The organism is Streptomyces ziwulingensis (assembly GCF_039542605.1).
Classification (GTDB): domain Bacteria; phylum Actinomycetota; class Actinomycetes; order Streptomycetales; family Streptomycetaceae; genus Streptomyces; species Streptomyces ziwulingensis.
Map to the genome: position 1 here is coordinate 57,032 of NZ_BAABIG010000069.1, position 53,245 is coordinate 110,276.

The 53,245-nt window shown below is 72.5% G+C and carries 36 protein-coding genes, 1 tRNA gene and 1 pseudogene (1 of these 38 only partly in view); 19 read left to right on the forward strand and 19 right to left on the reverse strand.

The annotated features are described in order from the left end of the window. Positions 1-2,377, forward strand: the 3' portion of a protein-coding gene (locus tag ABEB00_RS28340) for an ATP-dependent RNA helicase (RefSeq protein ID WP_345623273.1). Its footprint begins 302 nt before the window's first position; only the last 2,377 of its 2,679 coding nucleotides appear in the window; the start codon falls outside the window, past its left edge; its stop codon occupies positions 2,375-2,377. 60 nt (positions 2,378-2,437) lie between these two features. Here ABEB00_RS28340 and ABEB00_RS28345 read toward each other — a convergent pair whose 3' ends face one another. After that, positions 2,438-4,207: a lytic transglycosylase domain-containing protein gene (locus ABEB00_RS28345; protein ID WP_345623274.1), complete on the reverse strand. Its 1,770-nt coding sequence runs from the start codon at positions 4,205-4,207 to the stop codon at positions 2,438-2,440. A 272-nt stretch (positions 4,208-4,479) separates the two neighbouring features. Between ABEB00_RS28345 and ABEB00_RS28350 the strand changes: the two genes are divergently transcribed. Next, on the forward strand, positions 4,480-5,340 hold the full coding sequence (locus tag ABEB00_RS28350) for a DUF4184 family protein (RefSeq protein WP_345623275.1): 861 nt from the start codon (positions 4,480-4,482) through the stop codon (positions 5,338-5,340). Positions 5,341-5,799: 459 nt separating this feature from the next. On the opposite strand, the gene polA is transcribed toward ABEB00_RS28350, so the two are convergent. Then, positions 5,800-8,526 carry a DNA polymerase I gene (gene polA, locus ABEB00_RS28355; RefSeq protein WP_345623276.1) on the reverse strand — a complete coding sequence of 909 codons (2,727 nt, stop codon included), beginning with the start codon at positions 8,524-8,526 and terminating at the stop codon, positions 5,800-5,802. A gap of 218 nt (positions 8,527-8,744) precedes the next feature. Here polA and ABEB00_RS28360 point away from each other — a divergent pair, with 218 nt between their 5' ends. The 7 genes from ABEB00_RS28360 to ABEB00_RS28390 all read left to right on the forward strand — a co-directional run bounded on the left by ABEB00_RS28360 (position 8,745) and on the right by ABEB00_RS28390 (position 18,156). Continuing rightward, positions 8,745-11,024 carry an FdhF/YdeP family oxidoreductase gene (locus tag ABEB00_RS28360; RefSeq protein ID WP_345623277.1) on the forward strand — a complete coding sequence of 760 codons (2,280 nt, stop codon included), beginning with the start codon at positions 8,745-8,747 and terminating at the stop codon, positions 11,022-11,024. Positions 11,025-11,102: 78 nt separating this feature from the next. Next, a complete protein-coding gene (locus tag ABEB00_RS28365; RefSeq protein WP_345623278.1) occupies positions 11,103-11,591 on the forward strand; it encodes a PaaI family thioesterase in 489 nt (162 codons plus the stop codon). An 823-nt stretch (positions 11,592-12,414) separates the two neighbouring features. Next, the gene (locus ABEB00_RS28370) at positions 12,415-13,647 is read left to right on the forward strand and encodes a branched-chain amino acid ABC transporter substrate-binding protein (RefSeq protein ID WP_345623280.1); all 1,233 of its coding nucleotides are present in this window, start codon (positions 12,415-12,417) and stop codon (positions 13,645-13,647) included. Between the two features lie 111 nt (positions 13,648-13,758). Next, entirely contained in the window at positions 13,759-14,691 is a 933-nt protein-coding gene (locus tag ABEB00_RS28375; RefSeq protein ID WP_345623281.1) for a branched-chain amino acid ABC transporter permease, read from the forward strand. A 5-nt stretch (positions 14,692-14,696) separates the two neighbouring features. Beyond that, on the forward strand, positions 14,697-16,523 hold the full coding sequence (locus ABEB00_RS28380) for a branched-chain amino acid ABC transporter permease (RefSeq protein ID WP_345623283.1): 1,827 nt from the start codon (positions 14,697-14,699) through the stop codon (positions 16,521-16,523). Between the two features lie 5 nt (positions 16,524-16,528). Continuing rightward, positions 16,529-17,443 (forward strand): ABC transporter ATP-binding protein, encoded by a 915-nt coding sequence (locus ABEB00_RS28385; RefSeq protein WP_345623285.1) that lies wholly within the window; start codon positions 16,529-16,531, stop codon positions 17,441-17,443. Beyond that, positions 17,440-18,156: an ABC transporter ATP-binding protein gene (locus ABEB00_RS28390; protein WP_345623286.1), complete on the forward strand. Its 717-nt coding sequence runs from the start codon at positions 17,440-17,442 to the stop codon at positions 18,154-18,156. The genes ABEB00_RS28385 and ABEB00_RS28390 overlap by 4 nt, the downstream gene beginning before the upstream one ends. A 75-nt stretch (positions 18,157-18,231) precedes the next feature. Here ABEB00_RS28390 and ABEB00_RS28395 read toward each other — a convergent pair whose 3' ends face one another. Continuing rightward, positions 18,232-18,888 (reverse strand): ANTAR domain-containing response regulator, encoded by a 657-nt coding sequence (locus ABEB00_RS28395; protein ID WP_345623287.1) that lies wholly within the window; start codon positions 18,886-18,888, stop codon positions 18,232-18,234. Between the two features lie 95 nt (positions 18,889-18,983). On the opposite strand from ABEB00_RS28395, the gene ABEB00_RS28400 reads away from it, so the two are divergent. Together ABEB00_RS28400 and ABEB00_RS28405 are read left to right on the forward strand one after the other, a co-directional pair. Continuing rightward, positions 18,984-19,066, forward strand: a tRNA-Leu gene (locus ABEB00_RS28400). 165 nt (positions 19,067-19,231) lie between these two features. Then, a complete protein-coding gene (locus ABEB00_RS28405) occupies positions 19,232-19,927 on the forward strand; it encodes a helix-turn-helix domain-containing protein (RefSeq protein ID WP_345623289.1) in 696 nt (231 codons plus the stop codon). Between the two features lie 17 nt (positions 19,928-19,944). Here ABEB00_RS28405 and ABEB00_RS28410 read toward each other — a convergent pair whose 3' ends face one another. The 3 genes from ABEB00_RS28410 to ABEB00_RS28420 form a co-directional block, all read right to left on the reverse strand. Then, on the reverse strand, positions 19,945-21,633 hold the full coding sequence (locus ABEB00_RS28410) for a DUF7910 domain-containing protein (RefSeq protein WP_425586583.1): 1,689 nt from the start codon (positions 21,631-21,633) through the stop codon (positions 19,945-19,947). A 196-nt stretch (positions 21,634-21,829) separates the two neighbouring features. Beyond that, the gene (gene pyk / locus ABEB00_RS28415; RefSeq protein ID WP_345623290.1) at positions 21,830-23,254 is read right to left on the reverse strand and encodes a pyruvate kinase; all 1,425 of its coding nucleotides are present in this window, start codon (positions 23,252-23,254) and stop codon (positions 21,830-21,832) included. A gap of 142 nt (positions 23,255-23,396) precedes the next feature. Further along, on the reverse strand, positions 23,397-24,158 hold the full coding sequence (locus tag ABEB00_RS28420; protein WP_345623292.1) for an SIMPL domain-containing protein: 762 nt from the start codon (positions 24,156-24,158) through the stop codon (positions 23,397-23,399). A 153-nt stretch (positions 24,159-24,311) separates the two neighbouring features. Between ABEB00_RS28420 and ABEB00_RS28425 the strand changes: the two genes are divergently transcribed. Further along, positions 24,312-26,126 (forward strand): bifunctional metallophosphatase/5'-nucleotidase, encoded by a 1,815-nt coding sequence (locus ABEB00_RS28425; protein ID WP_345623293.1) that lies wholly within the window; start codon positions 24,312-24,314, stop codon positions 26,124-26,126. Positions 26,127-26,159: 33 nt separating this feature from the next. On the opposite strand, the gene ABEB00_RS28430 is transcribed toward ABEB00_RS28425, so the two are convergent. The 5 genes and pseudogenes from ABEB00_RS28430 to ABEB00_RS28450 all read right to left on the reverse strand — a co-directional run bounded on the left by ABEB00_RS28430 (position 26,160) and on the right by ABEB00_RS28450 (position 32,452). Then, positions 26,160-27,581, reverse strand: a complete 1,422-nt coding sequence (locus tag ABEB00_RS28430; protein WP_345623294.1) for a lysine N(6)-hydroxylase/L-ornithine N(5)-oxygenase family protein — start codon at positions 27,579-27,581, stop codon at positions 26,160-26,162. A gap of 140 nt (positions 27,582-27,721) precedes the next feature. After that, positions 27,722-28,322 (reverse strand): annotated as a pseudogene (locus tag ABEB00_RS28435) (aspartate aminotransferase family protein); the annotation flags it as partial. 407 nt (positions 28,323-28,729) lie between these two features. Beyond that, positions 28,730-31,249, reverse strand: a complete 2,520-nt coding sequence (pepN, locus tag ABEB00_RS28440) for an aminopeptidase N (RefSeq protein ID WP_345623295.1) — start codon at positions 31,247-31,249, stop codon at positions 28,730-28,732. A 47-nt stretch (positions 31,250-31,296) separates the two neighbouring features. Next, positions 31,297-31,848, reverse strand: a complete 552-nt coding sequence (locus tag ABEB00_RS28445) for a response regulator (protein ID WP_345623296.1) — start codon at positions 31,846-31,848, stop codon at positions 31,297-31,299. Positions 31,849-32,065: 217 nt separating this feature from the next. Further along, positions 32,066-32,452, reverse strand: a complete 387-nt coding sequence (locus ABEB00_RS28450; protein ID WP_345623297.1) for a chorismate mutase — start codon at positions 32,450-32,452, stop codon at positions 32,066-32,068. A 110-nt stretch (positions 32,453-32,562) separates the two neighbouring features. Between ABEB00_RS28450 and ABEB00_RS28455 the strand changes: the two genes are divergently transcribed. Beyond that, positions 32,563-33,462 (forward strand): hypothetical protein, encoded by a 900-nt coding sequence (locus ABEB00_RS28455; RefSeq protein ID WP_345623298.1) that lies wholly within the window; start codon positions 32,563-32,565, stop codon positions 33,460-33,462. 19 nt (positions 33,463-33,481) lie between these two features. Here ABEB00_RS28455 and ABEB00_RS28460 read toward each other — a convergent pair whose 3' ends face one another. The 4 genes from ABEB00_RS28460 to ABEB00_RS28475 form a co-directional block, all read right to left on the reverse strand. Then, complete coding sequence (locus ABEB00_RS28460; protein WP_345623299.1) at positions 33,482-34,204, reverse strand: vWA domain-containing protein; 723 nt, start codon at positions 34,202-34,204, stop codon at positions 33,482-33,484. Between the two features lie 172 nt (positions 34,205-34,376). Continuing rightward, the gene (locus ABEB00_RS28465) at positions 34,377-35,840 is read right to left on the reverse strand and encodes a glutamate synthase subunit beta (RefSeq protein ID WP_345623300.1); all 1,464 of its coding nucleotides are present in this window, start codon (positions 35,838-35,840) and stop codon (positions 34,377-34,379) included. Beyond that, positions 35,833-40,371, reverse strand: coding sequence for a glutamate synthase large subunit (gene gltB, locus ABEB00_RS28470; RefSeq protein ID WP_345623301.1), 4,539 nt, complete (start codon positions 40,369-40,371; stop codon positions 35,833-35,835). Before gltB ends, ABEB00_RS28465 begins: the two co-directional genes overlap by 8 nt. A gap of 428 nt (positions 40,372-40,799) precedes the next feature. Further along, positions 40,800-41,531 (reverse strand): VIT1/CCC1 transporter family protein, encoded by a 732-nt coding sequence (locus ABEB00_RS28475; RefSeq protein ID WP_345623302.1) that lies wholly within the window; start codon positions 41,529-41,531, stop codon positions 40,800-40,802. 274 nt (positions 41,532-41,805) lie between these two features. Here ABEB00_RS28475 and ABEB00_RS28480 point away from each other — a divergent pair, with 274 nt between their 5' ends. The 6 genes from ABEB00_RS28480 (at position 41,806) to ABEB00_RS28505 (ending at position 48,906) form a co-directional block, all read left to right on the forward strand. After that, positions 41,806-42,867: an ADP-ribosylglycohydrolase family protein gene (locus ABEB00_RS28480; RefSeq protein WP_345623303.1), complete on the forward strand. Its 1,062-nt coding sequence runs from the start codon at positions 41,806-41,808 to the stop codon at positions 42,865-42,867. After that, positions 42,864-44,264 (forward strand): ADP-ribosylglycohydrolase family protein, encoded by a 1,401-nt coding sequence (locus ABEB00_RS28485; RefSeq protein ID WP_345623305.1) that lies wholly within the window; start codon positions 42,864-42,866, stop codon positions 44,262-44,264. The genes ABEB00_RS28480 and ABEB00_RS28485 overlap by 4 nt, the downstream gene beginning before the upstream one ends. Positions 44,265-44,271: 7 nt before the next feature. Beyond that, positions 44,272-45,531 carry an ADP-ribosylglycohydrolase family protein gene (locus ABEB00_RS28490; protein ID WP_345623306.1) on the forward strand — a complete coding sequence of 420 codons (1,260 nt, stop codon included), beginning with the start codon at positions 44,272-44,274 and terminating at the stop codon, positions 45,529-45,531. Next, on the forward strand, positions 45,519-46,904 hold the full coding sequence (locus ABEB00_RS28495) for an ADP-ribosylglycohydrolase family protein (protein WP_345623307.1): 1,386 nt from the start codon (positions 45,519-45,521) through the stop codon (positions 46,902-46,904). Before ABEB00_RS28490 ends, ABEB00_RS28495 begins: the two co-directional genes overlap by 13 nt. After that, the gene (locus tag ABEB00_RS28500) at positions 46,901-48,091 is read left to right on the forward strand and encodes a CaiB/BaiF CoA transferase family protein (RefSeq protein ID WP_345623308.1); all 1,191 of its coding nucleotides are present in this window, start codon (positions 46,901-46,903) and stop codon (positions 48,089-48,091) included. Before ABEB00_RS28495 ends, ABEB00_RS28500 begins: the two co-directional genes overlap by 4 nt. After that, the gene (locus tag ABEB00_RS28505; protein WP_345623310.1) at positions 48,088-48,906 is read left to right on the forward strand and encodes an HpcH/HpaI aldolase/citrate lyase family protein; all 819 of its coding nucleotides are present in this window, start codon (positions 48,088-48,090) and stop codon (positions 48,904-48,906) included. Before ABEB00_RS28500 ends, ABEB00_RS28505 begins: the two co-directional genes overlap by 4 nt. Before the next feature lie 59 nt (positions 48,907-48,965). On the opposite strand, the gene lgt is transcribed toward ABEB00_RS28505, so the two are convergent. The 4 genes from lgt to trpB all read right to left on the reverse strand — a co-directional run bounded on the left by lgt (position 48,966) and on the right by trpB (position 53,091). Further along, a complete protein-coding gene (gene lgt, locus ABEB00_RS28510; RefSeq protein WP_345623311.1) occupies positions 48,966-50,057 on the reverse strand; it encodes a prolipoprotein diacylglyceryl transferase in 1,092 nt (363 codons plus the stop codon). Between the two features lie 74 nt (positions 50,058-50,131). Then, a complete protein-coding gene (locus ABEB00_RS28515; RefSeq protein ID WP_345623312.1) occupies positions 50,132-50,908 on the reverse strand; it encodes a DsbA family protein in 777 nt (258 codons plus the stop codon). Positions 50,909-50,995: 87 nt separating this feature from the next. Then, entirely contained in the window at positions 50,996-51,811 is an 816-nt protein-coding gene (trpA, locus tag ABEB00_RS28520) for a tryptophan synthase subunit alpha (protein ID WP_345623313.1), read from the reverse strand. Then, the gene (gene trpB / locus ABEB00_RS28525) at positions 51,808-53,091 is read right to left on the reverse strand and encodes a tryptophan synthase subunit beta (protein ID WP_345623315.1); all 1,284 of its coding nucleotides are present in this window, start codon (positions 53,089-53,091) and stop codon (positions 51,808-51,810) included. Before trpB ends, trpA begins: the two co-directional genes overlap by 4 nt. Between the last annotated feature and the right edge of the window lie 154 nt (positions 53,092-53,245).

Below are 53,245 nucleotides of genomic sequence, written 5' to 3' on the forward strand. Positions count from 1 at the left end.
CACACGCGTGGAGGTCGTCACCACCGGGGTGCTGCTCCAGCGGCTCCAGCGGGACCAGGAACTGGCCGGCGTGGACGTGGTGGTGCTCGACGAGTGCCACGAGCGGCACCTGGACGCGGACACGGCGGCGGCGTTCCTCCTGGACGTGCGCCAGACGCTGCGCCCGGAGCTGCGCCTGGTGGCCGCCTCGGCCACCACCGACGCCGAGGGCTGGGCGGCGCTGCTGGGCGGTGCGCCGGTGGTCGAGGCCCAGGGGGTGTCGTACCCGGTGGAGGTGGTGTGGGCCCCGCCGGCCCGTCCGGTACGGCCGCCGCACGGGATGCGGGTCGATCCGGCGCTGCTCGCGCATGTGGCGTCGGTGGTGCGGCGGGCGCTGGCGGAGCGCCCCGGGGACGTGCTGTGCTTCCTGCCCGGGGTCGGTGAGATCGCCCGGGTCGCGGGCACGCTCGGCGCGCTGGAGGGCGTCGACGTGCTCCAGGTGCACGGGCGGGCGCCGGCCGCCGTGCAGGACGCGGTGCTGGCGCCCGGCGGGCGGCGCCGGGTGGTGCTGGCGACGTCGGTGGCGGAGTCGTCCCTGACGGTCCCCGGGGTGCGGGCGGTGGTGGACGCGGGCCTGGCGCGCGAGCCGCGGGTCGATCACGCGCGGGGGCTGAGCGCGCTGGCCACGGTACGGGCCTCACGCGCGGCGGCACGCCAGCGGGCGGGCCGGGCCGGGCGGGAGGCACCGGGCGCGGTGTACCGGTGCTGGGCGGAGGCCGAGGACGCGCGTCTGCCGGGTTTTCCGGCGCCGGAGATCAAGGTGGCCGACCTGACGGCGTTCGCCCTTCAGGCGGCGGTCTGGGGCGATCCCGGGGCCACCGGGCTGGCGCTGCTCGACCCGCCTCCCGGCGGGGCGATGGCGGCGGCCCGGGAGGTGCTGACGGCGATCGGTGCGGTGGACCGCGCGGGGCGGGCCACCGGGCGCGGGACGCTGCTGGCCCGGCTGGGCCTCCATCCCCGGCTGGGCCGGGCGCTGCTGGACGCGGTCGCCTCCGGGGCGGGGAGCCCCGGCACGGCCGCCGAGGTGGTCGCCCTGCTCAGCGAGGAACCGCCCCGGGAGTACGGCGACGACCTGGGCTCGGCACTGCGTGCCGCCCGGCGCGGGGGCGACGCGTACGGGGCGCGGTGGCGGACGGAGACCCGCAGACTGCGGTCCGCCGCGGGGGAGGACGGACCGGCGGCGGGCGCGGCCGGAACGGCCGGCGACGGGCCGGCGACGGGAGCAGGCGGACCGGCCGGCGGCCTGCCTGCGGCGCGGAGGCACGGGCCGGCCGGTGGCGGAACGACTGCGGGAGTGCGCGGAGCGACCGGTGGCGGGTCGGCGGCGGGTGCGCGCGGAGCGACTGGCAGCGGGTCGGCGGCGGGTGCGGACGGGCCGGCCGGGATCGTGGCCGCGCTCGCCTTTCCGGAGCGGGTCGCCAGGAAGGACGGCGGTTCCTACCTCATGGCGTCGGGGACGCGCGCGGAGCTGTCCGAGGGGTCCGCGCTGCGCGGGGCGCCCTGGATCGCGGTCGCGGTGGCCGACCGGCCCGTGGGGCGTGGGCACGCGCGCGTGCTGCTCGGTGCGGCCATCGACGAGGGCGTCGCCCGGCGCACGGCGAGCGCGCTGTTGACGGAAGGGGAGGAGGTGCGCTGGGCCGGCGGGGACGTCGTGGCCCGGCGCGTCGAACGGCTCGGGGCGATCGAACTGGCGGCACACCCGCTCCGCGACCCCGACCGTGCCCTCGTACGGCGGGCCCTGCTGGAGGGGTTGCGGAAGGAGGGGTTCGGGCTGTTGCGCGGGGCGGAGGCGGCGGCCGGGCTGCGGCAGCGGCTCGCGTTCCTGCACCGGCACCTCGGCGCGCCGTGGCCGGACGTCCGCGACGAGGCGTTGCACGCGCGGGTGGACGAGTGGCTGGAACCGGAGCTGAGCCGGGCGCGGCGGCGGGCGGACCTGGCCCGGATCGACGCCGCCCAGGCACTGGGGCGGCTGCTGCCCTGGTCCACCGGCGAGGCGGCCCGCCTGGACGAGCTGGCCCCGGAGCGGATCACCGTGCCCAGCGGGTCCAGGGTCCGGATCGACTACGGCGACCCGGACCGGCCCGTGCTCGCGGTGAAGCTCCAGGAGATGTTCGGGCTCCAGCACTCGCCGGAGGTGGCCGGGGTACCGGTCCTCGTCCACCTGCTCTCCCCCGCGGGCCGTCCCGCAGCGGTCACCGCCGACCTGGCCTCGTTCTGGCGGGACGGCTACAAGGGCGTACGGGCGGAGCTGCGCGGCCGGTATCCGAAGCATCCGTGGCCCGAGGACCCGGCCGGCGCGGAGCCGACCCGGTACACCAAGGCCCGGCTCGGCCGCTGATCGCGGTGCGCGAACCGGGCCTCGGAGGAGAGCTGAGGACCGGGGGCTGGGGACCGGGGGCTAGGTGGTGGGACCGGCCGAAGGGTCGGGGGTGGCCGGCGGCTGCTCCGTCACGGTCAGCGGGACGTCGAGCACGGCGCCGCCCGCGGTGGTGATGCGCAGCAGGTACGTCCCGGCGGTGTCGTCGGCGTACAGCTCCGGGAGCCGCACCAGGCCCTCGGCGTCGGTCGTCAGGCCCGTCAGGGTGCGTACGGCCTTGCCGTCGGCGTCCTTGAAGTAGGGGCCCTTGTCGTTCTCGACGGGGTCGAGGGCCGTCTTCACCAGCGTGGCGGTGACGGCGACCTTGTCGGCGACCGCGCCCTTGCGGGTGGCCTTCACCTCCACGCGGTCGGCGAACTCGCCGCCCGCGACACAGGAGAGGGTCCCTTCGGTGGTGCGGGCGACGGCGTCGGCGACGCGCTCGGTGACGGCCGCCTGGAAGTCCAGGCCGGGCACCGTGCGGCCGACGACGGTGGCGCGGACCGTGAAGTCGCCGGTCTGCTCACCGGCGCGCAGGGCGGGCGCGACGGCCACACCGGAACTGTCGGTGACGACCCTGGCGACCTTCTCGCCGGTGGTGAACGCGGCGTCGCCGTCGCCGAGGACGGTGAAGCGGATGCTGACCTTGCCGACCGCCTGGCCGGCCTTGGTCTCCGCGCGGGCGCTGATCCGCTCGGCGAACGTCTCGCCCGCGACGGCGCTCAGCTTGCCGGTGCCGGCGTTCTCCAGGCGGGCCACGGTGTCGGTGGGCGTCGCGGGCGGGGTGGTCGGCGCACCGGTGCCGGGCGGCTCGGTGGAGCCGCCGCCGGAGGCCGGGGGCGTGGTCGCCGGAGGCGTGGTCCCCGGGGCCGAGGGCTTGCCGGAACCGCCGTTTGAGCCGCCCTGCGAACCGGTGTGGGAACCGCCGTCCGGGTCGGACGCGTGGGGCGACCGGCTCGGCGAGGTGGTGACCGTGTCGGTCCCGTCGCTGCGGCCCACCGGGAGCGTGCCGGTGCCGTCCGGGATCTCGTGGCTGCCCTTGCGGTAGTACTCCAGCCAGGACAGGACCGTGTTCAGGTACTCCTGCGAGTTGTTGTAGCTGAGGATCGCCCGGTCCAGATCGGTCTGTGTCGACAGGTCCCAGTCGAAGCGGCACAGGTAGTGGCCGGCGGCGAGGGCGGCGTCGTAGACGTTGTTGGGGTCGGCCTTGCCGTCGCCGTTGCCGTCGCGGCCGGCCCACTCCCAGGTGGACGGGATGAACTGCATGGGCCCGACGGCGTTGTCGTACTGGCTGTTGCCGTCGTACTCGCCGTTGTCGGTGTCCTGGATGAGCGCGAAGCCGTTGCCGTCGAGCTGCGGGCCGATGATCTGACCGATCGTGTTGCCGTCGGCGTCGACGCGGCCGCCGCGGGCCTGGCCGGACTCCACCTTGCCGATGGCGGCGAGGAGTTGCCAGGGCAGGTTGCAGCCGGGCTTGGCGTCGCGCAGCGCCGACTCGGCCTGCTGGTAGGCGTCGAGGACGGTCGCCGGGATGCCCGCCTCGGCGGTCCCCCGGGAGGCGGGAGTCCCGATGGTCGGTGAGGGGCTGGGGCTGTTCAGGGGCGGCAGGTCCGTGTAATAGGGCGAGTTGCCGGTGGCGCTGCCCTGGGTGCCGGTGCCGGAAGCGGCGGTGGAGTCGGCGGCGCTGTGCCCGCCGCCGGCGTCGGCAGTGACCTCCGGTGCCTGGGAAGCGGACAGGGCCGCGACCGCGAGTGCCGCCACGGTGGTGGTCACCGCGCCCTTGCGCAGCCTCCTGCCGATATGCGCCGACATAGAGTGAACCCCTCCCCTGGACGCCTCGGCGTCCCTCTCCGTACCGTCACGCTCGCCGTGCAGCGCTCGCCCTGTGGTGACCGCCGACCGCCGTCGTGGGTTGCCCCGTACCGTTGGCCGCGGGCCGCGCGTGCCTGTCCGGCCGGTACGGTGACGCAGGCGACCCTACGGCAACTTCCTTTGTGGGGGCACCCGTCCGTGCCCGGTCTTCACCAGTTGGCCATGTCCCGGCCGTCTCCCGCCCGGCCGAAGCCCGTGTCCCAGGAGCTCCGTTGCCGTTCACGCTCAGCCACGCCGCCGCCGTCCTGCCCGGTGTCCGCGCGGACGGGTCCGGCCGGGGGCGGCTGGTTCCGGCCGTGCTGGTGGCGGGGTCCTTCGCGCCCGACCTGACCTACTACGCGGCGAGCGTCCGGCCGTCGGCGATGGAGTTCGGGAAGGTCACGCACTCCGTCCCCGGTGTCCTCACCGTCGACGCGCTCGCCGCCTGGGCGCTGGTGGGGTTCTGGCTGATTCTGCGCGAACCGCTGGTGGCGCTGCTGCCGCGGGCCCGGCAGGGACGGCCGGCCGCACTGCTGCGGTGCGGGACGCCCCGCGCGCGCGTGCGGCCGGCCTCGGTGGCGTGGTGGTACGTCTCCGCGGCGCTGGGCGCGCTGACCCACGTCGGCTGGGACGCGTTCACGCACCACGACCGCTGGGGGACGCGGCTGTTCCCGCTCCTCGACCGGGAGATCGCGGGCTCGCCCCTGTGGTGGTACGTGCAGTACGGCGGTTCGGCGCTGGCCGCGGTGGTGCTGGTCGGGTTCGTGGTACGGGCCCTGCGCCGCGTGCCACCGGCCGCGCCGACGGGCCTGCCGGTCCTGTCGGGGCGGGACCGGTGGTGGGCGGTGGCGGCGGTCGGCGGCTGCGCGGTGGCCGGGGCGGTGCAGCGGGCGTCGCGGTGGTGGAGCCACTGGGGGGCGGTCGCGAAGCCGTTGGAGCTGATTCCGAGTGTGTGCTTCGGGGCGGGCGCCGCGCTGCTGCCGGGACTGCTGCTGTACGCGCTGGCGGTCAGGGTGTGGCGCCCCGCCCCGTCCCCCGGCGCCGTCGGCGACGACGGGACCGGCGTGGCGACGGACCGGCCGGCCGCGCGCTGACCGGGTCGGCGCCCACGACGCGGACGGTGGCCGGGCGCGCCGGACCGGGCCGTGGCAGCAGGGCGAGCGCCGGTGCGAGGCAGCCGCGGGCCAGGTCGGCCCACGGGCGCCGGGCGGACGCCCGCGGGGCGGCGTCCGCGGCGGAGGTCCTCCGGTGGAGTGCGTGCCGCAGACCGGCCCGGGCCCGGCGCCGGGCCGACGCGAGGGTGACGGGGATGCGGGCGGTGCTCGCGCTCAGCGAGACCGCGGGAACCGGCGGGAGCGGCACGCCGGCCGCCCCGCCGGTGCTTGCCCGCGCCGGTGCCGTCCGGCGGTGGCGCATACGTATACCCATGCCCGCATCCTCACGGCAGGCAGGGACGCGGGCGTGCTCGCGGGGTCCACCTGAGTGACGCCCCCGGCCCCCGCCCCGCACAGCGCCCGCCCCTCCACACCGGGCCGGCACTTTCGAAAAGCGCCCTAGTGCGCTGCCGACTCCCAGTCCCGGCCCGCGCCCACCGAGACGCCCAGGGGAACCCGGAGGGTCACCGCGCCCGCCATTTCGCGGCGGACGAGTTCCTCCGCCGCCGCCCGCTCACCGGGGGCGATCTCCAGGACGATTTCGTCGTGGACCTGGAGGAGCATGCGGGAGGAGAGACGGGCCTCGCGCAGCGCCTTGTCGACGTTGAGCATGGCGATCTTCACGATGTCCGCGGCGGTGCCCTGGATCGGCGCGTTCAGCGCCATGCGCTCCGCGGCCTCGCGGCGCTGCCGGTTGTCGCTGTTGAGGTCGGGCAGGTAGCGGCGGCGGCCGAAGATCGTCGCCGTGTAACCCGTCGCCCGCGCCTCGTCCACGACCCGGCGCAGGTAGTCCCGGACGCCGCCGAACCGCTCGAAGTAGGCGTCCATCAGGCCACGGGCCTCACCCGCGTCGATGTTGAGCTGCTGGGAGAGGCCGAAGGCCGACAGCCCGTAGGCCAGGCCGTACGACATGGCCTTGATCTTGCGGCGCATCTCCGCGTCGACCGCGCTCCGCTCGACGGAGAAGACCTGCGCGGCGGCGGTGGTGTGCAGGTCCTCACCGGAGGTGAACGCCTCGGTCAGGCCCGCGTCCTGCGACAGGTGGGCCATCACGCGCAGCTCGATCTGGCTGTAGTCGGCGGTCATCAGGGACTCGAATCCCTCGCCGACGACGAAGCCGCGGCGGATGGCCCGGCCCTCGTCGGTGCGTACCGGGATGTTCTGCAGGTTGGGGTCGGTGGAGGACAGGCGACCGGTCGCCGCGACCGTCTGGTTGAACGTGGTGTGGATACGGCCGTCCGCGGCGATCGTCTTGACCAGGCCCTCGACGGTGACGCGCAGCTTGGCCTGCTCCCGGTGCCGGAGCATGATCACCGGCAGTTCGTTCTCCGTCTGGCCGGCGAGCCAGGCGAGGGCGTCGGCGTCCGTGGTGTAGCCGGTCTTGGTCTTCTTCGTCTTGGGCAGGTTCAGCTCGCCGAAGAGGACTTCCTGGAGCTGCTTGGGCGAGCCCAGGTTGAAGTCGTGCCCGGCCGCCTCGTGCGCCTCCTTCACCGCCTGCTGCACGGCGCCCGCGAACATCTGCTCCATGGCCCCGAGGTGCTCCCGGTCGGCCGCGATGCCGTGCCGCTCCATGCGGGCCAGCAGCGCGGAGGTGGGCAGCTCCATGTCGCGCAGCAGGTCCGCGGCGCCGACCTCCTGGAGCCGGCCCTCGAACGCCTCGCCCAGGTCGAGGACGGCACGGGCCTGGATCATCAGCGCCTCGGCCTCGGCGCCCTCGTCCGCGCCGAAGGCGAGCTGGCCGTCGGCCGCCGCCGCGGGCGCCAGCTCGCGGTGCAGGTACTCCAGGGAGAGCGCGTCCAGGTCGAAGGAGCGGCGGCCCGGCTTGACCAGGTAGGCGGCGAGCGCGGTGTCCATGGCGACGCCGGCGACGCTCCAGTCGTGCTCGGCGAAGACCCGCATCACGCTCTTGGCGTTGTGCAGGACCTTGGGCCGGTCCGCGTCGGCCAGCCAGGACGTCCAGGCACTCTCGTCGGCCTCGTCCAGCTCCGTGGGGTCGAACCAGGCGGCCTTGCCGTCGGCCGCGGCGAGCGCCACCTCGGCGACCGAACCGGCGCCCAGCGCCCAGGTGCCGACCGTGGCCACCCCGAGCGCCTCGCCGTCGTGCCCGGCCAGCCAGCCGGCCAGTTCACCGGTGGCGAGCACCGTGCCGTCCAGCTCCACGCCGTCCGCCACCACCGGTGCGTCCTCGGCCTCCTCGCCACCCGGGTCGACCGCGAAGAGCCGCTCGCGCAGCGAGGGGTTACGGATCTCCAGGGTGTCGAGGATCATCGCGACGCCCTTGCGGTCGTACGCGGGCCGCTCCAGCTCGGTGACGGCCTTCCCCAGCTCCACCTGCCGCTCCAGCTCGGTCAGCCGGCGGTTCAGCTTGACCGACTCCAGGTGGTCGCGGAGGTTCTGCCCGGCCTTGCCCTTGACCTCCTCGACCCGCTCGACCAGTTCCGCGAACGACCCGAACTGGTTGATCCACTTCGCGGCGGTCTTCTCGCCGACGCCCGGGATGCCGGGCAGGTTGTCCGACGGGTCACCGCGCAGCGCCGCGAAGTCCGGGTACTGGGCGGGCGTCAGCCCGTACTTCTCGACGACCTTCTCCGGGGTGAACCGGGTCAGTTCGGAGACACCCTTGGTCGGATACAGCACCGTGGTGTGGTCGCTGACGAGCTGGAAGGAGTCCCGGTCACCGGTGACGATCAGCACGTCGAAGCCCTCGGCCTCGGCCTGCGTGGCGAGAGTGGCGATCACGTCGTCGGCCTCGAAGCCCTCGACGGCGAAGCGGGTGACGTGCATGGCGTCGAGCAGCTCACCGATCAGCTCGACCTGCCCCTTGAACTCGTCCGGGGTCTTCGAGCGGTTCGCCTTGTACTCGGTGAACTCCGCGGACCGCCACGTCTTGCGGGAGACGTCGAACGCCACCGCGAAGTGCGTGGGCGCCTCGTCCCGCAAGGTGTTGGCCAGCATCGAGGCGAAGCCGTAGATCGCGTTGGTCGGCTGGCCGGTCGCGGTGGTGAAGTTCTCCGCGGGCAACGCGAAGAACGCGCGGTACGCCAGCGAGTGCCCGTCCATGAGCATCAGGCGCGGACGGCTGCCACCGGTCGGGGTCTCGGTCTTCTTCGCTGCTTTCTCTGCCACGCCCCCGATCCTGCCACGAGCCACTGACAGCGGGCCCCGCCCCGGCCCCCGCCCCGCCGCGAACAGCCACGGAACGCCCCCGGCCCCCGGCCCGGGGCCGGCAGAACGCCGGACGCAACCATTGCCCACGGCCTCCGGTCCGCCCGGCGGCCGACACTGTCAGTGGGTCGTGGCAGGATCGGAGACGTATCTCACAGATGTACACGAAGGAGTGCGCGATGGCCTCCAAGCCGCCCGTCAGCGATCCCGTTCAGGACGCCCCGCAGATCACCGGGGTGAAGCACGCGGCGGCGGGCATCCCGGCCATCGGGCACACCCTGCGCATGGCCCAGCGGCAGATGGGCGTGAAGCGGACCGCCCTGACCCTGCTCAGCGTGAACCAGAAGGACGGCTTCGACTGCCCCGGCTGCGCCTGGCCGGAGCCGGCCCACCGGCACACCGCGGAGTTCTGCGAGAACGGCGCGAAAGCGGTCGCCGAGGAGGCCACCCTGCGCCGGGTCACCCCCGAGTTCTTCGCCGCGCACCCGGTCGCCGACCTCGCGCACCGCAGCGGCTACTGGCTGGGCCAGCAGGGCCGGCTCACCCACCCCGTGTACCTCCCGGAGGGCGGCACCCACTACGAGCCGGTCACCTGGGAACGCGCCTTCGACATCGTCGCCGAGGAGATCGCCGCCCTGGGCTCGCCCGACGAGGCCGTCTTCTACACCTCCGGGCGCACCAGCAACGAGGCCGCCTTCCTCTACCAGCTCTTCGCCCGCGAGCTGGGCACCAACAACCTGCCCGACTGCTCCAACATGTGCCACGAGTCCTCCGGCTCCGCGCTGACGGAGACGATCGGCGTCGGCAAGGGCAGTGTCCTGCTGGACGACCTCCACAAGGCCGACCTGATCATCGTGGCCGGACAGAACCCCGGCACCAACCACCCCCGCATGCTCTCCGCCCTGGAGCAGGCCAAAGCCGGCGGCGCGAAGATCATCAGCGTCAACCCGCTCCCCGAGGCGGGCCTCGAACGCTTCAAGAACCCGCAGACCCCCAAGGGGCTCACCGCCGGCGCCGCGCTCACCGACCTCTTCCTGCAGATCCGCATCGGCGGCGACCAGGCCCTCTTCCGCCTGCTCAACAAGCTGATCCTGCAGACCGAGGGCGCCGTCGACGAGGAGTTCGTCCGCGACCACACCCACGGCTACCAGGAGTTCGCCGCGGCCGCCCGGGCCGCCGACTGGGACGAGACCCTGACCGCCACCGGCCTGGACCGCACGGAGATCGAGCGGGCCCTGGAGATGGTCCTCGCCTCACGCCGCACCATCGTCTGCTGGGCGATGGGCCTCACCCAGCACAAACACTCGGTCCCCACCATCCGCGAGGTCGTCAACTTCCTGCTGCTGCGCGGCAACATCGGCCGCACCGGCGCCGGCGTCTGCCCGGTGCGCGGCCACTCCAATGTGCAGGGCGACCGCACCATGGGCATCTTCGAGCGGCCCGCGCCCGCCTTCCTGGACGCCCTGGAGAAGGAGTTCGGCTTCACCCCGCCGCGCGCCCACGGCTTCGACGTCGTACGGGCCATCCGCGCCCTGCGCGACGGCGAGGCGAAGGTGTTCTTCGCCATGGGCGGCAACTTCGTGGCGGCCTCCCCCGACACCGACGTCACCGAGGCGGCGATGCGCCGCGCCCGCCTCACCGTGCACGTGTCCACGAAGCTGAACCGCTCGCACGCGGTCACCGGCGCGCGCGCCCTGATCCTGCCGACCCTCGGCCGCACCGAACGCGACCTCCAGGGCGGCGGAGAGCAGTTCGTGACCGTCGAGGACTCCATGGGCATGGTGCACGCCTCCCGCGGACGCCTGGAACCCGCGAGCCGGCACCTGCTGTCGGAACCGGCCATCGTCAGCCGTCTCGCCCGCCGGGTGCTCGGCGAGCACAGCACCACCCCCTGGGAGGAGTTCGAGCGGGACTACGCGACGATCCGCGACCGCATCGCCCGCGTGATCCCCGGCTTCGAGGACTTCAACACGCGCGTGGCCCGGCCCGAAGGCTTCGCCCTCCCGCACGCCCCGCGCGACGAGCGCCGCTTCCCCACCACCACCGGCAAGGCCAACTTCACCGCCGCCCCGGTCGAGTTCCCCGAACTGCCCGCGGGACGGCTGCTGCTGCAGACGCTGCGCTCCCACGACCAGTACAACACCACCGTCTACGGCCTCGACGACCGCTACCGGGGCGTCAAGAACGGCCGCCGGGTGGTCTTCGTCAACCCGCAGGACGCCCGGGAACTGGACCTCCGCGACGGCTCCTACGTCGACCTGGTCGGCGAGTGGAAGGACGGCGTGGAGCGCCGGGCGCCCGGTTTCCGGGTGGTGCACTACCCGACCGCCCGGGGCTGCGCCGCGGCCTACTACCCGGAGACCAACGTGCTCGTGCCGCTCGATGCCACTGCGGACACCAGCAACACCCCGGCCAGCAAGTCCGTCGTCGTCCGTCTGGAACAATCGGCCACCGACTGAGCGTTTGCTCAGCCGACGCGGCGCCGCGCCGACCGGGCCCGGCGCCGCCCGATCACGGACGAGAACGGAGCCGGGCCCATGGGCGAGCAGCGACACGTGAAGTTCCCGCAGGAGGTCGTCGACGAGTACGCCGCGCTCGGCGTCGACCTGCCCGCCCTCTTCTCCGCCGGACACCTCGGCACCCGCATGGGCGTCCAGATCCTGGAGGCGTCCGCGGAACGGGTCGTCGCCACCATGCCGGTGGAGGGCAACACCCAGCCGTACGGGCTGCTGCACGGCGGCGCCTCGGCGGTGCTGGCCGAGACCCTCGGGTCGGTCGGATCGATGCTGCACGGCGGCAGCTCCAAGATCGCCGTCGGCGTCGACCTGAACTGCACCCACCACCGCGGAGCCCGCTCCGGCCTGGTCACCGGCGTGGCCACGCCCGTGCACCGGGGCCGGACGACAGCGACGTACGAGATCGTCATCAGCGACGAACAGGACCGGCGCGTGTGCACCGCCCGGCTGACCTGCCTGCTGCGCGACGCCGCCCCGGGCGCCGGCACCGAGCCCGGCACGGCGGCCTGAAAGCCCCGGCCCGCACCGCCCTTGCCCCCGGCCGGGGCCGCGACCACGCGCGCGCGGGAAGCGGCCCGGCGCCGGGCGCGCACGGAGCGTGCCGGGCGGTCCCGCGCCGGCGGTCCGGCCGCGGGCCGGTGGCCGGGCTGAGCGGCGCCGGACCCGTCGAGCCGGACGAGGGCACACACCCCTGGGAAGCCGTCCGCCCCCGCCAGGGGTTTCAGCTTCGCGGCGGCGCTGAGCGTGCGGGCCGGGCCGGGCCGGCCCGCACCGTCGCGCGGCTCACCCAGAGCAATGACGGGCTTTCGGTGACTTCGTCCCCCGCGCCACCTTTCCAGACAAAACCGCATTCCGTCCGCACGATCACCGTGCCACCACAGGTGACGGAATGCGAAAAAGCACCACGGAACCTCGGACTCCTTTTCCTCGACGTAACACTGCGTAATACGCGTGCAATACAGACACACGGCTTCATCCTCGGAACTCGCCATGCGCAGCACCTTCCCCACGCCGTACAGGTCGCTTGCAGCAACGATTCCGCGTCATGACCAAAACACCCCAGACGCCTGATCAACCCCCGGCAGTCCTGCGGGTTCTCACTATGCGGACCGGGCGAATCGGTCGGAATTCCGGCTTTCTTCCCAGCCAGTACCGCTCTGCATTACCCCGTGTCATAACAAGAGAGTCACAGCCTCGCTCAGACACTCCTCCACGTTCCCTGCACACGCTTAGAGTCACGCCCAGTCACCGCGCCATCCGATAGTCATTTCGGCCACGCGCTCGACTCAGCCGTCTCCACGGGGAAGCGGCCGTGCCAGGGAAAGGACTGACCGTGCGTCAACGTTCGCTCATCGCCATCACCGCCGCTCTGGCGGCGGGAACGCTCACCCTCACCGCCTGCGGCTCGCGCGACGACGACGGCGGCTCCGACTCCGGGGACAACGGCGCCACCACCGTCGTCATCGGCGTCGACGCCCCGATGACCGGCGACCTCTCCGCACTCGGCCTCGGCATCAAGAACGCGGTCGACCTGGCGGCCAAGACGGCCAACAAGGAGAAGGCCGTCGACGGCATCACCTTCGAGATCGAACCGCTCGACGACCAGGGCCAGCCCTCCGTCGGCCAGCAGAACGCCTCCAAGTTCGTCGCCGACAAGGCCGTCCTCGGCGTGGTCGGCCCGCTGAACTCCTCCGTCGGCGAGTCGATGCAGAAGGTCTTCGACACCGCCGCGCTCACCGTGGTCTCCCCCGCCAACACCGGCCCCTCCCTCACCCAGGGCCCGGACTGGCGCACCAAGAAGGAACGCCCCTACAAGTCGTACTTCCGCACCGCGACCACCGACGCCATCCAGGGCCCGTTCGCCGCGCAGTACGTCTACAACGACGCCAAGAAGAAGAAGGTCTTCGTCATCGACGACAAGAAGACCTACGGCGCCGGCCTCGCCGCCACCTTCACCGAGGAGTTCAAGAAGCTCGGCGGCAAGGTCGTCGGCACCGAACACATCAACCCCGACACCAAGGACTTCTCCTCGGTCGCCACCAAGGTCAAGAGCTCCGGCGCCGACGTCGTCTACTACGGCGGCGAGTACCCCCAGGCCGGACCGCTCAGCAAGCAGATCAAGGAAGCCGGCACCAAGATCCCGCTCGTCGGCGGCGACGGCATCAAGGACGACACCTTCATCAAGCTCGCCGGAGCCGGCAGCGAGGGCGACCTCGCCACTTCCGTCGGCGCCCCCGTCGAAACCCTGGACTCCGCCAAGAAGTTCGTCGCCGACTACGCGGCCGGCGGCTACAAGGAGGCCTACGCGGCCTACGGCGGCTACTCCTACGACTCCGCATGGGCGATCATCGAGGCCGTCAAGACGGTCGTCGAGGACAACGACGGAAAGCTCCCCGACGACGCCCGCGCCAAGGTCACCGAGGCCATGCAGAACGTCTCCTTCGACGGAGTGACCGGCAAGGTCTCCTTCGACGAGTTCGGTGACGCCACCAACAAGCAGCTCACCATGTACGCCGTCAAGGGCGGGGCCTACAAGGACGTCAAGTCCGGCACCTACACCGGCTGACCCACACCCGCAGCACCAAGAGCCGCGCGGGGCGCTGTTCCACTGGCGCCCCGCGCGCTCGCACATCCGGCCCACATCCGTCGAACGTCCGAAAGTCTCGGAGGACATGCGGTGAACGAACTGCCGCAGCAGCTGGTCAACGGCCTGCTACTGGGATCCATGTACGGGCTGGTCGCCATCGGCTACACAATGGTCTACGGCATCGTCCAGCTCATCAACTTCGCCCACGGCGAGATCTTCATGACCGGCGCCTTCGGCGCACTCACGGTCTACGTCTACATCCTGCCCGACGGCACCTCCATGTTCCTCGCCCTGCCACTGATGCTCATCGGCGCCATGATCGTCGCCGTGACCGTCGCCGTCGGAGCGGAACGCTTCGCCTACCGGCCCCTGCGCGGCGCCCCCCGCCTCGCCCCCCTCATCACCGCCATCGGCCTCTCCCTCGCCCTCCAGCAAGCGGTCTGGGCCTGGTACCCCGAAGCGAAATCCGCCCGGACCTTCCCGCAGATCGACGGCGGCCCCTTCCACCTCGGCGACGTCACCCTGCAGACCGGCGACATCTTCCTGTTCATCGCCGCCCCCCTCAGCATGGCCGTCCTCGCCTACTTCGTCATGAAGACCCGCACCGGCCGCGGCATGCAGGCCACCGCCCAGGACCCCGACACCGCCAAGCTCATGGGCGTCAACACCGACCGCATCATCGTGATCGCCTTCGCCCTCGGTGCCGTCTTCGCCGCCGTCGGAGCCGTCGCCTACGGCTTCAAGTACGGCCAGATCGACTTCCGCATGGGCTTCATCCTCGGCCTCAAGGCGTTCACCGCCGCCGTCCTCGGCGGCATCGGCAACATCTACGGCGCCATGATCGGCGGCATCGTCCTCGGCATCGCCGAAACCCTCGCCACCGCCTACATCGCCGACATACCCGGCCTCGACCAGTTCGGCAGCCAGTCCTGGGCCGACGTCTGGGCCTTCATCCTCCTCATCCTCGTGCTGCTGCTCAGACCACAAGGCCTGCTCGGCGAACGCGTTGCGGACAGGGCGTGACACCGATGACCACACAGACCACCGCTCCCAAGACCCCGAGCGCCCCCACCGCGGGCACCGCCAAGGGCCTCATCGGCATCCCCGCCCCCCTCGGCCGCGCCCTCGCCACCGGCGGCGGCGTCCTCACCATCGTCGCCACCTTCCTGGCCTGGACCTGGACCTCCGCCTTCCCCGGCGACCTCACCGTCTACGGCTACCCCGGCGGCCTCCAGATCCTGGTCCTCATCGGCGGCGCCCTGGTCACCCTCCTCGGCCTCGCCTCCTACGGCGTCACACCGCTGGCCTGGCTCGCACCCGCCGGCGCCGACGCCGCCCTGAAGTTCGCCACCCTCGCCACCTTCGCCACCACCTGGTACACGATCATCGCGATCAGCGCCCAGCTCGGCGGCGTCGTCAACCTCGAACCCGGCGCCTACCTCGCCGCCGCCGTCACCCTCGCGGCCTTCCTCGGCGCCCTCGCCCTGCCCTTCGAACGACCCGCACCCGACCCGTTCGACCCCGACGACACCGGCTGGGAACGGTTTGAGCACACCACCTCGCAGAAGTGGCAGACCGTCAAGGCCGCCTTCTCCGCCGACAGTCCCCGCCCGGTACGCACCCTGCCCGCCTGGGCCGACATCCTCATCATCGTCGCCGCCCTCGCCGTCGCCCTCACCGTCTTCACCTACGGCATCGGCACCGAGTACGACGAGCTCTTCGTCGGCTTCCTGATCATCGCCGGCTTCGGCTTCACCGCCCTGCACCGCTCCGGCCTGATCATCCAGATCTCCCAGATCACCGCCCGGCACCAGAGCGTCACCGTCTTCGGCGCCTTCCTCGCCGCGGCCCTCTTCCCCTTCACCCAGACCGACGACCAGTACGCCACCATCGGCGTCTACATCCTGATCTTCGCCACCGTCGCCCTCGGCCTGAACATCGTCGTCGGCCTGGCCGGCCTCCTCGACCTCGGCTACGTCGCCTTCCTCGGCGTCGGCGCCTACGCCGCCTCCCTCGTCTCCGGCTCCCCCAGCTCCCCCTTCGACGTCCACTTCCCCTTCTGGGCCGCCGTCCTCGTCGGCGCCGCCGCCTCCCTGGTCTTCGGCGTCCTCATCGGCGCCCCCACCCTGCGACTGCGCGGCGACTACCTCGCCATCGTCACCCTCGGCTTCGGCGAGATCTTCCGCATCACCGCCAACAACCTCGACGGCACCTCCGGACCCGACCTCACCAACGGCTCCAACGGCATCGCCGGCATCCCCGACCTCGAAATCCTCGGCTTCGACTTCGGCACCCAGCACGACATCGCCGGCTTCACCATCGGCCGGTTCGCCAACTACTTCTTCCTGATGCTCCTCATCACGGCCGTCGTCGTCCTCGTCTTCCGGCGCAGCGGCGACTCCCGCATCGGCCGGGCCTGGGTCGCCATCCGCGAAGACGAGACCGCCGCCCTCGCCATGGGCATCAACGGCTTCCGCGTCAAACTGATCGCCTTCGCCGTCGGCGCCTCCCTCGCCGGACTCGCCGGCACTGTCCAGGCCCACGTCACCTACACCGTCACCCCCGAGCAGTACCTCTTCGCCGGCACCACCCCGCCCAACTCCGCCTTCCTGCTCGCCGCGGTCGTCCTCGGCGGCATGGGCACCATCGGCGGGCCCCTCCTCGGCGCCGCACTGCTCTTCCTCATCCCGAACAAACTCCAGTTCCTCGGCGACTACCAACTCCTCGCCTTCGGACTCGCGCTCGTCCTGCTGATGCGCTTCCGCCCCGAGGGCCTCATCCCCAACCGCCGCCGCCAACTGGAATTCCACGAAGAGGCCGAAGCGCCCACGGTCCTCGGCAAGACAGGGGCCTGACCACCATGACCACCGACACCACCACCACGGACACCTTCCCGGGCACCCCCACCCCCGGCCGGACCGTCCTCGACGCCCGCGGCGTCACCATGCGCTTCGGCGGACTCACCGCCGTCAGCGGCGTCGACCTCACCGTCCGCAGCGGCGAGATCGTCGGACTCATCGGCCCCAACGGCGCCGGCAAGACCACCTTCTTCAACTGCCTCACCGGCCTCTACACCCCCACCGAGGGCGAAGTCCGCTACAAGGACAAGCTGCTGCCGCCGCAGTCCTTCAAAGTCACCGCCGCCGGCGTCGCCCGCACCTTCCAGAACATCCGGCTCTTCGCCAACATGACCGTCCTGGAGAACGTCCTCGTCGGCCGCCACACCCGCACCAAGGAAGGCTTCTGGTCAGCCGTCCTGCGCGGCCCCGGCTTCCACCGAGCCGAAGCCACCTCCCGGGCCCGCGCCACCGAACTCCTCCAGTTCGTCGGACTCTCCGAGAAGGCCGACCACCTCGCCCGCAACCTCCCCTACGGCGAACAACGCAAACTGGAGATCGCCCGCGCGCTCGCCAGCGAACCGGGCCTGCTGCTCCTCGACGAACCGACCGCCGGCATGAACCCGCAGGAGACCCGCGCCACCGAGGAACTCGTCTTCGCCATCCGGGACCAGGGCATCGCCGTCCTCGTCATCGAGCACGACATGCGGTTCATCTTCAACCTGTGCGACCGCGTCGCCGTCCTGGTCCAGGGCAAGAAACTCATCGAGGGCGACAGCGCCACCGTCCAGGGCGACGAACGAGTCATCGCCGCCTACCTCGGCGAACCCCTGGAGAACGACCCCGGCGCGGCCGAAGCCGCCGAGGTGGAAGCCGCCCAGGCCCAGGCCGCCGGCCACCCGAAGGACACCGCAGCCGGCAAGGAGACCGACCGATGACCGCCCTGCTAGAGGTCGAGGACCTCCGCGTCGCCTACGGCAAGATCGAAGCCGTCAAGGGCATCTCCTTCAGCGTCGACGCCGGCGAGGTCGTCACCCTCATCGGCACCAACGGCGCCGGCAAGACCACCACCCTGCGCACCCTGTCCGGCCTGCTCAAACCGGTCGGCGGCCAGATCAGGTTCAACGGCAGGTCGCTCAAGAAGGTCCCCGCCCACGAGATCGTCTCCCTCGGCCTCGCCCACTCCCCCGAGGGCCGGCACATCTTTCCCCGCATGACCATCGAGGACAACCTCCGCCTCGGCGCCTTCCTCCGCAACGACAGAGCCGGCATCGAGAAGGACATCCAGCGCGCCTACGACCTCTTCGCCATCCTCGGCGAACGCCGCAAGCAGGCCGCGGGCACCCTCTCCGGCGGCGAACAGCAGATGCTCGCCATGGGACGCGCCCTGATGTCCCAGCCCAAGCTCCTCATGCTCGACGAACCCTCCATGGGCCTCTCCCCGATCATGATGCAGAAGATCATGGCGACCATCGCCGAGCTGAAGTCCCAGGGCACCACCATCCTGCTCGTCGAGCAGAACGCCCAGGCCGCGCTCTCCCTGGCCGACCAGGGACACGTCATGGAGGTCGGCTCCATCGTCCTGTCCGGCTCCGGCCAGGACCTCCTGCACGACGAGTCCGTCCGCAAGGCCTACCTCGGCGAGGACTGACCGACCGCAGGACGGCACCCGGCATGGCGTGAGGCCCGCACCCCGATCGGGGTGCGGGCCTCACGCCATGCCCGCTCAGCCCTTCGCCGACTTCTTCTCGTCCGCGTCCTGGATGACCGCCTGCGCCACCTGCTGCATCGACATCCGCCGGTCCATCGACGTCTTCTGGATCCACCGGAAGGCGGCCGGCTCACTCAGCCCGTACTCCGTCTGCAGCACCGACTTCGCCCGGTCGACCAGCTTGCGCGTCTCCAGCCGCTGGGAGAGGTCCGCGACCTCCTCCTCCAGCTCCCTCAGCTCCGTGAACCGCGAGACGGCCATCTCGATCGCCGGAACGACATCGCTCTTGCTGAACGGCTTCACCAGGTACGCCATCGCACCCGCGTCCCGGGCCCGCTCCACGAGGTCGCGCTGCGAGAACGCGGTCAGCATGAGGACCGGGGCGATCCGCTCCTCGGCGATCTTCTCGGCCGCCGAGATGCCGTCGAGCTTCGGCATTTTCACGTCCAGGATCACCAGGTCCGGCCGGTGCTCCCGCGCCAGTTCCACGGCCTGCTCGCCGTCACCGGCCTCACCGACGACGGAGTACCCCTCCTCCTCCAGCATCTCCTTGAGATCGAGCCGGATGAGCGCCTCGTCCTCGGCGATGACGACTCGGGTCGTCAGCGGAGGCACGTGCGACTTGTCGTCTTCGGGCACGTCGGCGGGCTGGGGCGACTCGGGGGCGGTCACGTCGGGCTCCTCGTTCGGGGCAGGGGTACTGCTGACAAGAGCCTACCTAGCTGCGCCGGACTGAGGTGAACCGGTACACTCCAACGGGCTGGTCAGCCGGGTTGGCGGAATGGCAGACGCTGATGTCTCAAACACATCTGTCCGAAAGGACGTGCGGGTTCGAATCCCGCACCCGGCACCGCTGAAGCGGAGGATCACGTTCGCGTGGTCCTCCGCTTTCTGCTGCGCAAGGTCGCGTTTCCTCACGCACAGTGTCCGAATGGACCAGCACAGCCCTTCGATCCGCGCACACGCTGTCGCCCTCCTGCGTCAGGGTGTCCCCAACCGGACTGTCGCCGAGCGCATGAACGTCCCACGCGGGACTGTCGGCTGGTGGCGCAGCGAGGACCGCAGAGCACGCGGTGAGAGGTACGAGGCACCCACGGACTGCCCGCGGTGCACCGGCCGTCCCTATGACCGGCTCGCCTACGGCTACCTGCTCGGCCTGTACCTCGGCGACGGCCACATCGTCTCGAAGCCCAGGCAGCATCACCTCTCCATCTCCTGCAATGCGACGCAGACGGGTCTCGTCTCCGCGGCCGAGGACGCCATGCGCGCGGTGATGCCGCTGCCGGGCGTCAGTCGGCGCCATCGGACCGGCTGCGTGGAGGTGAAGTCGTACACGAAGCATTGGACCTGCATGTTTCCCCAGCATGGGCCGGGAAAGAAGCACGACCGTCGTATCGCCCTGGAACCCTGGCAGCAGGAGGTCGTCGACGTGCACCCCTGGGAGTTCGTCCGCGGGCTCATCCACTCCGACGGCTGTCGGGTCACCAACTGGACGACCCGTCTCGTAGGCGGGGAGCGCAAGCGCTACGAGTATCCGCGCTACTTCTTCTCCAACAAGTCGGACGACATCAGGAAGCTGTTCACGGACGCCCTCGACCGGGTCGGGGTCGGGTGGACGACGCTCGCGCGTGGCAGCGACCCCTTCAACATCTCCGTCGCCCGTAAAGCCTCCGTCGCTCTCATGGACATGTATGTGGGCCCCAAGTACTGAACCGGGGCCCGGGCGGGTCAGGCGGGGGTCAGGGTGAATTTCTCCCAGGGGCCGATGGCCGTGCGGTCGGCGATCAGGGGGGAGGCGCCGGCGGCCTCCGCGGTGACGTAGTGGCCGGTGGCGAGGGCGAGCAGGCTCACCGTGTCGTCGGCGTTGCGGACGAGCTGGAAGGTCTGGGCCCGGCCCGGTGTGCCGCTGTCGGCGATGAGCGGGTCGGCGCCGGCGGTGACGTACCGTCCGTTGGCCTGGGCGCGCAGGACGACGGAGTCGTCGCCGACCTCCACCATGTCGAACCGCTCCCAGGGGCCGACCGCCGTGCGGTTGGCGATGAGGGGTGCGGTGCCGGTGTTCTCGGCGGTCACGTAGTTGCCGTTGGCGTACGCCTTGAGGCTGGTGGCGGTGCCGGCGGTGGGGAGGGTGGGGCGGGTGGCGGTGAGGGCGATCTCGCCCTTGAGCATGCGGCCGCCGTCGCCGGTGAGGCGCAGGTAGTAGTCGGAGGAGCAGGCGGTGCCGTCCTGGTCGAGGGCGAGGAAGCCGGAGTCGGTGGGGACGGAGGCTTTGGTCTCGGCCGTCTTGGCGATCTGGTGGCCCTCGTTGTACTCGTCGAACATGGAGACGTAGATGCCCTGGGCGCCGGCCCGGACCATGTTGTAGAACTGCCGCCACATGAAGTCGCCGTCGGCGCGCTGGCCGGGGATGGAGAGGTCGCCGGGGAGGACGCAGGGCTGGTAGTCGATGCCGTGGGCGTCGCAGTCGGCCTGGTCGCCGAGGTTGACGTTCTCGTAGTAGTGGTCGGAGTCGCCGGCGTTGCCGATGGCGCCGATCATCCAGGGCGAGATCATGTCGAAGGCGTGGTAGGTGTCGGTGAAGCCGGTGCGGGTGCCCTGGCCGCCGGTGCGCCATTCCTTGGGGATGCCGCCGATGACGTAGCAGCCCTGGGACTGGAACCAGGTGATGACGTCGGTGCAGGCGGCGGCGGTGAAGGGGTGGTTGTCGTCGTTGAAGCCGAAGCCCCAGATCGCGACGACGGGTCTGCCGTTCTGCCGGGCGTAGGCGGGGCTGGCGGTGTGCGCCCGCATCTTCTGGGTCCAGTCCGTTTTGATCTCGGACTGCATGGAGGTCCAGCCGCCGACGTCGTACATGACGTAGAACTTCACGTCGTGTGCTTCGGCGGCGGTGCGTACCTTCTGGGCCATGGCGTCGCGGGTGGGGCCTTCGCCTCCGGTGGGGTTGAAGCGCTGGAGGGCGGCGGTGTCGATGCCGTACTGGGACATCCAGGCGAAGTGGGTGTCGACGGTCTGCTGGTCGTGGGAGGAGAAGAGGGTGGCGGGCCGGCCGTCACCGAGGGCGGCGTAGCCGGTGCTGTAGGTGTGTGTGTATTCCCGCATGTCGGGCCAGCACTTGATGTTGGTGTTGGTGGCGGAGGGGGTTTTGCTCCAGTCCTGGGACCAGTGCCACCAGCCGTCGATGGGGGCGCTGTCGCCCTTGGCGGCGAACCAGCCCTGGTAGCCGGTGGATATCTTGCCGACGACGTCGCCGGTGGCTGCGGCGGTGGGGGTGGGGGTGTCGTTGGTGGTGGTGTCGCCGGTCGGGGTGGCGGCCCGGGCGATGCCGAGGGCTCCGACGGCGGCGGCTGTGGTGCCTGCGGCGGCGGTGCCCAGGAGGCGGCGCCGGGTCCAGGTTTTCCTGCGGTGGGACTCTGGCACGTGGTGCTCCGTAGCGCGTGCCCCGCGTCGGTGGGAGGAGTGCGGGGCTTCAGTGGTGGGGGTGGCGGTGCGCGGGGCGGGTGCGCGGGTGGGTGCGGTGCCCGTCTCGTCTCGCCGTGGCTGCCCGTGATCCAACCGTTCGGTGGGTGGTCGGTCAAGGCGCTTTCACCACTGGCCATGGGGTGTGCGCGGAAGGTCAGTCTTCGCCGATGTGGTGGACGCGGACGAGGTTGGTCGTGCCGGAGACGCCGGGTGGGGAGCCGGCCGTGATGATCACGACGTCGCCTTTGCGGCAGCGGCCGTGTGCGAGGAGGAGTTCGTCGACCTGGGCGACCATCGCGTCGGTGGAGTCGACGTGGGGGCCGAGGAAGGTTTCGACGCCCCAGGTGAGGTTGAGCTGGGAGCGGGTGGCGGGTTCGGGGGTGAAGGCGAGGAGGGGGATGGGTGAGCGGGAGCGGGCGAGGCGGCGGGCGGTGTCGCCGGACTGGGTGAAGGCGACGAGGAACGCGGCGCCGAGGAAGTCGCCGATGTCGGCGGCGGCGCGGGCGACGGCGCCGCCGTGGGTGCGGGGTTTGTCGCGGTCGTCGAGGACGGGGAGGCCCTTGGCGAGGAGGTCTTCTTCGGCCGCTTCGATGATGCGGGCCATGGTGCGGGTGGTTTCGACGGGGTGTTTGCCGATGCTGGTCTCGCCGGAGAGCATGACGGCGTCGGTGCCGTCGATGACGGCGTTGGCGACGTCGGAGGCTTCCGCGCGGGTGGGCCGGGAGTTGTCGATCATGGAGTCGAGCATCTGGGTGGCGACGATGACGGGTTTGGCGTTGCGCCGGGCCAGTTTGATGGCGCGTTTCTGCACGATGGGTACGTGTTCGAGGGGCATTTCCACGCCGAGGTCGCCGCGGGCGATCATGATGCCGTCGAAGGCGGCGACGATGTCGTCGATGTGCTCCACGGCCTGTGGTTTCTCGATTTTGGCGAGGACCGGCAGGCGGCGGTGTTCGTCGTCCATGATGCGGTGGACGTCCTGGATGTCGCGTCCGCCGCGGACGAAGGAGAGGGCGATGATGTCGAAGCCGGTGCGCAGGGCCCAGCGCAGGTCGTCCTCGTCCTTTTTGGAGAGGGCGGGTACGGAGACGGTGACGCCGGGGAGGTTGAGGCCTTTGTGGTCGGAGACCATGCCGCCTTCGAGGACGCGGGTGTGGACGCGGGGTCCGTCGATGCGGGTGACCTGCAGGCAGACCTTGCCGTCGTCGACGAGGACGAGTTCGCCGGGTGTGAGGTCGGTGGCGAGGCCGGCGTAGGTGGTGCCGCACCGGGTGCGGTCGCCTTCGGTGCCTTCTTCGACGCTGAGGGTGAAGGTGTCGTCGCGTTCGAGGAGTACGGGGCCTTCGGTGAAGGTGCCGAGGCGGATCTTCGGGCCCTGGAGGTCGGCGAGGACGCCGACGCTGCGGCCGGTCTCGTCGGACGCCTTGCGCACGCGCTGGTACCGCTCCTCGTGTTCGGCGTGGGTGCCGTGGCTGAGGTTGAGGCGGGCGATGTCCATTCCGGCGTCGACCAGTGCTTTGATCTGGTCGTACGAGTCGGTGGCGGGTCCCAGGGTGCAGACGATTTTGGCTCGGCGCATGGTACGAGCCTATGACTTACCGGCGGGTAGAGAATTGGCCGCGCATGGCGGCTCAACAACCTTTCGGTGAAGCGCTCTTGACAGGTGTCGCGGTGTGGGTGTTGGCCGCTTCGGTGTTCGAGTGTTCGGCTGGGTGCTCGGCTCACAGAGTGGGCGGGATCATGGTGAAGCGGGCGTCGACCGCCGCGTGCACGTGTTGCCGCTGGGGTTCGAGGTCGAGCGGGGCGGTGCTCTCTTCGGCCGGTGTGGTGAGCGCGGCCTTGCGCATCCTGCCGAGGGCGAATTCCGGGGCCCGTGGGGTGTCGGCCCCGATGTCGGCGAGTTCGACCAGGGCGGCGAGGGAGGTGCCGAGTGCTTCCGCGTACTCCCTGGCGCGTTGTACCGCCTCGTGCACTGCCTGGCGGCGGGCGCGGCGGTGGGCGGGTGAGTCGGGGCGCAGGTCCCACCAGGGGCCGTCGACGTGGGTGAGGTCGAGGTCGGCGAGGCGGGTGGCGAGTTCGCCGAGGGCGGTGAAGTCGGTGAGGGTGGCGGTGTGGCGGACGGTGCCGTGGTAGGTGCGGACGCGTTCGCCGCGGCCGTGGCGGGTGAGTTCGGGGGTGAGGGAGAAGGCGCCGGTTTCCAGGTGTTCGACGGCTTCGCCGTAGGACTTCACCAGGTCGAGGGTGCTGGTGTTGCGGCGGGTGAGGTCGTCCAGGGCGGTGCGGCGGTCGCGGCCGCGGGCGCCGACGGTGATACCGAGGCGGGCGATCTCGGGTTCGACCTCCAGGTGGGCTTCGCCGCGGACGGCGAGGCGGGGGGCGGCGGGGGTGCCGTAGGGGGTGGCGGGGGTGCCTTGGGGGGTGGCGGGGGTGCCTTGGGGGGTGGCGGGGTGCGCGGCCGGTCCGGTTCCGGGCGGTGTGGTCATGCGGCCCACTGTGTCACCGGTTCGGCGCCCCCGGTCTTCGCCGGTCATCGGATCGCAACCTGCGGGGGCTGTTGCCGGTTGCCGGCAGCGGCCACAATCTACGCGCGTCGCTGAATGCGCTGACGCGTCCGTGGACGACAAGGAGATCGAGCCATGCCGTTGAACCGCCGGAAGTTCTTGAGCAGGTCCGCCGTGACGGGGGCGGGGGTGGCGCTGGCCGGTGCGGCGGCACCCGGGGTGGCCGAGGCGTCGTCCGCGCGCCACGGGCACGGGCACGGCGCGAAGCCGAAGCGGTACGCGCTGACGGTGATGGGGACGACCGATCTGCACGGGCACGTCTTCAACTGGGACTACTTCAAGGACGCGGAGTACTCGGACAGCGCGGGCAACGCGATGGGGCTGGCCCGGATCTCGACCCTGGTGGACCAGGTGCGCAAGGAGAAGGGCCGGGAGAACACGCTGCTGCTGGACGCCGGTGACACGATCCAGGGGACGCCGCTGACGTACTACTACGCGAAGGTGGACCCGATCACCGCCGCGGGCGGGCCGGTGCACCCGATGGCGCAGGCGATGAACGCGATCGGTTACGACGCGGTGGCGCTCGGCAACCACGAGTTCAACTACGGCATCGAGACGCTGCGCAAGTTCGAGGAGCAGTGCCGTTTTCCGCTGCTGGGCGCGAACGCGGTGGACGCGAGGACGTTGCGGCCGGCGTTCCCGCCGTACTTCATGAAGACGTTCCGGGTGCCGGGCGCCCCGCCGGTGAAGGTGGCGGTGCTGGGGCTGACCAATCCCGGGATCGCGGTCTGGGACAAGGCGTACGTGCAGGGGAAGCTGGTGTTTCCGGGGCTGGAGGAGCAGGCGGCGAAGTGGGTGCCGAAGCTGCGGTCGATGGGTGCGGACGTGGTGATCGTGTCGGCGCACTCGGGGGCTTCGGGTACGTCGTCGTACGGTGATCAGCTTCCCTATGTGGAGAACGCGGCGGCGAACGTGGCGCGGCGGGTGCCCGGGGTGGACGCGATTCTGGTGGGGCACGCGCATGTGGAGATCGCGGAGCAGCGGGTCGTCAACGAGGAGACCGGGAAGCCGGTCGTGCTGTCGGAGCCGCTGTGCTACGCGGAGCGGTTGGCCCTGTTCGACTTCGAGCTGGTGCGGGAGAAGGGGCGCTGGCAGGTCGAGTCGGTGCGGGCGTCGCTGCGTGATTCCGCGTCGGTGCGGGACGATCCGAGGATCACCAGGCTGTTGCGGGACGAGCACGCGCTGGTGGTGGCGTACGTCAATCAGGTGGTCGGTACGGCGACCGAGACGTTGACGACGGTGGACGCCCGGTACAAGGACGCGCCGATCATCGATCTGATCACGACGGTGCAGGAGGACGTGGTCCGGGCGGCGCTGGCGGGGACGGAGTACGCGTCGCTGCCGGTGCTCGCGCAGGCGTCGCCGTTCTCGCGTACCTCGCAGATCCCGGCGGGCGAGGTGACCATCCGTGATCTGTCGGGTCTTTATGTGTACGACAACACGCTGGTGGCGAAGGTGTTGACGGGTGCGCAGGTGCGGGCGTACCTGGAGTACTCGGCGGAGTACTACGCGCAGACGGCGGTCGGTGCGGTGGTGGACGTGGAGAAGCTGACCGGTGCCGGTGGCCGTCCGGACTACAACTACGACTATGTGTCGGGGTTGACGTACGACATCGACATCGCGCGGCCGGCCGGGTCGCGGATCAGGAATCTGGCTTTCGGTGGCGCGGCGTTGGACGACGCGCAGCGGTTCGTGCTGGCGGTGAACAACTACCGGGCCAATGGCGGTGGCGCGTTCCCGTATGTGGCGTCGGCGCCGGAGGTGTGGTCGGAGTCGACGGAGATCCGGACCCGGATCGCGGAGTGGGCGACCGCGAAGGGGGTGCTGGACCCGAAGGACTTCGCTTCGGTGGACTGGCGGCTGACGCGGGACGGGACGCCGGTGTTCTGATTGCCGGTTCGGGGGGGTGGGGGTGCGGGGGTCTCAGATTCCGTCCGCGAGCGGGATGAGTGCTCCGGCCTCGCGGGCGCTCGGGATCCAGGGCCGCCGTTCGTCCAGGCCGAAGGTGGTGAAGGCGGTGCGCTCGGGCAGGGGGTAGGGCTCGTCGCCGGTGAGGGCGTTGAGGATGGTGGCGCTGCGCCAGGCGGCGAGTCCGAGGTCGGGGGTGCCGACGCCGTGGGTGTGGGTCTCGGCGTTCTGGACGTGGAGGTGGCAGCCGGCGGCGGTGACGCAGGGGTCGAGGACGAGACGGTACTCCTCGTCGATACGGGGGCGTTCGCGGTTGTCGCGGCGCAGGAACGGGTCGAGGCCGGCGAGGAGGTGGTCGAGGGGGCGTTCGCGGTAGCCGGTGGCGAGGACCACGGCGTCGGTGGTGAGGCGGGTGCGGATGTTCTGTTCGGGGTGTTCGAGGTGGAGTTCGACCTTGGTGGTGGCGACCCGGCCGGCGGTGCGGAGGTGGACGCCGGGGGTGACGACGGTGTCGGGCCAGCCGCCGTGCAGGGAGCGGCGGTACAGCTCGTCGTGGAGGGCGGCGAGGGTGTCGGGGGCGATGCCCTTGTGGAGTTGCCACTGGGCGGGGACGAGGCGGTCGCGGACGGGTTCGGGCAGGGCGTGGAAGTAGCGGGTGTAGTCGGGGGTGAAGTGTTCCAGGCCGAGCTTGGAGTACTCCATGGGGGTGAGGGAGCCGGTGCGGCCGATCCAGTGCAGGCCCTCGCGGCCGGTGGGGCGGTGGCGGAGCAGGTCGAGGAAGACCTCGGCGCCGGACTGGCCCATGCCGACGACGGTGACGTGGTCGGCGGCGAGGAGGGCGGGGCGGTGGTCGAGGTAGTCGGCGGCGTGCCAGACGGGGGCGGTGGGGGCGTCGACGAGGGGTTTGAGGAGGTCGGGTACGTGGGGTTCGGTGCCGATGCCGAGGACGAGGTTCCTGGTGTGGGCGCGGCCGAGCGCCTCGGCCTCGCCGTCGGTGGAGAGCTGGGTGTAGTCGACCTCGAACGCCTTGCGGTCGGGGTTGAAGCGGATGGCGTCGACCTGGTGGCCGAAGCGGAGGGCGGGGAGGTTTTCGGCGACCCAGCGGCAGTAGGCGTCGTATTCGGCGCGCTGGATGTGGAAGCGCTCGGCGAAGTAGAAGGGGTAGAGGCGTTCGCGTGACTTCAGGTAGTTGAGGAAGGTCCAGGGGCTGGCGGGGTCGGCGAGGGTGACCAGGTCGGCGAGGAAGGGGACCTGGAGGCGGGCGTCGTCGAGGAGCAGGCCGGGGTGCCAGTGGAAGGCGGGTGCGCGGTCGTAGAAGACGGTGTCGAGGCCGCTGAGGGGGTGGGCGAGGGCGGCCAGTGAGAGGTTGAACGGGCCGATGCCGATGCCGACGAGGTCGCGGACCGGCTCGGGTTCGGGGTGGGGGGTGCTGGTCATCGGGGGGTGTGTCCTTCCACGAGGCGCAGGAGTGCGGCCAGGTCGGTGGGGTGGGTGTGCGGGTTGAGCAGGGTGGCCTTGAGCCAGAGCCGGCCGCCGGCGCGGGTGCGGCCGAGGACGGCGGTGCCGGTGGTCAGGAGGGTGCGGCGGATGGCGGCGACGAGGTGCGGGCCGGGGTGGCGGTCCAGGGCTTCGTCGAGGGCGGCGGGGTCGAGGATGCCGTCGGGGGTGGGCACGGTGACGGGGTCGGGCAGGCCGAGGAGCCAGGCGGCGCGGGGCAGCGAGTGGTGGGCGTTGGCGCCGTGCACGAGGCGGACCGGGCCGAGATGGCGGAGGGTTTCGCGGGCGAGCAGGACGGCCAGGTGGTTGGACTCGGTGGCGCCGGTGGTGACGAGGGCGTCGGTGTGACCGGCGCGCCGGGCGAGGGCCCGGGTGACCTGGGGCGGAGGCGGCCGGGGCCTGGTCCCAGGAGTCGAGGGAGGGGTTGAGGGCGGCGGCGGCGAGGTCGGCGGCGGTGGCGACGGCGAGCGGCGGGCAGTGCAGGTGTGCGGCGCACGGCGGGTCGGCGGGGTCGGCGGAGCCCGCGGCGAGGGCGGTGACGAGGGTGCGCAGGGCGTCGGGGTCGCCGTGTTCGGGCAGGGGGCCACCGAGGGCGGTGACGGCGCCGGGTCCGCCGGCGGGGAGGGGTCCGTCGCGGCCGGCCCGGCCGGCGTCCAGCGCGTCGAGGACGGTGGCGAGCAGCGGCCGCAGGGCGGTGGTGCCGTGCGGGCCGGAGGCGAGGGGGTGCGGGCCGGGTCCGGTCGTCCGCGCGGAGGGCGGGGCGGGTGGGGCCTCGTGGGCACCCCCCGGGAATGGCGGGCTGCTCATGGGCTGTCCTCCGGGCGCGGGGAGGGGGGTTCCGGCGTGCACGCGGACAGCTTGTACGCCCTGTCGGGGGGCGCGCCCGGGAAGTCCCACGAGCAGTACCCGAAAGGGGGTACGGCCGTACGGGGGACGTGTCGGAGTCGGTGTACGGTGCGCGGCCGGCCTTGGGGGCGGGGCGCCCGGGGTGGGCCGCGTGGCCCGGGGCGGGTCGCCGGGGGCCGGGGCGGGTCGCCGGGGGCCGGTCCCGCCCGGGGACCGGCCCGCACCCGGGGCGTACGCCGGGGTCAGTCCGTGTGGGCCTCGCGGACGCGCAGTGCGCGGGCGAGGTCGTCGAGTTCGTCGACGAGCCTGCGGCGGAGCGCGGGGACCGGGTCGGCGTCGCGCAGGCACTCCTCGCCGAGGCGGAGGGTGTCGGCGTCCACGGCGTGGGCGGGGAAGGCGTGGCGGCCGGCCGCGGCGGCGATGGCGGGGCCGCGGCGGGCGGCGACGGCGACGGCCTCGGCCCAGTAGCGGGGCACGTAGTCGCTGACGAGGTCGGCCTGTTCGGGTTGCCAGAAGCCCTGGGCGGTGGCGGTGAACAGGTAGTTGGAGAGGTCGTCGGTGGCGAACATGGCCGCCCAGGCGCGGGCCTTGGCCTCGGGGTCGGGCAGGGCGGCGCGGCAGCGGGCGGCGCCCTCCTGTCCGGCGGCGCTGGGGTCGCGGGCGAGTTCGGCGGCGATCGCGCTCTCGTCGGTGGCGCCGAGCACGGCGAGGCGGGTGAGGACGCGCCAGCGCAGTTCGGGGTCGAGTTCGGGGCCGCCGGGGACGGTGCCGTCGGCGAGCCAGGCGGCGATGGTGTCGGGGTGGGCCGCGGTGGCGATGCGGTGGCGGACGGCGATCAGGCGCAGGCCGGGGTGGTCGCCGTCCTCGGTGCGGCGGATGAGGCCGCGGCACAGGGCGGTGAGGCCGGCCAGGGCGGCGGGCCGCTGCCCGGGGGTGAGGTAGCGGTCGGCGACGCGGGTCGAGGCGAAGGTGAGGACGGCCTGCACGACGGCGAGGTCGGTCTCCTTGTCGAGGTGGGCGCCGGCGGTGGCGAGGTAGTCGCCGGGGGCGAGGTCGCCGTCGCGGACCATGTCGCGCAGGGTGTTCCAGACCACCGCGCGGGTGAGGGCGTCGGGGATCTCCGAGACTCCGCGCAGGGCGGTCTCCAGGGACGCCTCGTCCAGGCGGATCTTGGCGTAGGTGAGGTCGAGGTCGTTGGGGAGGACGAGGGCGGGGCGGGTGCCGGGGCGGGCCTCGGGGGCGGTCTGCGGGAGGTCCGTCTCGTAGCGTTCGCGCAGGACCAGGGTGCGGCCGTCGCTGAGGTCGCGGTCGTAGACGCCGATGGTGGCGCGGTGGGGGCGGCTGCCGTCGCGGCGCAGGGCGAGCGTCCACTCTCCGGGGCGGGCGTCGACGGCGGCGGTGAGCGTGTCCACTCCCGTGGTGCTCAGCCAGGCGTCGGCCCAGGCGTGGACGTCGCGGTCGGTGGCGGCGGCGAGCGAGTCGATGAAGTCGGCGAGGGTGGCGTTGCCGAACCGGTGCCGGGAGAAGTGGATGTTGATGCCGGCGAGGAAGTCCTTCTCGCCGAGCCAGGCGACGAGCTGGCGCAGGGCGGAGGCGCCCTTGGCGTAGGAGATGCCGTCGAAGTTGAGGAGGGCGGAGGCGGTGTCCGGGACGTTCTCGGGGGCGACGGGGTGGGTGGAGGGGCGCTGGTCGGCGTCGTAGCCCCAGGACTTGCGGTCGACGGCGAAGTCGGTCCAGGCGCCGGTGAAGCGGGTGGCCTCGGCGCAGGTCTGGTAGCCCATGTACTCGGCGAAGGACTCGTTGAGCCAGATGTCGTCCCACCACCTGAGGGTGACGAGGTCGCCGAACCACATGTGGGCCATCTCGTGGGCGATGACCATGGCGCGGGTCTGCCGTTCGGTCTCGGTGACGGCGGAGCGGTAGACGAACTCGTCGCGGAAGGTGACGAGGCCGGGGTTCTCCATGGCGCCGGCGTTGAACTCGGGGACGAACGCCTGGTCGTAGGAGTCGAAGGGGTAGGGCTCGTCGAACTTCTCGTGGTAGCGGTCGAAGCAGGCGCGGGTGATGTCGAGGATCTCGTCGGCGTCGGTGTCCAGGTGCGGCGCGAGCGAGCGGCGGCAGTGGATGCCGAAGGGCAGGCCGCGGTGTTCGGTGCGCACCGAGTGCCAGGGGCCGGCGGCGACGGCGAGGAGGTAGGTGGAGATGAGCGGGGTGGTGGCGGCGACCCAGCGGTCGTCGTCGGTGTGTTCGGTGACGCCGTTGGCGAGGACGGTCCAGCCCTCGGGGGCGCGGACGGTGAGGTCGAAGACGGCCTTGAGGTCGGGCTGGTCGAAGGCGGCGTAGACGCGCTGCACGTCGTCGAGGAAGAGCTGGGTGTAGACGTAGGTCTCGCCGTCGGTGGGGTCGGTGAAGCGGTGCATGCCCTCGCCGGTGCGGGAGTAGGCCATGGCGGCGTCGATCCGCAGTTCGTGCTCGCCCGGGGTGAGCCGCTTCAGCGGCAGGCGGTTGTCGTCGAGGGCCTGCGGGTCGAGGGCGTGTCCGTCGAGGGTGACGCTGCGCAGTTGGGCGGGCTTGACCTCGACGAAGGTGTCCGTGGTGGTCGCGGTGTCCGTCTCGCCGCGGACGGTGAAGCGGATGGTGGTCAGGGAGTCGAAGGTCTCGTCCCCACCGGTCAGATCGAGGGCGATCGTGTAGTGGTGGACGTCGAGGAGCCGGGCACGGGTCTGCGCTTCGTCGCGCGTCAGTACGGACATGGACGCCATGCTGCCCGATGCCGCGCGGGCGACACAGCGCCGGTACGGTACGCGGTTTATGTCCGGTGTTTCTGGAGGTCGTCGTGTGCTTTGGCGGGCGCTTGCCCGGGTCGTGGCACCGGTGTGCGGGGGTCCGGGTGGGGCAGGCCGGGGCGGGCCGGGTGCTCGGTGTGCTCGCCGAGCCGGGCGCGCAGGTCGCGCAGTTCGCGTTCGAGGGCGAGGCGGCGCCGGTGGGTGTCGTAGAGGTAGCGGACCTTGGTGCGGAGGGTCCAGGGGTCCACGGGCTGGGTGACGAGGTCGGCGACGCCGAGGCGGAAGGCGGTGGCGCTGAGGCGGAGGTCGATGCCGAAGCCGGTGAGGAGGATCACCGGTATGTGCTGGGTCTGTTCGACGCGGCGCATGTAGCGGACCACGTCGAGGCCGCCGACGCCGGGCATCCGCACGTCGAGCAGGAGCAGGCCGACGTGGCCGCGCAGGACCTGTTTGAGTGCCTCGTCGGCGCTGGTGGCCCGCTGGAGCCGGTAGCCGAGCGGGGCCAGGGCGCTCTCCAGGGCGTAGAGGGTGTCCTCGTGGTCGTCGACGATGAGGATCCCGGCATCCGACGGCATGGCCCGACGTCCCTTCCCCGTGCGCCGACCCGGTGGGGTCCGAGGAGCCGGTGGCGGGGCGGCCCGCCGACGGCTCGGGGGGTGGCCGTGAAGTCGCGTCGTCCGCCCGGAGGCGGGCGCCGCGGCCACCCCTGGGGGGTGCACAGCGAGCATGCCTCGTGCACGCCCCCCTGTCACTCCCCCGGGACGACGTCGGCCGGAACAGGGCCGTGTCCGGTCAGTCGGATGCCGGGGCGGTGTCGGTGACGTTTCCGGTGCCGTCGGCACCGCCCCCGCTGTTGCCGGTGTCCTCGGCGATGCGCTCGTGGTGGCGGATGACCTCGGCGATGATGAAGTTGAGCAAGGTCTCGGCGAAGGCCGGATCCAGTTTGGCGTTCTCGGCGAGGGTCCGCAGGCGGGCGATCTGCCGGGACTCGCGGGCCGGGTCGGCGGGCGGCAGTTGGTGGCGGGCTTTGAGGTGGCCGACCTGCTGGGTGCACTTGAAGCGTTCGGCGAGCATGTGGACGACGGCGGCGTCGATGTTGTCGATGCTGTCGCGCAGCCGTGCCAGTTCCTCGACGACGTCGGGGTCGACAGCGTGGTTGCCGGTGTTGCTGGTGGTCATGACGGGTCAGCCTACGGGGCGGGGCGCGGCCGTCGCGGGCCGTCTCAGGACCCGGCATGCGGCGCCCGCCGTACAGTGGGAGGGGGTTTCGGTCGTCCTGGGGGTCGGACGTGGCGAACGACGGGCAGGTCCAGCACGGCTTTCCGCACCTGGAGACGGTGCGGGCGGCGATCACCGCGTTGTACAAGCGGCTGTCGTACGACACGGTGCGCCTCTTCTCGGCCAGTGTGGCGGCGGCCGACGTGGCGTTCGGTGACACGGACGAGCTGCATCCGGGGGCGCAGCGGGTGGCCCGCGAGATGGTGCGGCACTTCCGGCTGCCGGACGCCCGGCCGGTCGTCTCCTTCCGGGAGATGTCGCACGCGGCCCATGTCGAACTGGCGGCGGGGCCCGAGTACTTCATCGAGCTGAACGACCGTTTCCGCACCCATCGGCGGGACATCGGCGCGGCTCTGGCGCACGAGGTGACGCACGTCTATCTGCACCGGCTGGGGCTGGCCTTCCCCGGTACGCGGGACAACGAGATCCTCACCGACACGGCGACGACGTATCTGGGCGCGGGGTGGCTGCTGCTGGACGCGTACCGGGAGGACGCGGTGTCCTCGCAGAAGCTGGGGTATCTGACGCCGGAGGAGTTCGGTTACGTGCTGGCCAAGCGGGCGCTGGTGTTCGGTGAGGACCCGTCGGTGTGGTTCACCAGCGCGCAGGCGTACCCGGCGTACGTCAGGGGCCGGGAGCGGGCGCGCCAGGACCGGGAGCAGCCGCCGCTGCGGGCCGCGGGCTGGGTGGGCCGGCGGCGTTACGCGCGTGACCGGCGCCAGGCCCGGGACGGTCCGGGCGCCGGCGCCGGGACGGACGACGTGCCGTACTCCTTCGCGGCGGACGGGCGGGGCCCGTTGCGGGTCTCGTTCCCGTGTCCGACCTGCCATCAGCGCGTCCGGGTGCCGGTGCGGGGGCGGGTGCGGGCGCGGTGCGGGCTGTGCCGGACGGTGCTGGAGTGCGACACGTAGCGCCGGGCCGGCGAAGCGTTCAGGTCCGTACGATGTGCTGGGCCCGCGCGGCCACCAGCCACTTGGGGAACTCGCCCACCAGCCGGTCGTACAGCTCGGCGTCGGAGAGCGCGCGCGGGTCGTGGCCGGCGTGGAAGAACCCGGCGTTGTCGACCACCCGCTTGTCCGGTACGGCGAGTTCGTCCAGCTTGCGCAGGTAGTCGAACTGCTTGCTGTCCGGGTCGCCGAAGCCGATGAACTGCCAGAACAGCGGCAGCCGGGCGGCCTTGCACAGGTAGCGTTCGGCGGCGAGCCGGTTGACGGGGCCGCCGTCGGTCTGGAAGACGACGAGGGCGGGCGCGGTGGAGCCGCTGTCGAGGTAGTGGTCGATGACGGCGTCCATGGCCAGGTGGTAGGCGGTCCTGCCCATGTGGCCGAGGCCCGCCACGATCCGGTCGACGCGTCCGTGGTGGTCGGTGAGCGCGATGTCGGTGACGGCGTCGACGTCGGTGGAGAAGAAGACCACCGGTACGGTGCCGTCGTCGTCCAGGTGGGCGGAGAGGCCGAGCACCCGGTCGGCGAGCGCCTGCACGCTGCCGTCCTTGTAGTACGGCTTCATGGAACCGGAGTAGTCGACGACGAGGTAGACGGCGGCCCGGGTCCCGGCCAGTCCGTGCTTCTCCAGGGACACTCCGGCGCTCTTGTAGAGGCTCACCAGGGCGGGCGCGGTCTCCTCGACCTTGCTGAGACTGATCGCGGCCATGTGTGCGGCTCCCCCTCGTGCGACGGCACAGGCTGCCGAGATTACGGCACCGGCCGGCCCGGGGGCGCGGGCGGTGAAGGCGACGGCGCCCGCCCCCAGGTCCGGTCGGGGACGAGGGGCGGGCGCCGTCTGTGTTCCGTACGCCTTTGTACGGGACAGTTCTCGGATGCCGTCAGACCATCAGTGAGCGGTCCGTCGGGCGGATCGGGGCCGGCAGTTCGCTGGCCCCGGTCAGGTAGCGGTCGGCGCCGCGGGCGGCCGAGCGGCCCTCCGCGATCGCCCAGACGATGAGCGACTGGCCTCGGCCGGCGTCACCGGCGACGAAGACACCCGGCACGTTGGTCCGGAAATCGGCGTCGCGGGCGATGTTACCCCGTTCGTCCAGCTCCAGGCCGAACTGGTCGGTCAGGCCGTTCTCCTTGTCGGGGCCGGTGAAGCCCATGGCGAGGGTGACGAGCTGGGCGGGGATCCTGCGCTCGGTGCCCGGCTTGGGGGTGAGCTTCCCCTCGATGAACTCGACCTCGCTCATGTGCAGCCACTGGACGTTGCCGTCCGCGTCGCCCTCGAAGTGGGTGGTGGAGACGGAGTAGACCCGCTCGCCGCCCTCCTCGTGGGCCGAGGTGACCTTGTAGAGCAGGGGGAAGGTCGGCCAGGGCTGGGCGACCGGGTGCCGCTCCTCGTTCGGGCGGGGCATGATCTCCAACTGCGTCACCGAGGCCGCGCCCTGGCGGTGGGCGGTGCCCACGCAGTCGGCGCCGGTGTCGCCGCCGCCGATGACGACGACGTGCTTGCCCCGGGCCGAGATCGGGGGCGTCACGAAGTCGCCCTCCTGGACCTTGTTGGCCAGCGGCAGGTACTCCATGGCCTGGTGGACGCCCCTGAGTTCCCGGCCGGGGACCGGCAGGTCGCGGGCGGTGGTGGAGCCGACGGCGATGACGACGGCGTCATAGCGCTTCTTCAGGTCGGTCGCCTTGAGGTCGCGGCCGACCTCGACGCCGGTGCGGAAGCGGGTGCCCTCCGCGCGCATCTGCTCGATGCGGCGGTTGATGTGCCGCTTCTCCATCTTGAACTCGGGGATGCCGTAGCGCAGCAGGCCGCCGACGCGGTCGGCGCGCTCATAGACGGCGACCGTGTGGCCGGCCCGGGTGAGCTGCTGGGCGGCGGCCAGGCCCGCCGGGCCGGAGCCGATGACGGCGACGGTCTTGCCGGAGAGGCGCTCGGGGATCTGCGGGGTGACGTCCCCGGTCTCCCACGCCTTGTCGATGATGGAGACCTCGACGTTCTTGATGGTGACCGGCGGCTGGTTGATGCCGAGCACGCACGCCGACTCGCAGGGGGCCGGGCAGAGGCGGCCGGTGAACTCCGGGAAGTTGTTGGTGGCGTGCAGGCGCTCCTGCGCGGCCGACCAGTCCTCGCGGTAGGCGTAGTCGTTCCACTCGGGGATCAGGTTTCCGAGCGGACAGCCGTTGTGGCAGAACGGGATGCCGCAGTCCATGCAGCGGCTGGCCTGCTTGCTGATGATCGGCAGCAGGGAGCCGGGGACGTAGACCTCGTTCCAGTCCTTGACGCGTTCGGCGACGGGGCGGGACTCGGCGACCTCGCGGCCGTGGTTCAGGAAGCCCTTCGGGTCAGCCATTGAGCGCCGCCTCCATCATCTTCTCGGTGATCTCGGACTCGGTCAGCCCGTCTCGCTCGGCGGCGTCCTTGGCGGCGAGCACTGCCTTGTACGTACTGGGGATGATCTTGGTGAAGCGCTGGGCGGCGGCGGGCCAGTCGGCGAGCAGCTTCCCGGCGACGGTGGAACCGGTCTCCTCGGCGTGCCGGCGCACCACGTCGTGCAGCCACTTCCTGTCGGCCTCGTCCGGGGCCTGCACGGCGCCCAGGTTGCCGACGTTGACGTTGTCCGGGTCGAGGTCGATGACGTAGGCGATGCCGCCGGACATGCCGGCCGCGAAGTTGCGTCCGGTCTCGCCGAGGACGACCGCGTGGCCGCCGGTCATGTACTCGCAGCCGTGGTCGCCGACGCCCTCGGAGACGACCAGCGCGCCGGAGTTGCGGACGCAGAAGCGCTCGCCGACCTTGCCGCGCAGGAACATCTCGCCGCCGGTGGCGCCGTAGCCGATGGTGTTGCCGGCGATGACGCTGTACTCGGCGAGGTGGTCGGCGCCGCGGTCCGGGCGGACCACGATCCGGCCGCCGGACAGGCCCTTGCCGACGTAGTCGTTGGCGTCGCCCTCCAGGCGCAGCGTGACACCGCGCGGGACGAAGGCGCCGAAGGACTGGCCGGCGGAGCCGGTGAAGGTGATGTCGACGGTGTCGTCGGGCAGGCCCGCGCCACCGAACTTCTTCGTCACCTCGTGGCCGAGCATGGTGCCGACCGTGCGGTTGATGTTGCGGATGGCGACCTGGGCGCGGACGGGGGCGGCGTCGGTGGCGCCGGTCACGGACAGGGCGTCGGCGGCGAGCTTGATCAGTTCGTTGTCGAGCGCCTTCTCCAGGCCGTGGTCCTGTGCGACGACGCGGTGGCGGGCCGCGCCCTCGGGCAGTTCGGGCACGTGGAAGAGCGGCGCCAGGTCGAGGCCCTGTGCCTTCCAGTGGCTTATGGCGCGGGTGACGTCGAGGGTCTCGGCGCGGCCCACGGCCTCCTCGATGGTGCGGAAGCCCAGCTCGGCGAGGATCTCGCGGACCTCTTCGGCGATGAACTTGAAGAAGTTCACGACGTACTCGGCCTTGCCGGAGAACCGCTCGCGCAGCACCGGGTTCTGGGTGGCGATGCCGACCGGGCAGGTGTCCAGGTGGCAGACGCGCATCATGACGCAGCCGGAGACGACGAGCGGCGCGGTCGCGAAACCGAACTCCTCGGCGCCCAGCAGCGCGGCGATGACGACGTCGCGGCCGGTCTTGAGCTGGCCGTCGGTCTGGACGACGATCCGGTCCCGCAGGCCGTTGAGCAGCAGGGTCTGCTGGGTCTCGGCGAGGCCCAGCTCCCAGGGGCCGCCCGCGTGCTTGAGGGAGGTCAGCGGGGAGGCGCCGGTGCCGCCGTCGTGGCCGGAGATCAGGACCACGTCCGCGTGGGCCTTGGAGACGCCCGCGGCGACCGTGCCGACGCCGACCTCGGAGACCAGCTTGACGTGAATGCGCGCCTGGGGGTTGGCGTTCTTCAGGTCGTGGATGAGCTGGGCGAGGTCCTCGATGGAGTAGATGTCGTGGTGCGGCGGCGGGGAGATCAGGCCGACGCCGGGGGTGGAGTGCCGGGTCTTGGCGACCCAGGGGTAGACCTTGTGGCCGGGGAGCTGGCCGCCCTCGCCGGGCTTGGCGCCCTGGGCCATCTTGATCTGGATGTCGTCGGCGTTGACGAGGTATTCGCTGGTGACGCCGAAGCGGCCGGAGGCGACCTGCTTGATGGAGGACCGGCGGGCCGGGTCGTACAGGCGCTCCGCGTCCTCGCCGCCCTCACCGGTGTTGGACTTGCCGCCCAACTGGTTCATGGCGATGGCGAGCGTCTCGTGCGCCTCCTGCGAGATGGAGCCGTACGACATGGCGCCGGTGGAGAAGCGCTTGACGATCTCGCTGACCGGCTCGACCTCGTCGAGGGGGATCGGCTGCCGGTCGGAGGTGAAGCCGAAGAGGCCGCGGAGCGTCATCAGCCGCTCGGACTGCTCGTTCACCCGGTCCGTGTACTTCTTGAAGATGTCGTAGCGGCCGGAGCGCGTGGAGTGCTGGAGGCGGAAGACCGTGTCCGGGTCGAACAGGTGCGGCTCGCCCTCGCGGCGCCACTGGTACTCGCCGCCGATGTCCAGCGCGCGGTGGGCCGGGGCGATGCCGGAGGCGGGGTACGCCTTGGCGTGCCGGGCGGCGACCTCCTTGGCGACGACGTCGATGCCGACGCCGCCGATCTTGGTGGCGGTGCCGCTGAAGTACTTCGCCACGAAGTCGAGGTCGAGGCCGACGGCCTCGAAGACCTGGGCGCCGCGGTAGGAGGCGACGGTGGAGATGCCCATCTTGGACATGACCTTCAGCACGCCCTTGCCGAGGGCGTAGATCAGGTTGCGGATGGCCTGCTCGGGCTCCATGCCGGGCAGGAAGGTGCCGGCCCGGACCAGGTCCTCGACGGACTCCATGGCCAGGTACGGGTTGACGGCCGCGGCGCCGTAGCCGATGAGCAGGGCGACGTGGTGGACCTCGCGGACGTCGCCGGCCTCGATCAGCAGGCCCACCTGGGTGCGCTGCTTGGTGCGGATCAGGTGGTGGTGGACGGCGGCGGTGAGCAGCAGCGAGGGGATCGGCGCGTGCTCGGCGTCGGAGTGGCGGTCGGAGAGGACGATCAGCCGGGCGCCGTTGCCGATGGCGGCGTCGGCCTCGGCGCAGATCTCCGTGATGCGGGCGGCGAGCGAGTCGCCGCCGCCGTGCACCCGGTAGAGGCCGGAGAGGGTCGCGGCCTTGAAGCCGGGCATGTCGCCGTCGGCGTTGACGTGGATGAGCTTGGCCAGCTCGTCGTTGTCGATCACCGGGAAGGGCAGCAGGACGCTGCGGCAGGAGGCGGCCGTCGGGTCGAGCAGGTTGCCCTGGGGGCCGAGCGCGGAGCGCAGGGAGGTGACGAGTTCCTCGCGGATGGCGTCCAGCGGCGGGTTGGTGACCTGCGCGAAGAGCTGGGTGAAGTAGTCGAAGAGCAGCCGGGGGCGGTCGGAGAGCGCGGCGATCGGCGAGTCGGTGCCCATCGAGCCGATCGGCTCGGCGCCGGCCTTGGCCATCGGCGCGAGCAGGACGCGCAGCTCCTCCTCGGTGTAGCCGAAGGTCTGCTGGCGGCGGGTGACCGAGGCGTGGGTGTGCACGATGTGCTCGCGCTCGGGCAGGTCGCTCAGCTCGATCTCGCCGGCCCGGAGCCAGTCGCCGTACGGGTTCTCGGCGGCGAGCTGCGCCTTGATCTCGTCGTCCTCGATGATGCGGTGCTCGGCGGTGTCCACGAGGAACATGCGGCCGGGCTGCAGGCGGCCCTTGCGCACGACCCTGGCCGGGTCGATGTCCAGGACGCCGACCTCGGAGCCGAGGACGACGAGGCCGTCGTCGGTGACCCAGTAGCGGCCGGGGCGCAGGCCGTTGCGGTCGAGGACCGCGCCGACCTGGGTGCCGTCGGTGAAGGTGACGCAGGCCGGGCCGTCCCAGGGCTCCATCATCGTGGAGTGGTACTGGTAGAAGGCGCGCCGGTCCGGGTCCATGGAGTCGTGGTTCTCCCACGCCTCCGGGATCATCATCAGCACCGAGTGCGGCAGCGAGCGCCCGCCCAGGTGGAGCAGTTCCAGGACCTCGTCGAAGGAGGCGGAGTCGGAGGCGTCCGGCGTACAGATCGGGAAGATCCGCTCCAGGTCCGAGGAGGACCCGAAGACGTCGGAGGCGAGCTGCGACTCGCGGGCGACCATCCAGTTGCGGTTTCCCTTGACCGTGTTGATCTCGCCGTTGTGCGCGACGAAACGGTAGGGGTGTGCCAGCGGCCAGGACGGGAAGGTGTTGGTCGAGAACCGGGAGTGCACGAGCGCGATCGCGGAGGCGAAGCGGCGGTCGGACAGGTCCGGGAAGAAGGGTTCGAGCTGGCCGGTGGTGAGCATGCCCTTGTAGACGAGGGTCCGCGCGGACAGCGACGGGAAGTAGACGCCGGCCTCGCGCTCGGCGCGCTTGCGCAGCGCGAAGGCGCGCCGGTCCAGGGCGATCCCGGTCGACGCTCCGTCGGTGACGAAGAGCTGGCGGAAGACCGGCATGGTCGAGCGGGCGGTGGCGCCCAGGAGCTGCGGGGCGACCGGCACCGAGCGCCAGCCGAGAACGGTCAGACCCTCCTCGGCCGCGATCGTCTCGATCTGTGAGACGGCGTCTTGAGTGCCGGACTCCGGCAGGAAGGCGATGCCGACCGCGTAGGCGCCCGCCTCGGGCAGGTCGAATTCGGCCACCTCTCGGAAGAAGGCGTCCGGGACCTGGGAGAGGATGCCGGCGCCGTCGCCCGAGTCGGGCTCGGAGCCGGTGGCGCCGCGGTGCTCCAGGTTGCGCAGGACGGTGAGGGCCTGATCGACCAGCGCGTGGGAGGCCTCGCCGGTGAGAGTGGCGACGAAGCCGACGCCGCAGGCGTCGTGCTCGTTGCGGGGGTCGTACATACCCTGCGCGGCAGGGCGAGCATCCATGAAGGACCAGTTCTGGCCATTCGCGGAGTGCTGGGACGGCTGGCGCGGCGTACGCATCGGCTCTCCCGTCGTCGTCAGTGGCAAGTGCATGTGCCGAGGGACGACGCTGGCCCTCTGCGTGGCTGCAAAATTTCGTGCAGGTTACATGATGAAACGGTTCTCGGAAACCGGATATTCCGTTTCAGCATGCGGACACCAGGGTGCGTCGCGGGGGTACCGACACCAGTGGTGAAAAGCGTGGGGGCCCGGCAGGGACAGATCGATGTCCGTCGGGCCTGAAGGGGGCGGAGCGGGTGTCGTCGCCCACTCCGCGGGTGCGCCGCGGGCACCATTGCCCACAGCGCTTACGGCTCATGCCCGGTGGTCACGCATTCGAAACCAACGAGTAACGGGTACTTATGCGGTCCTCCGCATACGTTCGAGCCGCGTCATCCTACGGCCGTTCCGAACAGGCTGCCCAGGGCGTACGTCACACCGGCCGCGGCGCCGCCCAGGACGAGCTGGCGCAGACCGCCGTACCACCAGGTGCGCGCGGTCACCCTGGCCACCACCGCGCCGGACAGGAAGAGGCCGGCCAGCGCCACCAGCACCGCGGGCCACAGCGCGCTCGCGCCGAGCAGGTAGGGCAGCACCGGGAACAGGGCACCCAGCGCGAAGGAACCGAACGACGAGACGGCCGCGACCAGCGGTGAGGGCAGGTCGCCGGGGTCGATGCCGAGTTCCTCGCGGGCGTGTATCTCCAGCGCCCGCTCGGGGTCGCGGGAGAGCTGCCGGGCGACCTCGCGGGCCAGCGGGGCCTCGACGCCGCGCGCCTGGTAGAGGGCGGCCAGTTCGGCCTCCTCGTCCTTGGGGTGCCGGCGCAGCTCGCGGCGCTCGACGTCCAGTTCGGCCTGGACCAGCTCGCGCTGGGAGGCGACGGAGGTGTACTCGCCGGCCGCCATGGAGAAAGCGCCGGCCGCGAGTCCCGCGAGGCCGGTGATGACGACGGTCTGGTGGCCGACCGAGCCGCCGGCCACGCCGGTCATCAGGGCGAGATTGGAGACCAGGCCGTCCATGGCGCCGAAGACGGCGGGGCGCAGCCAGCCGCCGTTGACGTCCCGGTGGGTGTGGTTGTCGCGGTGCGCCTCGTGCAGCGCCGCTCCGGTCTCGATGATCGCCATGGGGTCCCCCAGATGCTCCGGTCAGGCGTCCGCCTGCTTGTTCGGTCACGCTTCTTAGACAGGTTCTACTTCTCGACAACGACCAATCTACGCCCGTCATTCCCCTCCCGCCAGCAAGGAAAGGCTGGGCTAACCTGCGGTTATGCCCTTACGCGCTCATCCGTGCGGCTACTCGCGCATATGTCGACCGGGTGATGCTGGGGGCCGTGAGGCTGCGGTGCGCCCCGCACCGGGGACATCTTCCGCAAGGTCCGCGACGGGAGAGGAGTGGCCCATGGGAGCGACCGCGCCGACCGCGTCGACGGCCCGCGTCCCCCCGCCCCCCGTGCTCCGGGGCGCCGCCGGACTGCGCGAACGGGCCCGCGGCGCGCTGCTCGGCCTCGCGGTCGGGGACGCCCTCGGCGCCCCGGCCGAGAACATGAAGCCCTCCGAGATCCGGGCCCGCTGGGGCCGGATCACCGGTTACGTCGCCGAGTGTCCCTGCGGGACCGACGACACGGAGTACGCGATCTTCTCCGGCCTGCTGCTGGCCCGGCACGGCGCGGCGCTCACCCCGGCCCTGGTGGGGGCGGCCTGGCACGAGTGGATCGCCGACCGCGAGGAGGGGCCGTTCCGGGGCGCCGGTTTCAGCGAGCGCGGCACGCTGGAGAACCTGCGCCGGGGGCTGGCCGCCCCGATCTCCGCCCAGCACCGGCACGCGTGGAGCGACGGACTGGCCATGCGGGCCGCGCCCTACGGGGTGTTCGCGGCGGGGCGGCCCGCGGAGGCGGCCCGGCTGGTGGCGATCGACGGCTCGGTCAGCCACGACGGCGAGGGCATCTACGGCGGCCAGGCGGTGGCGGCGGGTGTCGCGGCGGCGATGGCGGGCGCGCCGGTGGTCGCGGTGGTGGCCTCCGCCCTGGCCGCCGTACCGGACGACTCCTGGACGGCCCGGTCGCTGCGGCGCGCGGTGACCGCGGCGCACCGGGGGGAACGCGCGGTCCGCTCCGCGGTGGTGATCGGCGGCTACCCCTGGACCGACCTCGCCCCCGAGGCGGTCGCCCTCGCCTTCGGCGCCTACGCGGCGGCCGACGGCGAGTTCACGGACGCGGTGCTGACGGCCGTCAACATGGGGCGCGACGCCGACACGACGGCTGCGGTCGCCGGTGCGCTGGCCGGGGCGGCGCGGGGCGCCGCCGCGATCCCCGGCGAGTGGGCGGCGGCGATCGGCCCGGCTCGCGGAAGCTGTCTGCCGGCCATGGCCGGCCACCACGTCCTGGAGGTGGCCGACCTCCTGACCCCGTCCCCCGACAGCCCCCCGGCCCCGGCGCACGAGCCGGCGGAGACGCTCCCATGACCCCCCTCCGCCCACCCACCGACGAGCCCGCCACCACGGCGCACGCGGCCCCGCCCGGCACGCCGGGCACCCCCACGGTTTGCGCCACCGCACCCGGTGCCCCGGGCACCACCACGGTTTGCGCCACCGCACCCGGTGCCCCGGGCATCACCNCCACCACGGTTTGCGCCACCGCACCCGGTGCCCCGGGCATCACCACCAGCCACCGCCCCTCCCCCGGCCTCGACCCCGCCCCCGTGTCCGGCGCGCGGCGCAGCCCCCTCGCACCCCCCGGCCCCCGCCGCATCGAGGGCCTCCTGCTCGGGCTGGCCGCCGGGGACGCCGCCGGCTGGCCCGCCGCGCGGCACCGTGCCGCGCGGATGCCGGAGTGGACCCGGCGGCTGACCCGGGAGCTGGACACCTTCGCCGAGCAGAACGCGACCACCACCCTTCCCGTCCCCATCGCCCTGAACCAGCCCCCGGAACCCCTGCGGCTGGGCCCCTCCGACGACGCCGAGTGGGCCGCCTTCATGGCGGAGGCGGTACTGCGGGCCGGGGACGCCCACGCGCTCGGCGACCTGAGCCGGGACCGCCGGCTCCGCGCCGCCCTGGACCTGACCTGGAACGCCGTCGCCAGTGAGGTGGCCGCCGCCGCGGACCGCGCCCCCGAGGTCGAGTCGGCGGTCCTGCCGCTGCGGGCCCGGATCTCCGTCCGGGCCGGCCTCGGCAACCTCGCCGCCGGTCTGCGCCCGCCCGCCACCGGCCACGACAACCCGCACTACTTCGACGACGCCGCCTGCGTACGGGCCTGCGTCCTCGCCGTCGCCCACCCCGGCCATCCCCGGCTCGCCGCCGACCTCGCCGAGTTCGACGCCCGCTACACCCAGGACGGCGACGGCGTGCACGGCGCCCGCGCCATGGCCGCGGCGGTGGCCCGCGCCCTCGACGGCGCCGACGTGACCGCGTGCGTGGCGGCGGCCCTCGCCGAGCTGCCCGAGGAGACGGAGGCCGGGCGCAACGCCCGGCAGGCGCTGGCCCTGGCGGAACGCGCCGAGAGCACGTTCGCCCTGGTACCGCTCCTCGAACACCAGATCGTCGACCACGTCTACAGCTACGGCATCGCCGCCGCCGAGACCGTCCCGGTCGCCCTCGCCCTCGCCACCGCCGCCCGGGGGCGGATCGCGGAGGCGGTACCGGCGGCGGCCTGCCTCTCCCGGGTCGCGGACTCCGCTCCCGCCCTGGTCGGCGCGCTGACCGGCGCCCTCGGCGGCGGCGCGGCGATCCCCGGGCCGTGGCGCGACACCTGCCGCACCCTCTCGGGCTGCGCGCTGCCCCGGCTCACCGGCACCGATCTGGTGGACCTCGCCGAACTCCTCGAAGCCGCGCGCCCGGCCCGCGCGGCCCGACCAGAAAGCTGATGCGGACATGACTGTCAATGCATACGCAGCGGACGCCCGGAGGGCAGAGCACGCGGAGTACCGCGCAGGGCTCGCGGAGCCCGCGGAGTGCGCCGAACGCACGGAGCCTGCGGACCCGACGGCGACGCTGGACGAGCGGATCTCCCGCGCCCTCGTCGGCGCGGCGGTCGGTGACGCGCTGGGCGGCCCGGTCGAGGGCTACTCCCCCGAGCAGATCCTGGAACGCCACGGCGGCCGGGTGCGCGGCATCGTCGGCCCCTGGCACGGCGACGACTGGCGCACCGCCCGCCCGGTCGCCCCCTACCACAAGGGCGACGGCCACGTCACCGACGACACCCTCATGACCCACGCGCTCATCAGGGTGTACGCCACCGTCCGCGACCACCTCGACGCCTACGCGGTCGCCGAGCACCTGGTCCCGGACCTGCTGACCACCCCGCGCTGGATTCCGGAACTGGAGGCCGAGGCGCTCCCCCTCCAGCGGATCTTCCTCGCCGAGAAGTGGCTCGTGGCCCGGCTGCACCACGGCCACGTCGACCCCCGCGAGGCCGGGGTCGGCAACATCGTCAACTGCGGCGCGGCGATGTACATGGCGCCGGTCGGCCTGGTCAACGCGGCGAACCCGGCGGCCGCGTACGCCGAGGCGCTCGACGTCGCGGGCGCCCACCAGTCGTCGTACGGCCGGGAGGCGGCCGGTGTGCTGGCCGCGGCCGTGGCCGCCGCCTGTACGCCCGGCGCGACCCCGGACTCCGTGGTGGCGGCCTGTCTCTCGGTGGCCAAGGACGGTACCCGCACCGCGATCGAACGGGTCTGCGAAGTCGCCGCCCGGTACGGCGACTTCGAGTCGGCGCTGGCGCCGCTGCGGGCGGCGGTGGCCCCGTACGACACCGTGGGACCGGAGTACCGCTCCCCTTCTCTCGGCGCCCGCCGCCCGTCCCGGCTGCACGCGATCGAGGAACTCCCGGTCGCCCTCGGCATGGTGGTCGTGGCCGGCGGCGACGGCCGGCACGCGGTGCTCGGCGCGGTGAACTACGGCCGCGACTGCGACTCCATCGCCACCATGGCCGGGGCGATCACCGGCGCGCTGGGCTCGGCCGTACCCGAGGAGTGGGCGGCGGCGGTCGCCGAGGCGAGCCGGCTGGACCTGAGCGGGCCGGCCGCGGTCCTCACCGGCGTGGCCCGGGAGGTCTTCGCCCGCGACCTGGACCGGCGCCGCGCCCATGAGCGGGCGTTCGCCGCGCTGGGAGGCGCCCGGTGCTCCGGCTGACCTGGGTGCAGCCCGAGGACCTGCTCGGCCACGAACTGCGCCAGGCGGCCCTGGACGGCCGGGACGCGGCCGCGGTCGCGGACCGCTGGCGGGCGGCGGGCGGGGCCGAGGCCCCGGTGCGGGCGGGCGCCTCCGTCGAGCCCGCCTCCCCTTCGCTGCGTCTGCTCGCGGAAGACCTGCTGGACGAACTCGCCGCCCTGCCCAGCCCGCGGGCGGCGGCCGAGCCCACGGACCTCGACCGGATCAAGGATCTCTGCCCCGACTGGCCCGCACCGCCCACCGCCGGCCCCGGACCCGGCCGCGCCCGCCCGGCCCCGGACCCGGTCCGCCTGGAGGCCGGCTGGCTGGGCCGGGCCGTCGGCTGCCTGCTCGGCAAGCCCGTGGAGAAACTCCCGCTGGACGCCATCCGGCGCCTCGCCCGCGCCACCGGCAACTGGCCGCCGCGCTCCTACTTCACCGCCCGCGGCCTGCCCGCCGACCTCGCCGCCGCGCACCCCTGGAACCGTCGCTCGGCCGCCACCTCCCTCGCCGAGAACATCGACGGCATGCCCGAGGACGACGACCTCGACTACCCGCTCCTCAACCTCCTGCTGCTCCGGCGCCACGGCCGCGACTTCACCACCGAGGACGTGGCGCGGCTCTGGCTCGACGAACTCCCGGCGGGCCGCGCCTTCACCGCCGAACGCGTCGCCCTGCGCAATCTCCTGGCCGGCCTCGAACCCCCGCACACCGCCCGGTACCGCAACCCCTTCCGGGAGTGGATCGGCGCCCTGATCCGGGCCGACCTGCACGGCTGGACCAACCCGGGCGATCCCGCGGCCGCCGCCGGGCAGGCCCACCGCGACGCGGTGCTCACCCACACCGCGGGCGGCGTGCACGCGGCGATGTTCGCGGCGGCCGTCATCGCGGCGGCCACCACCGGCACCCACGACGTCCACGCCTGCCTGCGCACCGGCCTGCGGGTCGTCCCGCCCGGCTCCCGGCTGGCCGGCGCGGTCCGGCACGCCGTCCGGCTGGCCCGGACGCACGCCGACTTCGACGTGGTCGTCGACGCGCTGCACGCCGCCCACGGCGCCCGGCACCACTGGGTGCACGCCGTCCCCAACACCGCCCTGATCGCCGCCGCCCTCACCCACGCCGACGGCGACTTCACCGGCTCGGTGAGCCGGGCCGTCTCCGGCGGCTGGGACACCGACTCCAACGGCGCCACCGCCGGCAGCGTCGCCGCCCTGCTCACCGGTGACCCCGCCGCCCTCCCCCAGCACCTCACGGCCCCGCTGAAGAACCGTCTCGCCAGCTCCGTCGCCGGCTTCGACGGCACCGGCTTCGACACCCTCGCCCACCTCACCCACCGGGAGGCCACCCGCCCATGACCACCCCGCCCCTCACCGGCCTGCGCGTCCTGGACCTCGCCACCCTCTTCGCCGGCCCGCTCGCCGCCACCATGCTCGGTGACTTCGGCGCCGAGGTCGTCAAGGTCGAGCACCCCAGCCGCCCCGACCCGTCCCGGGGCCACGGCCCCGCCAAGGACGGCGTGGGACTGTGGTGGAAGCTGCTCGGCCGGAACAAGCGCACCATCACCCTGGACCTGTCCACACCCGGCGGGCGCGCCACCCTGCTCCGGCTCGCCCGCACCGCCGACGTCGTCATCGAGAACTTCCGCCCCGGCACCCTGGAACGCTGGGGACTGGGCTGGGCGGAACTGTCCGAGGCCAATCCGCGTCTGGTCCTGACCCGGGTCACCGGCTTCGGCCAGTTCGGGCCGTACGCCCACCGCCCCGGCTTCGGCACCCTCGCCGAGGCGATGAGCGGCTTCGCCGCCATGACCGGCGAACCGGACACGCCCCCGACCCTGCCGCCGTTCGGCCTCGCCGACTCCATCGCCGCGCTGGCGACGGCGTACGCGGTGATGACCGCCCTCGCCGCGCGGGACCGCACCGGCGCCGGGCAGGTCGTGGACATGGCGATCATCGAGCCGATCCTGACCGTACTCGGCCCGCAGCCGCTCTGGTACGACCAGCTCGGCCACGTCCAGCCCCGTACCGGCAACCGCTCGCAGAACAACGCCCCGCGCAACACCTACCGCACCGCCGACGGCACCTGGGTCGCCGTCTCCACCTCCGCCCAGTCGGTCGCCGAGCGGGTGATGCGCCTGGTGGGCCGTCCGGAACTGGTGGCCGAGCCGTGGTTCGCCACCGGCGCCGACCGGGCCCGGCACGCCGACGTGCTGGACGCGGCGGTCGGCGACTGGATCGCCCGCCGCTCCCGCGCCGAGGTGCTCGCCGCCTTCGAGGCGGCCCAGGCGGCGGTCGCCCCCGTGCAGGACGTACGGGACGTGCTGGCCGACCCGCAGTACCGGGCACTGGACACCGTCACCACGGTCGACGATCCCGAGCTGGGCCCGCTGCGGATGCAGAACGTCCTCTTCCGGCTCTCCGCCACGCCGGGCGCGATCCGCTGGGCGGGCCGCCCGCACGGCGCGGACACCGAGGAGGTGCTCACCGAGCTGGGCCTCACCCCGGGCGACCTCAAGGAGCTGCGGGAGGCGGGCGCCGTATGACCACACACCCGCTGACCTGGCTGTACGCCCCCGGGGACCGTCCGCAGGTGGTCGCCAAGGCGCTGGCCTCGGGAGCCGACGTGGTGGTGGTCGACCTGGAGGACGCGGTCGCCCCGGACCGCAAGGAGTACGCCCGCGCGGCCACCGCCGAACTGCTCACCGCACCCCAGCCGGTCCCGGTGCACGTGCGGGTGAACGCCCTGGACGGGGCCGAGGCGGCGGCCGACCTGGCGGCGCTCACCGGCCCGCTGCCCGGCCTGTCCGGGCTACGGCTGCCCAAGGTGACCTCGCCCGAGCAGGTCACCCGGGTGGCCGGCGCCGTCGCCGGGACCCCGCTGTACGCGCTGCTGGAATCGGCGCTGGGCGTGGAGCGGGCGTACCCGATCGCCGCCGCCCACCCCCGGCTGTGCGGGATCGCCCTGGGCGAGGCGGACCTCCGCGCGGATCTGGGGGTGGGCACGGACACCGGCCTGGACTGGTCGCGGTCCCGGGTGATCGTCGCCGCCCGCGCGGCGGGTCTGCCCCCGCCCGCCCAGTCCGTCCACCCCGACACCCGGGACCTGGCGGGTCTGGCGGCCTCCTGCGCGCACGGCCGCGCCCTGGGGTTCCTGGGCCGTGCCGCCATCCACCCCCGGCAGCTCCCGGTCATCGAGCGGGCGTACCTGCCCACCGCGGCGGAGCTGGACGAGGCGGAGACGGTACTGAAGGCGGCGGCCCGGGAGGCGGGGGCGCAGGCGCTCCCGGACGGGCGGTTCGTCGACGCGGCGGTGGTCGCGGCGGCGTGGCGGACGCTGGCGCCGGCGGACCGGCGGTGAACACGCGGTGAGGGCGCCCGGATCACTCCGGGCGCCCTCACCTGCGTACCACCGTCCGGTCAGCGCTTCTCCGCCGGACCGGCCCCGTCCGTCACCTCCGCACGCACACCGTCCGAAGCCCGCTCGCCGTCCGAAGCCTTCTCGGCGTCCGGAGCTTTCCCGGCACCCGGAGACTTCTCTGTGTCCGAAGCCTTCTCGGCGCCCGAAGCCTTCTCGCCGTCCGAAGCCTTCTCGGCGTCGGCGGCGAGGTCGCCGTCCCCGGTACCGTCCGCGTCCGCGGTGCCGTCCGCGTCCGCGGTCCCGGCCGTGCCGCCGTTGGTCCCGTCACCGTCGGAGACACCCGGCTCCACCGCGGTCTCCCGGCCCGGCCGCTTCTTCGCCGACAGCACGAGGTAGACCACCGCGAGGACGAAGACCAGCAGCGCGGTCCAGTTGTTCAGCCGCAGGCCCAGGATGTGGTGGGCGTCGTCGACGCGCATGTACTCGATCCAGAACCGGCCCGCGCAGTAGGAGGCGACGTACAGGGCGAACGCCCGTCCGTGGCCCAGCCTGAAGCGGCGGTCGGCCCAGATCACCAGCAGCGCGACACCGACGCACCACAGCGACTCGTAGAGGAACGTCGGGTGGTAGGTGCCCGGTTCCCGGCCGTCCGCCGTGGACGTGATCTCCACCGCCCAGGGCAGTTCGGTGGCCCGGCCGTACAGCTCCTGGTTGAACCAGTTGCCCCAGCGGCCGATGGCCTGCGCGAGGGCGATGCCCGGGGCGATCGCGTCCGCGTAGGCGGGCAGCGGGATGCCCCGGCGGCGGCAGCCGATCCAGGCGCCCAGCGCGCCGAGCGCGATCGCGCCCCAGATACCGAGGCCGCCCTCCCAGACCTTGAAGGCGTCCACCCAGTCGCGGCCCTCGCTGAAGTACAGCTCGTAGTCCGTGATGACGTGGTAGAGACGTCCGCCGACCAGGCCGAAGGGAACGGCCCAGACCGCGATGTCGGCCACCGTGCCGGGCCGCCCGCCGCGGGCGACCCAGCGCCGGTTGCCGAGCCAGACGGCGACGAAGACGCCGATGATGATGCAGAAGGCGTAGCCGCGCAGCGGAATGGGGCCGAGGTGCACCACACCGCGCGACGGGCTGGGGATGAAGGCAAGTTCCATGGCAGGGTCGACGCTACCGTGCCGGGCCTCGCCCGCGCCGGGCAGCCCGGCTACGGGTGCATAACAGGAGCGGACTACCCGGCGGCGTCCTGCACGGTCTTCTTCAGCTTGGCGGGGGTCATGGTGCGGTCCTGGTAGATGTTCTTGCCGTCGAGCAGGACGGTCGGGGTGCCGCTGAAGCCGCCCTTCTGGAACGCCTCGTTCGACTTGTCGACCCAGCCGTCGTGCGTGCCGCCGGTGACACAGCGGCGGAAGGCGGGGGTGTCGAGGCCGTCGACCTTGGCCGCCAGCTCGATCAGCTTGCCGTTGTCGGCGAAGGTGTCGTCGGTCTCCGGCGGCTGGTTGTCGTAGAGCACGTCGTGGTACTGCGTGAAGCGGCCGGCGCCCTGGGCGCAGGCGGCGGCGTTGGCGGCCCGGCGGGAGCCGGTCCCGCCCATGTTGCCGTCGATGATCGTGGCCAGGTGGTAGTCGACCTTGAGCTGGCCGGCGTCGGTCAGCTCGTGGATCGTGGAGCGGTACGCCACCTCGAAGTTCTTGCAGGCGGGGCAGCGGAAGTCCTCCCAGACGGTCAGTGTCGACCGCGCGCTCTCCTTGCCGACCGGGATCGCGAGGCCGTCCTTGCCCTGCGCGCCCGAGGGCGCGACGACCGGGCCCGACGCCTCGCTGTCGTCGTCCTCCTTGCCCGCGTTCGCGGCGACCACGCCGATCACCGCCGCGAGTGCCAGGACACCGATGACCGCGGAGCCCACGATCAGGCCCCGGCGGCGCTTCTCGGCGCCCTTCTGCTTCTCGCGCTCGACCGCCAGCCGCTCGCGGGCGGTGCTCTTTCCCTCACGGTTCTTCTCGCTCACACCCCGCAGAACGAACCGGGGAGGCGCACCGCGCCTCCCCGGTCCCAGGTCCACCCGTACGAGGGACTTGTACGACGACTTCCGTCGTCACACCTGTCCGCGCACGCCCTTGGCGAGGTCGGCGGCGAGCGCGCGCACGCCTTCGAGGCCGGCCGCGTGGTCGGGCGCGTCCAGCATCCGCTTGACGAACGCCGAGCCGACGATCACGCCGTCGGCGAAGCCCGCCACCTCGGCCGCCTGGGCGGCGTTGGAGACGCCGAGCCCGACGCAGACCGGCAGGTCGGTGCCGGCGCGGGTGCGCCGCACCAGGTCCGCGGCCTGCGCGCCGACCGACTCGCGGGTGCCGGTGACGCCCATCAGGGAGGCGGCGTAGACGAAGCCGCTGCCCGCCTCGGTGATCTCGGCGAGCCGCGCGTCCTTGCTGCTGGGGGCGACGACGAAGACGGTGGCGAGCCCGTGCGCGTCGGCGTGCTCGCGCCACCGCGCCGACTCCTGGACGGGCAGGTCGGGCAGGATGCACCCGGCGCCGCCCGCCTCGGCGAGTTCGGCGGTGAACCGTTCGACGCCGTAGCGGTCGACGGGGTTGAAGTACGTCATGACCAGGACCGGCGCGCCGGTGGCCTCGTACGCCTCGCGGACCGTGCGCATCACGTCGGCGATCCTGACGCCGCCGCGCAGGGCGATGTCGTCGGCGGTCTGGATGACGGGGCCGTCCAGGACGGGGTCGCTGTGCGGCAGTCCGACCTCGACGACGTCGGCGCCGCCGGCCAGCGCGGCCTTGACCGCCTCGATGCCGCCGGCCACGGTCGGGAACCCGGCCGGGAGGTAGGCGATGAGGGCGGCGCGGCCCTCGGCCCGGGCGCCGGCGAGGGTGTCGTCCAGCAGTTTCACGTTCCCGCTCACTTGACGTCCCCCTGGATCTCGGCGGTGCCGGCGGCGTCCTCGGTGACCTCGGCGTCGGTGTCGTACAGGTCGAAGTAGCGGGCGGCGGTGTCCATGTCCTTGTCGCCGCGGCCGGAGAGGTTGACGACGAGCAGGGCGTCCGGGCCCAGCTCCCTGCCCACCTCCAGGGCGCCGGCCAGCGCGTGGGCGCTCTCGATGGCCGGGATGATGCCCTCGGTGCGCGACAGCAGGCGCAGGGCCCGCATCGCGGCGTCGTCGGTGACCGCGCGGTACTCGCCGCGGCCGGAGTCCTTGAGGTAGGAGTGCTCCGGGCCGATGCCCGGGTAGTCCAGGCCGGCCGAGATGGAGTACGGCTCGGTGATCTGCCCCTCCTCGTCCTGGAGGACGTAGGAGCGGGAGCCGTGCAGGATGCCGGGCTCGCCGGCGCTGAGGGTGGCCGCGTGTTCGCCGGTCCCGATGCCGTGTCCGGCGGGCTCGCAGCCGATCAGGCGGACGCCCTCGTCGGGGATGAAGGCGTGGAAGAGGCCGATGGCGTTGGAGCCGCCGCCGACGCAGGCGATCGCGGCGTCGGGCAGGCGTCCGGTGCGTTCCAGGAGCTGGCGGCGGGCCTCGACGCCGATGACGCGGTGGAAGTCGCGGACCATCGCCGGGAAGGGGTGCGGGCCGGCGACCGTGCCGAAGAGGTAGTGGGTGCGGTCGACGTTGGCGACCCAGTCCCGGAACGCCTCGTTGATGGCGTCCTTCAGGGTGCGGCTGCCGGACTTCACGGCGATGACCTCGGCGCCGAGCATGCGCATCCGGGCCACGTTGAGGGCCTGGCGCTCGGTGTCGACCTGGCCCATGTAGACCGTGCAGTCGAGGCCGAAGAGCGCGCAGGCGGTGGCCGTGGCGACGCCGTGCTGACCGGCGCCGGTCTCGGCGATCACCCGGGTCTTGCCCATGCGCTTGGTCAGCAGGGCCTGGCCGAGCACGTTGTTGATCTTGTGGGAGCCGGTGTGGTTGAGGTCCTCCCGCTTGAGGAAGACCCGCGCGCCGCCCGCCTGGGCGGCGAACCGGGGGACCTCGGTGAGCGCCGACGGGCGGCCCGTGTAGTGGACCAGCAGGTCGTCGAGTTCGCGGGCGAACTCGGGGTCGTGCTTGGCCTTCTCGTACTCGACGGCGACCTCGTCGACGGCGGCGACGAGGGCCTCCGGGATGAACTTGCCGCCGTAGGCGCCGAAGTAGCCTTCGGCGCTGGGGATCAGACCCTCGGGGTCCGGGATGAAGAACTCGCTGGGCATGCGGAAACCTCACGGTGGGTGTGGGTCAGGACACGGATCGCCGTGGGGGCGGGAATCGGCGGCCGGCTTCCGGCCGCACCGGACCGGTCGCGCGCACGCCGCGGTGGCCGTGCCGCGCACAGCGCGGTGGCCGCGCGTCGCACAGCGCGGTGGC

What these genes read in the sequence shown, in the direction of transcription:
- ABEB00_RS28345 (WP_345623274.1), bottom strand. Translation starts at nt 4,207, where the DNA reads ATGTCGGCGCATATCGGCAGGAGGCTGCGCAAGGGCGCGGTGACCACC.
- ABEB00_RS28360 (WP_345623277.1), top strand. Translation starts at nt 8,745, where the DNA reads ATGGCCTCCAAGCCGCCCGTCAGCGATCCCGTTCAGGACGCCCCGCAG.
- ABEB00_RS28365 (WP_345623278.1), top strand. Translation starts at nt 11,103, where the DNA reads ATGGGCGAGCAGCGACACGTGAAGTTCCCGCAGGAGGTCGTCGACGAG.
- ABEB00_RS28380 (WP_345623283.1), top strand. Translation starts at nt 14,697, where the DNA reads ATGACCACACAGACCACCGCTCCCAAGACCCCGAGCGCCCCCACCGCG.
- ABEB00_RS28385 (WP_345623285.1), top strand. Translation starts at nt 16,529, where the DNA reads ATGACCACCGACACCACCACCACGGACACCTTCCCGGGCACCCCCACC.
- ABEB00_RS28390 (WP_345623286.1), top strand. Translation starts at nt 17,440, where the DNA reads ATGACCGCCCTGCTAGAGGTCGAGGACCTCCGCGTCGCCTACGGCAAG.
- ABEB00_RS28405 (WP_345623289.1), top strand. Translation starts at nt 19,232, where the DNA reads ATGAACGTCCCACGCGGGACTGTCGGCTGGTGGCGCAGCGAGGACCGC.
- pyk (WP_345623290.1), bottom strand. Translation starts at nt 23,254, where the DNA reads ATGCGCCGAGCCAAAATCGTCTGCACCCTGGGACCCGCCACCGACTCG.
- ABEB00_RS28420 (WP_345623292.1), bottom strand. Translation starts at nt 24,158, where the DNA reads ATGACCACACCGCCCGGAACCGGACCGGCCGCGCACCCCGCCACCCCC.
- ABEB00_RS28425 (WP_345623293.1), top strand. Translation starts at nt 24,312, where the DNA reads ATGCCGTTGAACCGCCGGAAGTTCTTGAGCAGGTCCGCCGTGACGGGG.
- ABEB00_RS28430 (WP_345623294.1), bottom strand. Translation starts at nt 27,581, where the DNA reads ATGACCAGCACCCCCCACCCCGAACCCGAGCCGGTCCGCGACCTCGTC.
- pepN (WP_345623295.1), bottom strand. Translation starts at nt 31,249, where the DNA reads ATGGCGTCCATGTCCGTACTGACGCGCGACGAAGCGCAGACCCGTGCC.
- ABEB00_RS28445 (WP_345623296.1), bottom strand. Translation starts at nt 31,848, where the DNA reads ATGCCGTCGGATGCCGGGATCCTCATCGTCGACGACCACGAGGACACC.
- ABEB00_RS28450 (WP_345623297.1), bottom strand. Translation starts at nt 32,452, where the DNA reads ATGACCACCAGCAACACCGGCAACCACGCTGTCGACCCCGACGTCGTC.
- ABEB00_RS28460 (WP_345623299.1), bottom strand. Translation starts at nt 34,204, where the DNA reads ATGGCCGCGATCAGTCTCAGCAAGGTCGAGGAGACCGCGCCCGCCCTG.
- ABEB00_RS28465 (WP_345623300.1), bottom strand. Translation starts at nt 35,840, where the DNA reads ATGGCTGACCCGAAGGGCTTCCTGAACCACGGCCGCGAGGTCGCCGAG.
- gltB (WP_345623301.1), bottom strand. Translation starts at nt 40,371, where the DNA reads ATGGATGCTCGCCCTGCCGCGCAGGGTATGTACGACCCCCGCAACGAG.
- ABEB00_RS28475 (WP_345623302.1), bottom strand. Translation starts at nt 41,531, where the DNA reads ATGGCGATCATCGAGACCGGAGCGGCGCTGCACGAGGCGCACCGCGAC.
- ABEB00_RS28480 (WP_345623303.1), top strand. Translation starts at nt 41,806, where the DNA reads ATGGGAGCGACCGCGCCGACCGCGTCGACGGCCCGCGTCCCCCCGCCC.
- ABEB00_RS28490 (WP_345623306.1), top strand. Translation starts at nt 44,272, where the DNA reads ATGACTGTCAATGCATACGCAGCGGACGCCCGGAGGGCAGAGCACGCG.
- ABEB00_RS28500 (WP_345623308.1), top strand. Translation starts at nt 46,901, where the DNA reads ATGACCACCCCGCCCCTCACCGGCCTGCGCGTCCTGGACCTCGCCACC.
- ABEB00_RS28505 (WP_345623310.1), top strand. Translation starts at nt 48,088, where the DNA reads ATGACCACACACCCGCTGACCTGGCTGTACGCCCCCGGGGACCGTCCG.
- lgt (WP_345623311.1), bottom strand. Translation starts at nt 50,057, where the DNA reads ATGGAACTTGCCTTCATCCCCAGCCCGTCGCGCGGTGTGGTGCACCTC.
- trpB (WP_345623315.1), bottom strand. Translation starts at nt 53,091, where the DNA reads ATGCCCAGCGAGTTCTTCATCCCGGACCCCGAGGGTCTGATCCCCAGC.